This window comes from Acinetobacter sp. Marseille-Q1623, from assembly GCF_902809895.1.
Lineage (GTDB): Bacteria > Pseudomonadota > Gammaproteobacteria > Pseudomonadales > Moraxellaceae > Acinetobacter > Acinetobacter piscicola_A.
In genome coordinates, this window is record NZ_CADDWG010000001.1 from 2,536,137 (window position 1) to 2,593,454 (window position 57,318).

Annotated in this window: 62 protein-coding genes (1 of these 62 cut by a window edge); 30 read left to right on the forward strand and 32 right to left on the reverse strand. The window is 38.6% G+C overall.

The window, feature by feature from the left end; all coding sequences use genetic code 11:
• Window positions 1-74: 74 nt before the first annotated feature.
• Window positions 75-605 (reverse strand): peptide deformylase, encoded by a 531-nt coding sequence (def, locus tag HUV91_RS12055; RefSeq protein WP_130074795.1) that lies wholly within the window; start codon window positions 603-605, stop codon window positions 75-77.
• 122 nt (window positions 606-727) lie between these two features.
• Here def and HUV91_RS12060 point away from each other — a divergent pair, with 122 nt between their 5' ends.
• The 3 genes from HUV91_RS12060 to HUV91_RS12070 are packed head-to-tail and all read left to right on the forward strand — an operon-like array spanning window position 728 to window position 3,681.
• On the forward strand, window positions 728-1,882 hold the full coding sequence (locus HUV91_RS12060) for a LysM peptidoglycan-binding domain-containing protein (RefSeq protein WP_174493507.1): 1,155 nt from the start codon (window positions 728-730) through the stop codon (window positions 1,880-1,882).
• Between the two features lie 52 nt (window positions 1,883-1,934).
• Window positions 1,935-3,068, forward strand: a complete 1,134-nt coding sequence (gene dprA / locus HUV91_RS12065) for a DNA-processing protein DprA (RefSeq protein WP_130074797.1) — start codon at window positions 1,935-1,937, stop codon at window positions 3,066-3,068.
• 43 nt (window positions 3,069-3,111) lie between these two features.
• Window positions 3,112-3,681, forward strand: coding sequence for an L-threonylcarbamoyladenylate synthase (locus tag HUV91_RS12070; RefSeq protein ID WP_130074798.1), 570 nt, complete (start codon window positions 3,112-3,114; stop codon window positions 3,679-3,681).
• A 478-nt stretch (window positions 3,682-4,159) separates the two neighbouring features.
• Here HUV91_RS12070 and HUV91_RS12075 read toward each other — a convergent pair whose 3' ends face one another.
• Together HUV91_RS12075 and HUV91_RS12080 are read right to left on the reverse strand one after the other, a co-directional pair.
• A complete protein-coding gene (locus tag HUV91_RS12075; protein WP_174493646.1) occupies window positions 4,160-5,035 on the reverse strand; it encodes a DMT family transporter in 876 nt (291 codons plus the stop codon).
• A gap of 143 nt (window positions 5,036-5,178) precedes the next feature.
• A complete protein-coding gene (locus HUV91_RS12080) occupies window positions 5,179-5,823 on the reverse strand; it encodes a TetR/AcrR family transcriptional regulator (protein ID WP_130074799.1) in 645 nt (214 codons plus the stop codon).
• A gap of 152 nt (window positions 5,824-5,975) precedes the next feature.
• Between HUV91_RS12080 and HUV91_RS12085 the strand changes: the two genes are divergently transcribed.
• From HUV91_RS12085 to HUV91_RS12105, 5 genes are all read left to right on the forward strand, one after another.
• Complete coding sequence (locus tag HUV91_RS12085; RefSeq protein WP_174493508.1) at window positions 5,976-7,220, forward strand: MFS transporter; 1,245 nt, start codon at window positions 5,976-5,978, stop codon at window positions 7,218-7,220.
• Window positions 7,221-7,231: 11 nt separating this feature from the next.
• Window positions 7,232-7,981: a helix-turn-helix domain-containing protein gene (locus HUV91_RS12090; RefSeq protein ID WP_174493509.1), complete on the forward strand. Its 750-nt coding sequence runs from the start codon at window positions 7,232-7,234 to the stop codon at window positions 7,979-7,981.
• A gap of 86 nt (window positions 7,982-8,067) precedes the next feature.
• Complete coding sequence (locus tag HUV91_RS12095) at window positions 8,068-8,568, forward strand: hypothetical protein (protein ID WP_174493510.1); 501 nt, start codon at window positions 8,068-8,070, stop codon at window positions 8,566-8,568.
• A 148-nt stretch (window positions 8,569-8,716) separates the two neighbouring features.
• Window positions 8,717-9,265, forward strand: coding sequence for a glutathione peroxidase (locus HUV91_RS12100; protein ID WP_130074803.1), 549 nt, complete (start codon window positions 8,717-8,719; stop codon window positions 9,263-9,265).
• Between the two features lie 164 nt (window positions 9,266-9,429).
• Window positions 9,430-10,053, forward strand: a complete 624-nt coding sequence (locus HUV91_RS12105) for a hypothetical protein (RefSeq protein ID WP_174493511.1) — start codon at window positions 9,430-9,432, stop codon at window positions 10,051-10,053.
• A 91-nt stretch (window positions 10,054-10,144) separates the two neighbouring features.
• Here the strand turns inward: HUV91_RS12105 and HUV91_RS12110 are convergent, their stop codons facing one another.
• Complete coding sequence (locus HUV91_RS12110) at window positions 10,145-10,435, reverse strand: hypothetical protein (RefSeq protein WP_323847976.1); 291 nt, start codon at window positions 10,433-10,435, stop codon at window positions 10,145-10,147.
• 159 nt (window positions 10,436-10,594) lie between these two features.
• Here HUV91_RS12110 and HUV91_RS12115 point away from each other — a divergent pair, with 159 nt between their 5' ends.
• Both HUV91_RS12115 and HUV91_RS12120 read left to right on the forward strand, forming a co-directional pair.
• The gene (locus tag HUV91_RS12115; protein WP_174493512.1) at window positions 10,595-11,044 is read left to right on the forward strand and encodes an ATP-binding protein; all 450 of its coding nucleotides are present in this window, start codon (window positions 10,595-10,597) and stop codon (window positions 11,042-11,044) included.
• A gap of 4 nt (window positions 11,045-11,048) precedes the next feature.
• Window positions 11,049-11,804: a tRNA(His) guanylyltransferase Thg1 family protein gene (locus HUV91_RS12120; RefSeq protein WP_130074806.1), complete on the forward strand. Its 756-nt coding sequence runs from the start codon at window positions 11,049-11,051 to the stop codon at window positions 11,802-11,804.
• A 47-nt stretch (window positions 11,805-11,851) separates the two neighbouring features.
• Here HUV91_RS12120 and HUV91_RS12125 read toward each other — a convergent pair whose 3' ends face one another.
• The 10 genes from HUV91_RS12125 to HUV91_RS12170 form a co-directional block, all read right to left on the reverse strand.
• Entirely contained in the window at window positions 11,852-12,271 is a 420-nt protein-coding gene (locus HUV91_RS12125) for a F0F1 ATP synthase subunit epsilon (protein WP_120375742.1), read from the reverse strand.
• Window positions 12,272-12,297: 26 nt separating this feature from the next.
• Window positions 12,298-13,692 carry a F0F1 ATP synthase subunit beta gene (atpD, locus tag HUV91_RS12130; RefSeq protein WP_130074807.1) on the reverse strand — a complete coding sequence of 465 codons (1,395 nt, stop codon included), beginning with the start codon at window positions 13,690-13,692 and terminating at the stop codon, window positions 12,298-12,300.
• A gap of 26 nt (window positions 13,693-13,718) precedes the next feature.
• A complete protein-coding gene (gene atpG, locus HUV91_RS12135) occupies window positions 13,719-14,588 on the reverse strand; it encodes a F0F1 ATP synthase subunit gamma (RefSeq protein ID WP_130074808.1) in 870 nt (289 codons plus the stop codon).
• A gap of 89 nt (window positions 14,589-14,677) precedes the next feature.
• Entirely contained in the window at window positions 14,678-16,222 is a 1,545-nt protein-coding gene (gene atpA / locus HUV91_RS12140) for a F0F1 ATP synthase subunit alpha (protein WP_130074809.1), read from the reverse strand.
• 60 nt (window positions 16,223-16,282) lie between these two features.
• Window positions 16,283-16,819, reverse strand: coding sequence for a F0F1 ATP synthase subunit delta (locus HUV91_RS12145; protein WP_174493513.1), 537 nt, complete (start codon window positions 16,817-16,819; stop codon window positions 16,283-16,285).
• Between the two features lie 11 nt (window positions 16,820-16,830).
• Complete coding sequence (locus HUV91_RS12150) at window positions 16,831-17,301, reverse strand: F0F1 ATP synthase subunit B (protein ID WP_130074811.1); 471 nt, start codon at window positions 17,299-17,301, stop codon at window positions 16,831-16,833.
• A gap of 39 nt (window positions 17,302-17,340) precedes the next feature.
• Window positions 17,341-17,586, reverse strand: a complete 246-nt coding sequence (gene atpE / locus HUV91_RS12155) for a F0F1 ATP synthase subunit C (protein ID WP_000424060.1) — start codon at window positions 17,584-17,586, stop codon at window positions 17,341-17,343.
• 84 nt (window positions 17,587-17,670) lie between these two features.
• Window positions 17,671-18,546, reverse strand: coding sequence for a F0F1 ATP synthase subunit A (gene atpB / locus HUV91_RS12160; protein ID WP_068975643.1), 876 nt, complete (start codon window positions 18,544-18,546; stop codon window positions 17,671-17,673).
• A 110-nt stretch (window positions 18,547-18,656) separates the two neighbouring features.
• Window positions 18,657-19,049, reverse strand: coding sequence for an ATP synthase subunit I (locus HUV91_RS12165; RefSeq protein WP_111861471.1), 393 nt, complete (start codon window positions 19,047-19,049; stop codon window positions 18,657-18,659).
• Between the two features lie 171 nt (window positions 19,050-19,220).
• A complete protein-coding gene (locus HUV91_RS12170) occupies window positions 19,221-20,063 on the reverse strand; it encodes a metal ABC transporter solute-binding protein, Zn/Mn family (protein WP_174493514.1) in 843 nt (280 codons plus the stop codon).
• 139 nt (window positions 20,064-20,202) lie between these two features.
• Between HUV91_RS12170 and HUV91_RS12175 the strand changes: the two genes are divergently transcribed.
• Genes HUV91_RS12175 through znuB form a run of 3 tightly spaced genes read left to right on the forward strand, consistent with a single transcriptional unit; the run spans window position 20,203 to window position 22,274 of the window.
• Complete coding sequence (locus HUV91_RS12175; RefSeq protein ID WP_130074813.1) at window positions 20,203-20,700, forward strand: transcriptional repressor; 498 nt, start codon at window positions 20,203-20,205, stop codon at window positions 20,698-20,700.
• Window positions 20,673-21,470, forward strand: coding sequence for a zinc ABC transporter ATP-binding protein ZnuC (gene znuC / locus HUV91_RS12180; protein WP_174493515.1), 798 nt, complete (start codon window positions 20,673-20,675; stop codon window positions 21,468-21,470). The genes HUV91_RS12175 and znuC overlap by 28 nt, the downstream gene beginning before the upstream one ends.
• A gap of 3 nt (window positions 21,471-21,473) precedes the next feature.
• A complete protein-coding gene (gene znuB, locus HUV91_RS12185) occupies window positions 21,474-22,274 on the forward strand; it encodes a zinc ABC transporter permease subunit ZnuB (protein WP_174493516.1) in 801 nt (266 codons plus the stop codon).
• A gap of 170 nt (window positions 22,275-22,444) precedes the next feature.
• Here znuB and HUV91_RS12190 read toward each other — a convergent pair whose 3' ends face one another.
• Window positions 22,445-23,065 carry a LysE family transporter gene (locus HUV91_RS12190; RefSeq protein WP_174493517.1) on the reverse strand — a complete coding sequence of 207 codons (621 nt, stop codon included), beginning with the start codon at window positions 23,063-23,065 and terminating at the stop codon, window positions 22,445-22,447.
• Window positions 23,066-23,229: 164 nt separating this feature from the next.
• Between HUV91_RS12190 and HUV91_RS12195 the strand changes: the two genes are divergently transcribed.
• Window positions 23,230-24,153: a Dyp-type peroxidase gene (locus HUV91_RS12195; RefSeq protein ID WP_174493518.1), complete on the forward strand. Its 924-nt coding sequence runs from the start codon at window positions 23,230-23,232 to the stop codon at window positions 24,151-24,153.
• A gap of 52 nt (window positions 24,154-24,205) precedes the next feature.
• On the opposite strand, the gene HUV91_RS12200 is transcribed toward HUV91_RS12195, so the two are convergent.
• From HUV91_RS12200 to HUV91_RS12220, 5 genes are all read right to left on the reverse strand, one after another.
• On the reverse strand, window positions 24,206-24,460 hold the full coding sequence (locus HUV91_RS12200; protein WP_130074818.1) for a hypothetical protein: 255 nt from the start codon (window positions 24,458-24,460) through the stop codon (window positions 24,206-24,208).
• Between the two features lie 166 nt (window positions 24,461-24,626).
• The gene (locus HUV91_RS12205; protein ID WP_174493519.1) at window positions 24,627-25,076 is read right to left on the reverse strand and encodes a hypothetical protein; all 450 of its coding nucleotides are present in this window, start codon (window positions 25,074-25,076) and stop codon (window positions 24,627-24,629) included.
• A gap of 24 nt (window positions 25,077-25,100) precedes the next feature.
• Complete coding sequence (locus tag HUV91_RS12210) at window positions 25,101-25,634, reverse strand: hypothetical protein (RefSeq protein ID WP_174493520.1); 534 nt, start codon at window positions 25,632-25,634, stop codon at window positions 25,101-25,103.
• 87 nt (window positions 25,635-25,721) lie between these two features.
• Window positions 25,722-27,422 (reverse strand): NAD-dependent malic enzyme, encoded by a 1,701-nt coding sequence (locus HUV91_RS12215; RefSeq protein WP_130074821.1) that lies wholly within the window; start codon window positions 27,420-27,422, stop codon window positions 25,722-25,724.
• Window positions 27,423-27,596: 174 nt separating this feature from the next.
• Window positions 27,597-27,881 (reverse strand): DUF2798 domain-containing protein, encoded by a 285-nt coding sequence (locus HUV91_RS12220; protein WP_130074822.1) that lies wholly within the window; start codon window positions 27,879-27,881, stop codon window positions 27,597-27,599.
• Window positions 27,882-28,077: 196 nt separating this feature from the next.
• On the opposite strand from HUV91_RS12220, the gene argS reads away from it, so the two are divergent.
• Window positions 28,078-29,868, forward strand: a complete 1,791-nt coding sequence (argS, locus tag HUV91_RS12225) for an arginine--tRNA ligase (protein WP_174493521.1) — start codon at window positions 28,078-28,080, stop codon at window positions 29,866-29,868.
• Between the two features lie 104 nt (window positions 29,869-29,972).
• Window positions 29,973-30,584, forward strand: a complete 612-nt coding sequence (locus tag HUV91_RS12230) for an SPOR domain-containing protein (protein ID WP_130074824.1) — start codon at window positions 29,973-29,975, stop codon at window positions 30,582-30,584.
• Window positions 30,585-30,637: 53 nt separating this feature from the next.
• On the opposite strand, the gene HUV91_RS12235 is transcribed toward HUV91_RS12230, so the two are convergent.
• Window positions 30,638-31,288 carry a response regulator gene (locus tag HUV91_RS12235; RefSeq protein ID WP_130074825.1) on the reverse strand — a complete coding sequence of 217 codons (651 nt, stop codon included), beginning with the start codon at window positions 31,286-31,288 and terminating at the stop codon, window positions 30,638-30,640.
• A 376-nt stretch (window positions 31,289-31,664) separates the two neighbouring features.
• Between HUV91_RS12235 and msuE the strand changes: the two genes are divergently transcribed.
• Window positions 31,665-32,393: an FMN reductase gene (msuE, locus tag HUV91_RS12240; RefSeq protein WP_174493522.1), complete on the forward strand. Its 729-nt coding sequence runs from the start codon at window positions 31,665-31,667 to the stop codon at window positions 32,391-32,393.
• Window positions 32,394-32,412: 19 nt separating this feature from the next.
• Window positions 32,413-33,519 (forward strand): dimethylsulfone monooxygenase SfnG, encoded by a 1,107-nt coding sequence (sfnG, locus tag HUV91_RS12245; RefSeq protein WP_130074827.1) that lies wholly within the window; start codon window positions 32,413-32,415, stop codon window positions 33,517-33,519.
• A gap of 427 nt (window positions 33,520-33,946) precedes the next feature.
• Here the strand turns inward: sfnG and HUV91_RS12250 are convergent, their stop codons facing one another.
• Complete coding sequence (locus tag HUV91_RS12250; RefSeq protein WP_174493523.1) at window positions 33,947-35,125, reverse strand: acyl-CoA dehydrogenase family protein; 1,179 nt, start codon at window positions 35,123-35,125, stop codon at window positions 33,947-33,949.
• A gap of 189 nt (window positions 35,126-35,314) precedes the next feature.
• On the opposite strand from HUV91_RS12250, the gene HUV91_RS12255 reads away from it, so the two are divergent.
• Window positions 35,315-35,890: a hypothetical protein gene (locus HUV91_RS12255; RefSeq protein ID WP_174493524.1), complete on the forward strand. Its 576-nt coding sequence runs from the start codon at window positions 35,315-35,317 to the stop codon at window positions 35,888-35,890.
• Between the two features lie 67 nt (window positions 35,891-35,957).
• Here HUV91_RS12255 and acs read toward each other — a convergent pair whose 3' ends face one another.
• Window positions 35,958-37,907 carry an acetate--CoA ligase gene (gene acs, locus HUV91_RS12260; protein WP_174493525.1) on the reverse strand — a complete coding sequence of 650 codons (1,950 nt, stop codon included), beginning with the start codon at window positions 37,905-37,907 and terminating at the stop codon, window positions 35,958-35,960.
• A 290-nt stretch (window positions 37,908-38,197) separates the two neighbouring features.
• Between acs and HUV91_RS12265 the strand changes: the two genes are divergently transcribed.
• Together HUV91_RS12265 and HUV91_RS12270 are read left to right on the forward strand one after the other, a co-directional pair.
• Entirely contained in the window at window positions 38,198-38,779 is a 582-nt protein-coding gene (locus HUV91_RS12265) for a DUF805 domain-containing protein (RefSeq protein ID WP_130074831.1), read from the forward strand.
• Window positions 38,780-38,880: 101 nt separating this feature from the next.
• Entirely contained in the window at window positions 38,881-39,852 is a 972-nt protein-coding gene (locus HUV91_RS12270; protein ID WP_130074832.1) for a mechanosensitive ion channel family protein, read from the forward strand.
• Here the strand turns inward: HUV91_RS12270 and HUV91_RS12275 are convergent.
• From HUV91_RS12275 to HUV91_RS12295, 5 genes are all read right to left on the reverse strand, one after another.
• Window positions 39,835-40,548 carry a 16S rRNA (uracil(1498)-N(3))-methyltransferase gene (locus tag HUV91_RS12275; RefSeq protein WP_174493526.1) on the reverse strand — a complete coding sequence of 238 codons (714 nt, stop codon included), beginning with the start codon at window positions 40,546-40,548 and terminating at the stop codon, window positions 39,835-39,837. The two genes, HUV91_RS12270 and HUV91_RS12275, sit on opposite strands and share 18 nt — an antisense overlap.
• Entirely contained in the window at window positions 40,545-41,825 is a 1,281-nt protein-coding gene (locus HUV91_RS12280; protein WP_174493527.1) for a 3-deoxy-D-manno-octulosonic acid transferase, read from the reverse strand. Before HUV91_RS12280 ends, HUV91_RS12275 begins: the two co-directional genes overlap by 4 nt.
• 313 nt (window positions 41,826-42,138) lie before the next feature.
• Complete coding sequence (locus tag HUV91_RS12285) at window positions 42,139-42,906, reverse strand: transporter (protein WP_130074835.1); 768 nt, start codon at window positions 42,904-42,906, stop codon at window positions 42,139-42,141.
• Between the two features lie 12 nt (window positions 42,907-42,918).
• Window positions 42,919-43,461, reverse strand: coding sequence for an ankyrin repeat domain-containing protein (locus HUV91_RS12290; protein ID WP_130074836.1), 543 nt, complete (start codon window positions 43,459-43,461; stop codon window positions 42,919-42,921).
• A 173-nt stretch (window positions 43,462-43,634) separates the two neighbouring features.
• Window positions 43,635-44,000: an HPF/RaiA family ribosome-associated protein gene (locus tag HUV91_RS12295; RefSeq protein WP_130074837.1), complete on the reverse strand. Its 366-nt coding sequence runs from the start codon at window positions 43,998-44,000 to the stop codon at window positions 43,635-43,637.
• A 534-nt stretch (window positions 44,001-44,534) separates the two neighbouring features.
• Between HUV91_RS12295 and HUV91_RS12300 the strand changes: the two genes are divergently transcribed.
• The 5 genes from HUV91_RS12300 to HUV91_RS12320 all read left to right on the forward strand — a co-directional run bounded on the left by HUV91_RS12300 (window position 44,535) and on the right by HUV91_RS12320 (window position 48,173).
• Window positions 44,535-45,269, forward strand: a complete 735-nt coding sequence (locus tag HUV91_RS12300; RefSeq protein WP_130074838.1) for an outer membrane protein OmpK — start codon at window positions 44,535-44,537, stop codon at window positions 45,267-45,269.
• Between the two features lie 103 nt (window positions 45,270-45,372).
• Complete coding sequence (locus HUV91_RS12305; protein WP_174493528.1) at window positions 45,373-45,888, forward strand: GNAT family N-acetyltransferase; 516 nt, start codon at window positions 45,373-45,375, stop codon at window positions 45,886-45,888.
• 196 nt (window positions 45,889-46,084) lie between these two features.
• The gene (locus HUV91_RS12310) at window positions 46,085-46,684 is read left to right on the forward strand and encodes an OmpW/AlkL family protein (RefSeq protein ID WP_130074840.1); all 600 of its coding nucleotides are present in this window, start codon (window positions 46,085-46,087) and stop codon (window positions 46,682-46,684) included.
• Window positions 46,685-46,811: 127 nt separating this feature from the next.
• Entirely contained in the window at window positions 46,812-47,552 is a 741-nt protein-coding gene (locus tag HUV91_RS12315) for a hypothetical protein (protein WP_174493529.1), read from the forward strand.
• Window positions 47,553-48,173 carry a hypothetical protein gene (locus tag HUV91_RS12320; protein WP_174493530.1) on the forward strand — a complete coding sequence of 207 codons (621 nt, stop codon included), beginning with the start codon at window positions 47,553-47,555 and terminating at the stop codon, window positions 48,171-48,173. It abuts the gene before it with no gap.
• 24 nt (window positions 48,174-48,197) lie between these two features.
• Here HUV91_RS12320 and parE read toward each other — a convergent pair whose 3' ends face one another.
• Both parE and HUV91_RS12330 read right to left on the reverse strand, forming a co-directional pair.
• Complete coding sequence (gene parE / locus HUV91_RS12325) at window positions 48,198-50,078, reverse strand: DNA topoisomerase IV subunit B (protein ID WP_130074843.1); 1,881 nt, start codon at window positions 50,076-50,078, stop codon at window positions 48,198-48,200.
• A gap of 164 nt (window positions 50,079-50,242) precedes the next feature.
• A complete protein-coding gene (locus HUV91_RS12330) occupies window positions 50,243-50,821 on the reverse strand; it encodes a YqiA/YcfP family alpha/beta fold hydrolase (RefSeq protein ID WP_174493531.1) in 579 nt (192 codons plus the stop codon).
• A gap of 229 nt (window positions 50,822-51,050) precedes the next feature.
• On the opposite strand from HUV91_RS12330, the gene HUV91_RS12335 reads away from it, so the two are divergent.
• Complete coding sequence (locus HUV91_RS12335) at window positions 51,051-52,382, forward strand: hypothetical protein (RefSeq protein ID WP_130074846.1); 1,332 nt, start codon at window positions 51,051-51,053, stop codon at window positions 52,380-52,382.
• A gap of 59 nt (window positions 52,383-52,441) precedes the next feature.
• Here the strand turns inward: HUV91_RS12335 and HUV91_RS12340 are convergent, their stop codons facing one another.
• On the reverse strand, window positions 52,442-52,942 hold the full coding sequence (locus HUV91_RS12340; protein ID WP_130074847.1) for a disulfide bond formation protein B: 501 nt from the start codon (window positions 52,940-52,942) through the stop codon (window positions 52,442-52,444).
• A gap of 32 nt (window positions 52,943-52,974) precedes the next feature.
• The gene (gene gshA / locus HUV91_RS12345) at window positions 52,975-54,552 is read right to left on the reverse strand and encodes a glutamate--cysteine ligase (protein WP_174493532.1); all 1,578 of its coding nucleotides are present in this window, start codon (window positions 54,550-54,552) and stop codon (window positions 52,975-52,977) included.
• Between the two features lie 210 nt (window positions 54,553-54,762).
• Here gshA and HUV91_RS12350 point away from each other — a divergent pair, with 210 nt between their 5' ends.
• From HUV91_RS12350 to HUV91_RS12360, 3 genes are all read left to right on the forward strand, one after another.
• Window positions 54,763-55,302, forward strand: coding sequence for a DUF924 family protein (locus HUV91_RS12350; protein WP_174493533.1), 540 nt, complete (start codon window positions 54,763-54,765; stop codon window positions 55,300-55,302).
• A 281-nt stretch (window positions 55,303-55,583) separates the two neighbouring features.
• Complete coding sequence (locus HUV91_RS12355; RefSeq protein ID WP_130074850.1) at window positions 55,584-56,141, forward strand: CC0125/CC1285 family lipoprotein; 558 nt, start codon at window positions 55,584-55,586, stop codon at window positions 56,139-56,141.
• A 15-nt stretch (window positions 56,142-56,156) separates the two neighbouring features.
• A protein-coding gene (locus HUV91_RS12360; RefSeq protein ID WP_174493534.1) for a DUF445 domain-containing protein crosses the window boundary here: on the forward strand, window positions 56,157-57,318 show its 5' portion. It continues 146 nt past the right edge of the window; only the first 1,162 of its 1,308 coding nucleotides appear in the window; it begins with the start codon at window positions 56,157-56,159; the stop codon falls past the right edge of the window.

Consider the following 57,318-nt stretch of genomic DNA (forward strand, 5'->3'; position numbering starts at 1 on the left):
ACATTTTCATTGTTACAGTATAACAAAGCCCAATCAGAATTGGGCTTTTATTCAACAAAATGTCTGACGATGCATTAACGCTTTGCAGGAACTTTCTGTTTTTCACGCTGACGCACGACTTTTTCAACTTTTTCACGCGCGCGTTGACGCTTTAATGGTGACAAATAATCGACAAATAATTTACCATTTAAATGGTCGATTTCATGTTGAATACACACTGCGAGCAAACCATCTGCTTCAATTTCAAAAGTTTCACCTTCTAAATTGATAGCTTCGATTTTGACACGTGACGGGCGTTCAACTTTATCGTATATTTGAGGCACAGATAAGCAACCTTCTTCATAAGGGAGGGTTTCTTCTGTCAGCGGAATAACTTTGGGGTTAATGAATACCATCGGTTGATCTTGATGTTCAGACAAATCCATCACGATGAGTTGAATATGATGATCAACTTGTGTTGCGGCTAAACCAATGCCTGGCGCTGCATACATGGTTTCAAACATATCCGCTGCAAGCTGACGGATCTGATCCGTCACTTCATTGACTGGTTTTGCAATGGTGCGCAAACGGGGATCAGGAAAACTTAAAATAGGTAATAAGGCCATACTTATCCTCACTTGCTATGCCATTGATCTAAAAAACTAAATGAAGAATATGCTTCATTAAATAAAAGTGTGTAAGATGCAATTATAACGTATTTATACGCATAATTTCAGGAATTATGATAATGATAAAGTTTTTCAATGGCACAAAGATTAATGCCACGGGGTTTAAGAAGCAGGTTTTGGCTATGGCACTCTGCATCAGTGCAGGTGTAGCTGTAGTGGACGTTGCACATGCAGCGCCGAGTCCAAACCAAAATCCACCCTCTCTAAAAGCCAATGCACCGCATGTTTATGTGGTCAAACGTGGCGATACGTTATGGGATATTGCAGGACGATTCCTCAGCAAACCATGGCGTTGGAAAGAGATTTGGGCCAGTAACCGCCATGTCAAAAACCCACATTGGATCTATCCCGGGGATAAATTATTACTCTGTAGCGTAAATGGTCGTCCACTGGTCGGTGTCGATGAGGGTGACGGCTGTGATGGTATTATTCGCCGTCATCAAGGTGGTGCATCTTTACGCCCACAAGTGCGTGTTGAATCTATTGGAAATACTATTCCAATCATTTCAAGTGCAGATATCAAACCATGGTTAGAACATAGTATTATCGTTTCACCTGAATCACTCATTGGCGTGCCTTATATTCTGGGTGCAGCGGATAATCGTGTGATTACAGGTGCAGGTCAAACCGTCTATGCTCGTGGCAATGGTTTAGTTGTTGGACAACGCTATGGTGTGTATCGTCAAGCTGAGCCATATTTCTTTGTCGATGAAAAAGGCAAAAAAATCAATGTAGGTCAAGAGCTTACTGAAGTCGCTTCTGCGGTTGCAGTTGCAGGTGAGAATGATGTTACAACGCTTGAACTGACTGACAGTTATAATGCTGAAGTCCGTAATGGTGATTATGTCTTACCTGCGTATGAATATAATTTACCTTCTATTTTTTATCCTACAGCACAAAATGAAGTACTCACTGGTGGTAAAATCGTTCGCGTACAAGGCTCAATTGGCACAGGTGCAGTCAATGGTGTTGTAACCATTGATCGTGGTAGCGTAGATGGTGCAAAAGCTGGACAAGTATTTAGCATTTACCAACAGGGTGAAGTGGTAAAAGATCCAAAAACCAAAGAACCAATCAAACTACCGAACCAAAATGTCGGCACTTTGATGGTCTTCAAAACGTTTGAGCGTTTTAGCTATGGCTATATTTTAGATAGTGCATTGCCAATTAAAGTGGGTTCTTCAATTCAAACCCCTGCGATTGCAGAAAATTAATCTTTCTAAAACGCTCTAAAATCTAAAAACAACTAAAAAATGTGATATCGGCATGTTGAACTTTATATCTGATGTGCAATTAGACACCATCAAGTTATGGTATTTAGTTCAACATTCCAATCTTGCATTTCGTAGTCTCGAAACTTATTTTGGCTCAGTGGCAAAAGCAATTTCGAGTGAAAATTTGCTGCGTTGGTCTGAGGTGAATATTCATAAAAATCACCTCCAACGTGCCGAAGAGTTTCTCACAGACAAAGGACAAACTTCCTTTTATCTGTGCCTTGAGAAGTTAAAACAACACTGTGATTTTATACTGTTAGACCACGACAGCCATTATCCACAACAACTCCTCCCCTATGCCGATCATCCACCCATTTTATTTGGTCAAGGCGCTTGGCAAAATTTAACACAACCCCAAGTAGCAATTGTAGGTAGCCGAAAGCCAAGCCCCCACGGTAAACAAGTGGCTTATGATTTTGCCTATTATCTCAGTGAAAAAGGCTTTTTTATTACCAGTGGTTTAGCTGAAGGAATTGATGCTGCGGCACACGCAGGCGCATTAAAAAACTTACGCACCATTGCGGTCATTGGAACAGGTTTAGAACAAGTCTACCCTACACAAAATCGACAATTACACGCACAGATTTTAGAACATGCAGGAACGATTATTTCCCTGTATTTACCTAATACACCGCCCTTAAAATCTAACTTTCCACGCCGCAATCGGATTGTGAGTGGTTTAAGTTTAGGGGTTTTGGTGGCTGAAGCTGCTTTAGAAAGTGGCTCCTTGATTACCGCTCAAGCCGCAGCCGAACAAGGCAAAATTATTTTTGCCATTCCTGGGCATATTTACAGTGAATACCATCAAGGTTGTCATCAATTAATCCGTGAGGGTGCTATTTTGGTCGACCATCCTGAGCAAATCATTGAAGATTTAGCATTACCTACACAATGGCATTGTGAAAATACTCAAAAAATCGAAGAAAAAGAAAAATTACCCGTGTTGCCTGAACATTTATTTCAACTTTATCAACAACTCGATTGGGTTGGACAAGAGATTGATATTCTTCATCAAAAGCTCAATTTAGATATTGCTGTTTTAACAGGATATCTCATGGAACTAGAGCTTTTAGGCTTATGTATTCAACAATCTGGCTTGTACTTACGTTGCCGAGCGAGTCATTAAGGTTCACAATAGCCCTTTAAAAACTGATAAGGTGGCAAGATCCATGATGACAACCTCAGTTGCTGAAGCTGCTCAAATTCTGCGTCAAGGCAAAGTGCTTGCTTATCCGACAGAGGCAGTATGGGGCTTAGGTTGCGACCCAATGAATGAACAGGCATTTTTAGAAATTTTACGCTTAAAACAGCGCCCAATTGAAAAAGGTGTCATTTTACTTGCGGGACAACTTACTCAAGTTGAACATTTATTGGAAAACTTAGAACCCAAAATCCGTCAACAAGTCATTGAAACTTGGACACATCGCACACAGACTGAACGTGCAACCACTTGGCTTCTCCCTGCTGATGAAAGCATTCCCCAGTGGATTAAAGGCAATCATCCCAAAGTTGCTGTTCGTGTCACCACACATCCTTTATGTATTGCACTCTGTAATGCGTTTAATGGTTTTATTGTTTCAACTAGTGCCAACCCTGCGGGTTTAGAACCTGCTCGTTCATTACAAGACGCCAACCGCTATTTTGCATCACAACTGAATTATTTAAATGGTGATTTAGGACTCAGCCAACAGCCAAGTCGTATTTTAGACGCTGTCACAGGTGAGATTATTCGAGCTTAAATGAGATAGCATTTTAGAATATTTGAGACTGTAAATTGAGGCTTAGGCAAAATAACGCCAAAGTATTTAAATTTCACCTCAATCATTCCATCACTTTTCTCAAATGATAGACAAAAAAAAGCTCAGCCATATAGGGTCGGCTGAGCATGAAAAAGGATGTGGATCACATCCAGAGGGTATACAAAAATTTGGTTTAAACAACAGATAAATGATCTTTCATACCTTGTTGTCTATGGGTATTATTATGCTATAAAAATACTATTCATACAAATTTTATCTTTATTTTACAAAAATAAAACTATGTTTAAATCAAGCTAACAGATGAGTATATTGATAAAATTAAACCTATCTATTTGCTTTATATTTTTTTTAAAATGAACGTATCAAATTTTAACCAAAATTCAATTAATACATTTTAAGCCTAAATTTATATAAAAAAAGTCTAATAAAAATCAAAAATATTTCTCATCTTTACCGATTAATTCAATACTTTTACTTTTTTCTGCGCAAGTACAATACCCAATAAAATAATCAAACCACCGATGCTATGATAAATCGTCCACGCCTCATTTAACCAAAAAAAGGCGATAATCGCGGTAAAAACGGGCATCAGATTCATAAAAATACTGGTACGATTTGGGCCTAAATATTGAACGGCCATCATCCATACAAATGGTGCAATCAAAGAAGGAAAAATTCCTGCGTACAATACACTACCAACATTATTCATATCGATACTTTGCAGACCAAACCAAGCAATAAACGGTAAGTGATAAAGCAATGCAAAAGCAATTTGAATATATAAGCTAATCAACAAAGGGACTTTGAGCTGCCATTTTTTTAGAAATACACCATAAAATGCATAAAAGAACACTGCAAGCACCATTAACAGGTCACCTGAATGTCCACCCAATTGTGTAAGGCTAGCGACATCTCCTCGACTTATGACATAAAGTAAGCCGAGGAAGGACAAGATACTGCCGATCACCGCAAAACGATTGGGAATTTCACGTAAAATTAGAATAGAAACAAAAATGGTAAAAATAGGAATAAAAGCATTGATAATGCCCATATTGGTCGCGGAAGTATGATGGGCTGCGGAATAGGATAAACCTTGATATAACACCATTCCAAAAGCACTCAAAATAGCAAACTGCCAAAAGTGCTGACGAATCAAATGACGGTTTTGCCACATTTTTTTTGCCATAAATGGCGTCAAAATAATAAATGCAACGAACCAACGGTAAAAGCTGATACTGACTGGTGAGATATAGTCTGAAACATAGCGAGTGACAGCAATATTCATTGACCAGATCAAAACTGCAATGATGGGTAAACACACTGCCCACCACATCGGCTTGGTATTGGTGTACATAATTTTAACGCTTCAGAATGAAAGCTCGATTATTGACTAAGTCGGAAATAATTTAAATATCGTATTTCCGACATCTATAGCGAATTTCAGACAGCCCTTATTCCGCATATTGGATTGATGTTTTAAAATAAATCGTAGGTTTTCAGCGCTAAAAGTACCACTTTCTCAAGTTGTTCTAGTCCAACACCATCACGAGCCTGCATCGTCAATCCTTGAATCACCGTTGTATAATAATCTGTCATCGCTTGAATATTGGTTTCAGCTTTTAAGTCACCATCCAGCACACCCTGTTGTAAACGCTGATAAATTTTTTCTTTGACTTGATTACGTTTCGACAGTAAATCTTGTTGCAACTCAGTATGTTCTTGTGAGCAATTCATGGTTGCCGTGAGTAACATACAACCGGTGGGTTTGTTTTGCTGAACGATTCTTTTTAAATTTTCATATAAATAAAGTTCAAGTGCGATTTTAGCTGTTGTTGATTGTTGGAAAATCGCCTCTAATGCGCATGCTTCATGTTCAATATAATAGTCTAAACAAGCATGAAACAATTGCAACTTATCACCAAAACTACTGTAAATACTCGGCGCAGTCAGATGTAATGCTTTGGTTAAATCACTCATCGATGTCGCTTCATAGCCATATTTCCAAAACAACAACATGGCTTTTTGTAACGCTTCTTGTTCGTTAAAGCATTTTGGGCGACCTCGCCCACGTTTAAGCGATTGTTTACCTTCAATTAAACTTTGCTCTTCAAAATCTGCCATAAACTTCACATATATTTTTATAACGAACATTATTAAATTAATTGACAGCTAAAAATTAATCAAATACTTTATTTTTATAATGATCGTTAATGAATTAAAAACAAGCAAAACTCAGTTTAGCCAACGTGCCCTTCAAAGTAGGAACCCTGCTCATGAATACGATGCAACCTAAAATTTCAGAACATAGCACGACCGATGTTCCCCCCAGTAGCCAAGGTAGTTGGATTGCTTTGCTCACCGTTGCAATCACTGCCTTTGCATTGGTCACCAGTGAATTCCTCCCCATTGGTGTCATCAATAATATTTCTACAGATTTACATGTTTCAGTAGGTAAAGCGGGTTTAGTCATCACCTTACCCGGCATCATGGCCGCGTTTGCAGCGCCATTACTGCCTGTACTGGTGAAGAATCTTGATCGTCGTTACCTACTATTGGGACTGGCTACCACCATGGTGGTCGCGAATGCAATTACGGCAATCGCACCCAATTTTGAGATTTTATTAGTGAGTCGCTTTATCCTCGGTTTCGCCATTGGTGGATTTTGGGCAACAGCAATTGCCCTGAGTGGACGTTTAGCGCCATCACATCTTCCTATAGCCAAAGCCACAGCTACAGTCATGGCAGGTGTAACTTTAGCCACTGTACTTGGAGTACCGATTGGAACGTGGTTAAGTGATACCTATGGTTGGAGGTCATCTTTTGCCATTACCTCTGTGATTGGCTTCTTTGTGGTCGCACTCGGTTTTAAATTTATACCCAGCTTAAAGCCTGAATCTGCAATTCATTTCAAAGACTTACCTGCACTGCTTCGCATTGATAAAGCCAGACAAGGTTTAATTATTATTTTACTTTTGGGTCTTGCACATTTCTCGACCTATAGTTACCTAACGCCTTTCTTTAAACATTCTGCTGGTTTTGACAGTACAACCATCAGTTCACTGTTATTGCTGTTTGGTATTTCAGGGATTTTTGGTAATGCATTTGCAGGTTATAGTGGCAATTTAAATGTGCGTTATACCTTTGCTTTTGTGGCAATCTGTTTCGCCTTGGTATTTTTTGGATTCCCAATTTTTGCAACCCATACCACAGGTGCATTTATTCTCACTGCACTATGGGGATTTGCCTTTGGTGCATTTCCAACAACCGCCAATATTTGGATGTTTTTACATGCCCCACATGCCGTAGAAAAAGGAATGCCCTTGTTTGTTGGCTTTTTCCAAGTCATGATTGCAACAGGCGCGTTAATTGGTGGTTATATTGTTGATCACTTCAATGCCGATACCTTGCTTTATAGTGTTTTGAGTTTCATCATTTTAGCGGTGATTTCCATCTTCACTTTAAGCCGTGGTTTAAATAACCCTAAAACTAAACAACAGCCAATACAATGTGAGAATTAGTTTTATTCACTATGTCATATACCTCACTGATTTCTGTAGAAGAATTCTTTTACCAAAAACATGATATTGTCACACCCCATTCAAATTTATGGGGTGATTTTAATTTGAGTCTAAATGGTACTTTAGAACTCAATATCGCAGATCAAACCTATCTTTCACCACCAAGCTATGGTTTATGGATCCCCCCTCAAATTGAGCATTGTTGTACGGCTGTGGATGATCATTTAACACATTATATTTGTATCCGTATCCATCCAAAGTTATGCCAAAATTTGGCGAAACAAGTACAAACACTCAATGTTCGCCCTTACCTACGCCAAACCATTGAAGAAATTTTAAATCAGCAAAAGTTAGGCATCCCTAGGGTTGAATACTACGAACATTTATTGCAATTGGTACTTGATCAGATTCAGTGTAGTGACTCATACACGCATTATTTACCTCAGACTAACCACCCTATTTTAAAACCGATCCTTGAACGACTTTCAGATCAAGATCTATTTAATAAAAGCTTGCAACATATCTTAAATGACTTCGATATTACAGAACGACACGCACTGCGTCTTAGTCAGGAACAACTTAAGCTTTCACTCTCTGAATGGCGCAATCGTGCCAAAATCATTTATGCAATTTCATGCATACAACGTGGCAACGCTGTGAAAAAAGTCAGTTTAGAATTAGGTTACCAACACAGCTCTAGCTTTATTGAGTTTTTTAAACGCTACACAGGACAAACACCTACACAGTTACTTGGAAAATAAAATTTAATTTTTAAATATAGGCACAGCACAAGCAAAATTAGAAATTGAGATAAAATATGATCCTTTTTAAAATTTGAATAAGTGAAATGAAAAAAATAATCTGTATATGCCTACTCTTTTTTACATATCATTATTGCGCTTTCGCAACAACTTATCCCCAACCGCCACAAAAGGTTCAATCACTTATTCCTCAAATAAACAACACCAGCAAAGATGAACTTGCTGAAATTCAAACACTTTCGATAAATAAGACCAAAGACGCACTGGCATTTCAAGATGCCGTTATACAAACAGTACAAAACCATGATCAAATTGAGTTACAAGCCCTTGTTCACAAAATGAAAAAATTCGTCGAAGATTTTAACCAAGACTTAGATGCACTGACATTAAAAAGCCCAGAAGCAAATAGCATCCGAAGTAAAATAAAACAAATCAATAATTTAGGTATTAAACTTTCTGAAGAAGCTGTGAAAGATTCGCCTGACTTAGATAACATCAAAGCACTTCAAGCAGAAATTAACGAATTACAACAACTGTTATCAACAGAAATTATTCATGTGCAAAATAAAATAGACATCGCAAAATAATGATTCAACGTCTAACAAAAGCAGCGTATTTGATCTGCTTTTTTTGTCTTAAATTGTATGATTCTAACAATTATATCTTGCTGAAAAGCAGAATAATCGCTAAAACATTAAAGCATAATATTTTTGAAAATGACTTTAGGACAATAAGATGAGCGCATCTGTTTACGACATTCCGGTAAAAACTATTCAAGGTGAAGAAGTCACCCTCAATCAGTATCAAGGTAAAGTTTTACTGCTAGTCAATGTTGCATCTAAATGTGGATTAACACCACAATACGAAGGCTTAGAAAAACTGTATCAAGCCCAAAAACAAAAAGGCTTAGAAATTTTAGGTTTTCCAGCCAATAACTTCTTAGCACAAGAACCGGGTTCAAATGAAGAAATTCAACAATTTTGTTCTCTGACCTACGATGTGCATTTTCCACTTTTTGCTAAAATTTCAGTCGCAGGCGATGACAAACATCCACTCTATAACACCCTAATTCATGCAATTCCTGAGCGTATTGGTGAAGGACCATGGTGGAAAGACTTGGTCGATTATGGCTTAACACCAAACCCAAAACCCGAAATACTCTGGAATTTTGAAAAATTTTTAGTGAATAAAAATGGGGAAGTCGTGGCACGTTTTGCGCCAGACATTACCGCAGATGATCCTCGTATTGTACAAGCGATTGAAGCGGAACTTGCCAAAGCATAATCAATGCGTTGTAATCAAGATGACTGAGGTCATCTTTTTTATGCGCTCAAAACACTAAAATATAAATACAGTAATAAACTGTTATTCATTTGCAACAATCCTATCTTTATCCATAGTTCAGTTTTATATTAAAAATCATAAGATTATTTTTGAATTTGAATGTTATGAAAAAGCTAATTCAAGGCGCCCTTCTCCCTTTTATTATTTTTACCTCAGGGGTGCTTTTACTCGGTTGTAACCAAACCACTGAGCCACAGGAACATACTGAACAATTTGAACAAACAGAAACATTAAAAGATGAAACACATGAAAATGCATCATTAGCCGCAGAGGTTGAAACTGAAACAGCACAACTACAAAACAATGAAAATTTAAAAAGCGGCAACATGTTTTATATCGCGCGTGACGTTGCTGATGTTCAACTCAAAACAGGAACTTACATCGAAAAATTACAACAAGCACAAACTGATTTGCAAACAGCAATTGATAGTAAAGACCAGCAACAACTGCAAGAAACAGCAAAAAATTTAAGTCATGAGTTACAAGGTTTTAATACAGCATTGATTTCTTTAGATTTAAAAAGCCAAGAAATTGACAATATACGTCAACACGTTTTATTCGCAAATAAACAAGTGCTTAGTTCGCCACTACTCAATGGTGAAGTTGATTTTACAAAAATTGATTTTGATAAAATTGAAAAACAAATGAGTACAATTCAATCCGAAATGATCAAATTGGCAGGAATGATGATTCCCAAAGGTGGATCTTCAGACAGTCACAACAGCTAATTTAAGTGTCACTTCAAATTCATTTACAGTTAAAATAGGATATTCCATACGGAATATTCTATTTTTTGCTGACATTTGCACATTTAAAAATTTAAGTATGTGCTTTAAATGCATGTTGCATTAATTTTTGAACCTGCTCAGAAACCTCACGTTGTTCTAAAAAAGAAAAATCACCACGATAGGTTTGATGAACGATTTCTTGTGCAAAATCATGCAGGAATGGTCGCCCATTTTGTTGATAAAACACAGCTTCTTCAGCATCTAAATGAATATACCAACATGACACCACCGAACTCATGTCGATGGCAATACTAAAATAATACCGTGTACCATCCTGATATAATTCCCAAAAATGTACTTCTTGCTCAATCATTTTCATCATGATGTATTCTACTTTTACCCTTTTTATAAAATACATAGAAATATTTCAGCATCCAATACCACTTTAGCGCTAGAACATCAACATTTTCAAGCTCAGACTATATTTGCCATTACAAGCATGTTTTAATCTAAAAATAGATAAAAATGACTGAAGTAAACCATGCAACTGATTATTTTTACAGGTGTCCAAGCATCGGGTAAATCGACATTTTATAAAGAATATTTTTATAAAACACACTTACGTCTAAATTTAGACATGCTAAAAACACGCCATCGTGAAAATATTTTATTTGAAGCAGCTTTAGCTTCTAAAACCAAGATGGTGATTGATAATACCAACATGACGAAAGCAGATCGTGCGCGTTATATCCAACGTGCTAAAGATGCTGAATTTGAAGTGATTTCTTATTATTTTGAAGCTGATTTGGACAGCGCATTAGAACGCAACCGACAACGATTCGGTAAAGAACGAATTCCTGATCAAGGTGTACTTGCCACAGCTAAAAAGTTTGAACTACCCTCGCTTCAGGAAGGTTTTGATGAACTTTATAAAGTTAACATTATAGAAAATCAGCAATTTTCCATACAGCTTTTAGCAATTCGAGAATAACCTCATGAGATTTAATGATTTAGATACTCGCTTACGTGTATATGAAACAGCTTATGATTTTTGCGTACCACCTGAACAATATATCGTGGTACGACTTGATGGTAAGGGGTTTACACGATTGACTAAAGAAATTTGGCAATTTGAAGCACCTTTTGACATTCGCTTTAGAGATTTGATGGTCGAAACTACTGCACATTTAATGCAATGTGGTTTCAACATTATTTATGGCTATACACAAAGTGATGAAATTTCACTGCTTTTTCATCTTAAGGATGACAGTTTCAACCGTAAAACACGCAAAATCATTTCGATATTGGCGGCTGAAGCCAGTGCAAAATTCAGTATTTTACATGGGCAAATGGCAACTTTTGATGCTCGAATTTGTATTTTACCCAATGCAAAAATTGTTGAAGACTATTTTCGTTGGCGACATGAAGATGCTCATCGTAATGCTTTAAATGCACATTGTTATTGGATGTTACGTAAAGAAGGTGAGACTATTAAAAAAGCAACCCATCAAGTCAAAGGCTTAAATCGTCAAGAAAAGCATGATCTTCTGTTTAGCCGAGATATTAATTTTAATGAATTGCCATCGTGGCAAAAAAGAGGGACTGGTCTATATTGGCAAGAAGTTGAAAAAGTAGGATTTAATCCAAAAACCAAACAGCCAACAGTATCGACTCGTCGGAAAATTTTTAAAGACTATGAATTGGCTTTAGGGGATGAGTATAGTCAATTTATAAAAAAACAATTTTTATAAATAAAAAACCGCCCTTTCAGGCGGTTCTTTCAATCTCAAACTGCGTCTTATTGAGCGCGGTTTTTGATTTTGCGGATGGTTTCCAACTGAGCAGCAGTTTCTGCAAGCGCAGCCAAAGCAGCAGCAGCGTCCAAATCGCTCTTTTGATTTGCAAGCAATTGTTCAGCATTTTTACGTGCTTCAATAATTGCAGCTTCATCTAAGTTTTCTGCACGGACAGCAGTATCTGCTAGAACCGTAACAACATGCGGTTGAACTTCAAGTACACCACCAGATACATAGATTAACTCTTCTGTACCGTTCTCAAGCAGAACGCGAATCGCGCCCGGCTTAAGTAAAGTAACTAACGGAGCATGACCAGGCATAATACCGAGTTCACCGCCAGCACCTTTCGCGATTAGCATTGTTACAGTGCCTGAGTACAAAGACTCTTTAACACTGACAACATCACATTGCATCGTAGACATGAGAATCTCCTAAATTAGGGAACTAATTAAAGTTTCTCAGCTTTAGCAATCACTTCGTCAATACCACCAACCATATAGAACGCTTGTTCTGGGATGTGATCGTATTCACCAGCTAGAAGACCTTTAAAGCCACGAATTGTTTCTTTAAGCGGTACAAGTTTACCAGGAGCACCAGTAAACACTTCAGCTACGTGGAACGGTTGAGAGAAGAAACGTTGAATTTTACGCGCACGGTAAACAGTCAATTTATCTTCTTCAGCCAATTCGTCCATACCAAGAATTGCGATAATGTCTTTCAATTCTTTATAACGTTGAAGAACGTTTTGAACTGCACGAGCAATTTCGTAATGCTCAGTACCCACTACAAGTGGATCTAACTGACGTGAAGTTGAGTCAAGTGGATCGATCGCTGGATAAATACCAGAAGATGCGATGTCACGGCTCAATACAACAGTTGCGTCCAAGTGAGCGAACGTCGTTGCAGGCGATGGATCTGTTAAGTCATCGGCAGGTACGTATACCGCTTGAATTGACGTAATAGAACCAGACTTAGTCGATGTAATACGTTCTTGTAGAACACCCATCTCTTCTGCAAGAGTTGGCTGGTAACCTACAGCAGACGGCATACGACCTAACAATGCTGATACTTCAGTACCCGCAAGTGTATAACGGTAGATGTTATCTACGAACAATAATACGTCACGGCCTTTACCGTTTTCGTCTTTCTCGTCACGGAAGTACTCAGCCATAGTCAAACCAGTTAACGCTACGCGTAAACGGTTACCTGGTGGCTCATTCATCTGACCGTAGACCATTGCTACTTTGTCAAGAACGTTAGAGTCTTTCATTTCGTGATAGAAGTCATTACCTTCACGAGTACGCTCACCAACACCAGCAAACACAGATAAACCTGAGTGAGCTTTTGCGATGTTGTTGATCAACTCCATCATGTTTACAGTTTTACCAACACCGGCACCACCGAACAGACCAACTTTACCACCTTTCGCGAACGGGCATAGTAAGTCAATGACTTTAATACCAGTTTCTAAAAGGTCAGTAGAAGCAGCTTGTTCAGCATAAGAAGGCGCTTGACGGTGAATCGGTAAACGTTCTTCAGTTGCAACAGGACCAGCTTCGTCGATTGGGCGACCAAGAACGTCCATGATACGACCCAAACATGCAGTACCTACAGGTACAGAGATTGGAGCGCCAGTATTAGTTACGTTCAAACCACGCTTAAGACCTTCAGTAGATCCCATTGCAATAGTACGAACTACGCCATCACCAAGTTGTTGCTGAACTTCTAAAGTAGTTTCAGTACCGTCAACGTGGAGAGCGTCATAGATCTTAGGAACGCTGTTGCGTTCAAACTCGACGTCGATAACCGCGCCGATGATCTGAATGATACGACCGCTACTCATTGCTGTCTCCTCAATTCAAAATAATGTTAAACGGCAGCGGCACCACCAACGATCTCAGAAATTTCCTGAGTAATCGCGGCTTGACGCAGCTTGTTATAAATGAGTTGTAGGCTCTTGATCAATTCACCCGCATTATCTGTTGCAGCTTTCATTGCAACCATACGAGCAGACTGTTCACATGCGATATTTTCAATCACACCTTGATACACCATAGACTCAATGTAACGAACCAATAAACCATTCAAAAGCTCTTCAGCTTCTGGTTCATAGAGGTAGTCCCAACCGTATTGGCGGTTTAGACCTTCATTCTCTTCAGCAGCAGCTAAAGGAACAAGTTGTTCGATTTTTTGGTTTTGAGTCATGGCATTGACAAAGCCGTTTGACACAAGATAAATACGATCTAATTCGCCTTTATCAAATGCGTCCAACATCACTTGTACAGAACCAGTTAACTGTTCAAGACTTGGTGCATCGCCTACATTCGTAGTCGCCCCAAGTACTTTACCGCCGTAGTTTTTAAAAAACGAAACCGCTTTTTGACCAATCAAAGCAAATTGAACTTCAATTGACTGCTCTTGTTGCTGTTGTACGTGTTTAACCACTTTTTTGAACAAGTTAATGTTCAAACCACCAGCAAGACCACGATCTGAAGACACAATGATATAGCCAACGCGTTTGACTGGGCGTTCAACCATATAACGGTGTTTATATTCAGGATTCGCTTGTACCAAATGAGCAATTACACGGTGCATATTTTCGGCATACGGACGGCCCTGAGCCATGCGCTCTTGCGCACGACGCATCTTAGAAGCTGCTACCATTTGCATCGCGCGAGTAATTTTCTGCGTGCTCTTGATACTAGCTACTTTGGCGCGAATTTCTTTTAAATTTGCCATACGCTTAACCTAGTATTCGAAAGCCCTTTCGAGCCTTCGAAGGTTGATTCCGTGAACCAAACCATAACTAGATTCAACATCGTTGAATCTTAGTAAGTTTGAGTCGCTTTAAAGCTTTCAATACCTGCTTTAATTGCAGCTTCGATGTCTTTGTCATAAGCACCAGTTTCATCGATTTTTTGCATTAACGCAGCATGTTCTGAACGGAAGTAAGAAATTAACGCAGCATCAAAGTCTACGATTTTCTTCACTTCAACGTCAGCCATATAACCTTCGTTAGATGCATAAATTGAAACTGCTTGGTCAGCAATTGAATATGGAGCATATTGTTTTTGCTTCATTAATTCAGTTACACGTTGACCATGTTCAAGTTGCTTACGCGTTGCTTCGTCAAGGTCAGAAGCGAACTGAGCAAACGCAGCCAATTCACGGTATTGTGCTAAAGCAGTACGGATACCACCAGACAATTTTTTGATGATCTTCGTTTGTGCAGAACCACCAACACGAGATACAGAGATACCCGCGTTTACAGCAGGACGAATACCTGCGTTGAATAATGATGTTTCTAAGAAGATCTGACCGTCAGTAATCGAAATTACGTTGGTTGGTACGAATGCAGATACGTCACCTGCTTGAGTTTCAATAATCGGTAATGCAGTTAATGAACCAGTTTGGCCTTTAACTTCACCGTTAGTGAATTTCTCAACGTAGTCAGCAGATACACGAGAAGCACGTTCAAGTAGACGTGAATGAAGATAGAACACGTCACCTGGGTAAGCTTCACGACCTGGTGGACGACGAAGAAGCAATGAAATTTGACGATACGCAACTGCTTGTTTAGACAAGTCATCATAAATGATTAACGCGTCTTCACCACGGTCACGGAAGTACTCACCCATTGTACAACCAGCATATGGAGCAAGATACTGCATTGCTGCAGGATCCGCTGCAGCAGCTGCTACAACAGTTGTGTACGCCATAGCGCCAGTTTCTTCAAGCTTACGTACCACGTTTGCAATCGTTGATTGTTTTTGACCAATCGCAACGTATACACATTTAATACCTGATTGTTTTTGAGCAATGATCGCATCAATCGCCATCGCTGTTTTACCAGTTTGACGGTCACCAATGATCAACTCACGCTGACCACGGCCTACAGGAATCATTGTATCAACTGATTTATAACCAGTTTGTACAGGCTCATCTACAGATTGACGCCAAATTACACCAGGTGCTACTTTTTCAACAGCATCTGTAAGTTTTGCATCAATTGGGCCTTTACCATCAATTGGATTACCCAAAGCATCTACGACACGACCAAGAAGTTCAGGACCAACTGGAACTTCTAATACACGGCCTGTGCAACGCGCTTTTTGACCTTCTTGAAGGCTTAAGTAGTTACCTAAAACAACGGCACCCACTGAATCCTGTTCTAGGTTCAGTGCCATACCGTATAAGCCGCCGTCGAATTCGATCATTTCACCGTACATTGCATCAGCAAGGCCGTGAATACGCACAATACCGTCGGAAACCATCACAATGGTTCCTTCGTTCTTAGCGGTCGCGCTGGTGTCCAGATCGCCGATACGCTGTTTAATGAGCGCACTGATCTCGGATGGATTCAGTTGTTGCATTGCGCTATACCTCAATCTTTTATTAGTTCAGTCTTCGTCTTATGTAATTATGATGCACAATTACGCTAAAAGACGAGTACGCATTTTTTCAAGCTTGCTAAGCGCAGAATCATCTATCACTTGGTCGCCTGCACGAATAACAACACCAGCAATCAATGCTGGGTTTACTTCAACTGTAACTTTCACAGCGCTGTTCAAACGTTTTTCCAACGCATGAGCCAACTTCTGTTCTTGTACTGAATCTAGCGGGAAAGCCGATTCAATCACAACGTCTACAGTGTTGTTATTTTGCGATTTGAGTTGTTCAAATTCAGCTTCAATTTCAGGTAACAAGGTCAAACGACCGTTGTCAGCAAGAAGTGTCAAAAAGTTTGACACCGCTTCAGTTTGCTTTTCACCTAAAACTTTCGCGAAAAGTGCAACCTGCTCAGCAGGTGTCAACTCAGGGCGATTTAAATAAGCGGAGAATGCTTCATCTTGCACCGCAGCACTGAGCAGTTGTAATGCATTTGACCAAGCGTCAGTTGCATTTTGCTCAGATGCATAAGCAAATGCTGCTTTAGCGTATGGGCGTGCCAACGTCAAGAGTTCAGCCATATTCGCCTCTCTTAAAGTTTAGCAGCCAGCTGATTCAGCATGGCATTATGAGCTTCTGCGTCAACTTGTTGGTTCAGAATTTTTTCTGCACCAGCAACTGCAAGAGCAGCAACTTGTTGACGTAATTCTTCACGAGCAGAATTGATGTCTTGGTCAACAGCATCTTTCGCTTGTTGACGAATACGCTCACCTTCAGCAGATGCTTGGGTACGCGCTTCTTCGACCAATTGTGCCGCACGACGGTTCGCTTGTTCGATCAATTGAGCCGCTTGTGCTTTTGCTGCATCAATTTCTTGCTTTACTTGTGCTTGCGCATCAGCAAGATCAGCTTTCGCTTTTTCAGCAGCATTTAAGCCATCAGCGATTTTACGCTGACGCTCACTAATCGCATTGATTAGTGGTGGCCATACAAACTTCATGCAGAATGCGACAAAAATCGCAAATGCAATCGCTTGGCCAATCAATGTGAGGTTGATATTCATTGCAAATTCCTCAATGGTTTAATTTAGGAATTAAGCTGATTAACCTACAAATGGATTTGCGAAGATGAAGAACAAACCAATACCAACGCCGATCATAGGCACAGCATCAAGAAGACCCGCAATTAAGAACATACGAGTTTGAAGTTGTGGAGCCAATTCTGGTTGACGAGCAACAGCTTCAAGGAAGCGACCGCCTAAAAGACCAAAACCAATCGCAGTACCTAAAGCACCAAAAGCGATCAAGATAGCAGATGCAATTGCAACTAGACCTAAAGTGAGTTCCATGATAATTCCTCAGAGGTTAGGTTTTATACCAAATTAAGTTAAAAAAACTGTACCTAACCACCGATTGATAGTTAGGTAATACCATTAATGCTTTTCGCTTGCCATGCTTAGATAAACGATGGTGAGCATCATAAAAATAAATGCTTGCAGGGTGATAATCAAAATATGGAAAATCGCCCATGGCACAGACAATGCCCACTGGATCCAGAACGGTAATAATGCGATAAGAATGAAGATTAATTCACCCGCATACATGTTACCGAAAAGTCGGAGAGCCAAAGAGATTGGACGTGCAAGGAAAGTTACCAATTCCAAAAGCAAGTTAAATGGAATTAAAAGCGCTTTAGCGATTGGATTCTTAGGATTGAATGGATTCAGTGCCAATTCACCTACAAAACCACTCACACCTTTTTCACGAATACTGTAGAAAATAATGAGAGCAAATACAGATAAAGACATACCAAGAGTAATGTTAGGATCTGTAGTAGGTACAATTTTGAAATACACACTGTGTGGATCCATACCAAACACGTTGCTACCAATAAGCGTAGCGAGATGCGGAATGAAATCTACTGGTACTAAGTCCATTAAGTTCATGAGGAAAATCCACACAAAAATGGTTAGTGCCAACGGTGCAATCAAACGAGACTTCCCGTGGAAAGTATCACGAACACTTGAATCTACAAACTCAATAATCATTTCAATTGCAGACTGGAACTTGGTAGGAACACCAGAGTTTGCAGCTTTCGCTACGCACCAGAACAACAAACAGAAAATTAAACCAAGTCCGATAGACCAACCCATTGAATCCAAGTGAATAGCAGTGAACCCCATCTGTTGAGCTTCAGCACCACTTTCAGCCAATTTCCATGTACCGTCTGGCATTTTACCATAGGTCATATTGGTCAAGTGATGCTTGATATACTCGGTCGAAGTAAGGGCATGTTCTTCAGCAGCCATAAATCACACCTGGTCAATGTAAAAAAACTAATAGAATAAAACGAATATCGCGTGCTGCTTGATATCTCGCCTATTCCTGAAAAACTTTTCAATTTTTGCTGTGCTTATACTCATTTTTGTAAACGGGTTGCCCAAAAAGGAGCAATCCACGTCATGGCTTGTACAAGTATAAAACCACAAAACAATGCGACCGGGGATAACGGTTTGACATTGCTTAAAATTAAAATGAATCCAACGATCACAATTGCAAATTTGCCCATCATGCCCCGATACATGTTCGAAAGAACTTGTTTCGATGCTCGCGCGCCTGCTGCTCGAAATGACTGCCAAGAAAAATAACAACTAGCAAGCCAACATATTAGTGCACCTAATGCTGCACTCAAAGCCGCAGTCGAGTCTTTCAAGACCCACCCTATCAAGGCTGAAACAGGAATCATACATGCTTGTAAATAGACCAAAGCTTTCGCTAATCGTCGGTCAATCATGCGACTAGTTCGGCTCATTTTTTATCCACTCACAGCATAAATGCTTGACAAGTTTAGCTGATGATCGTTTTTAATCGCAGGCATTATAGAGTTACACCCCTGAACATGCAATCTTTTCCCGACCTTAGTCGTGTTTTTTTCACAGATTAAATTGCTTTTGATCTGTACAATTGTTGCTTAATATTTGCATCATTTTCGTGCATTAACTACGCAAGCTTGTGTTTGTGCAGCTAAAGTTTGCCATGCAACCACAAAATCTTGTTGTTTCGCTAAAGATTCATCAACCGATTGAAATGTAATTGCACCCAATTTTTTATATTGACTTGGGCTCGCACTGGCTTCAGCAAGTAAACAGACTTTTTTGCTTGGTCGATGGTCATTGAGGTATTTAATTTGGGCAATCGTGGGCGCAACATGTGGGTCATCAGTCATCGCACCCGCAAATTTTAAGTTAAGCGAACGTTCTAAATATTGATAAGCATCATGATATGCCCAATATGGTCGTGCTACCCCCTCTCCTGTATATTTTTGTGATGCTAAAAGCATTTCATTGGCAAATTTTTTCGCATTATTCCAATACGCTGTTTTATTTTCAGGATGTTGTTGTGAACGTAAAGCTGCAATAAAGAAACCGATACGTACAGCATTGTTTGGATCAAGCCATACATGGGTATCGACCGTATCTTTTAAGGCAATGCCCCGTGGACTTCTTAAAGGCAAGGCTTGGATAATACCCGAATCTAAAATAGAAATGGCATTGGCATTATCTTGCAACGCTTTTTCGAGCGGTGCTTCATGGGCTTTACCCAACCAAATCACCAAAGATGCCTCTTTAATGGTTTTCCGGTTCAATGGCGTTAGCTGTACATCATGTCCACTTTGATGATCTAAAAGCAGTACAGGTTCTTCAATACCTTGCATGACTTTTTTTGAAATCAAATAAATAGGATGTGTTGACACCACCAAAGGTGCTTGTGCCCACGCCATACCTGCAAATAATGCGCTGACACAGAAAGCAAAGAAGCGTTTCATGTGGAAAAATTTACCAAAATTACTTAAATGTTATAATATAACAAATATGAAAAAAAACCTATGCCATTCGTAACATGATCAGGCTTCATGTTACTATTTGTGATTGTCCTTTTACTAAAAACGTCTTTTGAGGTGTGCAATGAACCTATGTTCACACGAGCATCATGATACTTTACATGGCGTCCATGACCATCAAAATGTCAAAACTCGTCTAATAGAAGCAGAAAATATTTGTGCTGCTGCGGGTGCTCGTCTCACACCTCTACGCAAAGAAGTGCTAGAACTCATCTTAAATTCGACAGGTCCCGTGGGTGCGTATGACTTATTAGCAAAACTAAAAGGCTCATCTGAACGCCCTGCTGCCCCACCAACAGTGTATAGAACATTAGACTTTTTATTAGAAAAGGGTTTTATTCACCGTTTAACCTCTATCAATGCCTATATTCCGTGTTGCCACCCTCGTGAAGGACACCAAGCGGCTTTTTTGATTTGTTCTGAATGCCATACGGTGAAAGAGGCTTCTGCTAAAGGTCTGATTGAGCAACTTGATCAACTCTCAGATTCAGATGGATTTAAAGCACACCACAGTATTATCGAGATTTCAGGACTATGTCAGCAGTGCTCGAACAAGGCTTAAAGCCAGTCACAGCTTCGCTTGTGCAATTACAACAGATCAATGTGCGGATTGATGAGCGTGATATTTTAAAAAATGTTGATTTTTCTTTACATGAAAAAGAAATTGTCACGCTGATTGGTCCCAATGGCGCAGGAAAATCAACCCTGATTAAGGTGCTATTGGGCATAGTAAAGCCCAACTCAGGTAAAATCATTAGCCCTAAAAAACTCAAACTGGCATATGTACCACAAAAATTCAATCCTTCGCATAGTTTACCACTACGTGTGAAAGATTTACTTGATCTCGAAAAATGCGACAAAACCATTAAAACCGAAATCATTCGAGATACAGGCATTACCAAACTAAAAGACTCAAAAGTACAGCAGCTTTCAGGTGGCGAACGTCAACGTGTGCTATTGGCACGGGCGTTATTACGCCAACCGGATGTTTTAGTGCTTGATGAACCTATGCAAGGCTTAGACATTCAGTCTGAAGCTGAACTCTATGATTATGTGCGCAGTTTGCCTGAACGCTATGGTTGTTCGATTTTAATCGTATCGCATGATTTACAATGGGTCATGCAAGGGACACAACGGGTCGTGTGTTTAAACAAACATATTTGCTGTAGTGGTTTACCTGAAAATATTCAACAACATCCTGAGTATCAAGCGATTTTCGGAACAAATCGTGTCCCATATCAACACCATCATGATCATTGTGCACACGGTGACTCTGCAAAAACCTGTGAACATGATGCTCGTCCCCACATTCACCCTGAACCGGAAGCCTAGATCATGATGGAATGGTTACAACTGCTATTACCAGCATGGATTATGGGCACACTTTTGGTTTTTCTAACAGCACCTTTGGGGTGTTTAATGTTGTGGCGCAGGATGTCTTTTTTTGCCGATACCATGGCACACGGCACGCTCTTAGGGGTGGCACTTGCAGCAGTGCTAAGTCTGCCTTTATGGATTGGTGTAACGTTTACCGCTATTTTATTAGTGGCAATTCTTTGGGTATTGCACGATCCTCGTTTACCCAATGATGCTTTGCTTGCGCTGTGCTCCGCAACTTTACTCTGTTCAGGCTTGTTGCTGATTCAGCACTTACCTGCCCTACGACCTGAATTATTGAGTTATCTATTTGGTGACCTACTCACCATTGAATGGTCTGATTTACCTGTATTTATTGGTATTATCATCGCAGCTTTGGCTGTGTTGTTTCACTATTGGCAAGCACAGATTCAAATTGCCATTGATCCTGATATTGCGGTCAGTGAAGGGGTTAATGCAAAATGGCAACGCCTAATTTTCATGTTGCTTTTGGCATTATTTACCGTTTTAGCATTACGTGCTGTGGGTTCTTTACTCATGGGTGCATTGTTGGTTATTCCTGCACTCAGTGCACGTCTCGTGTCACACTCTCCAAAGCAAATGGTCATTGCTGCTTTTATCATTGCTCAAATGGGTGTGACTGTCGGTTTATGGTCAAGTGCGGGTTTAAATATTTCCACAGGTTTAAGCATTGTTTTAACCATGTCGATTGTATTTGCCATGATCTTTATTATTCAAAAAGTTAAAAAAATCTGTTAAAACCTGAGAGTTTCAAATCATTAAACTCACTGCCAAAGTTTAATATAGTCTGTTTAATGATTTGCTTTTTACGGTATATGTCTCAACTCAAACATAAGATCATTATGAATCAACGTTTTTTCGTATAAATATAAGCTCATTCTAAAAAAGAATGCTTAAAATGTATTCCATCACTGATGCACCAAACTCAACAAAGCTGCGGCGCAACTAAATAATATGGCAAAAGTACGATTCATATATTTTTGTTGTTTTGGTGATTTCAATAATCGTAGTACTTTAGCGGCTAAACCTGTATAACCTGCCATCACAATCAAATCAATCGTAATCATGGTGACAGCCATAATCACATATTGAATCCACTGTGGTTTAGACAAATCTAAAAATTGTGGCAAGACTGCGAGTAAAAACACAATGGCTTTAGGATTACTCATATTCACCAAGAAACCATGTAGAATAAGCATAGGAATCGTTTTAGGCTGAGTTTCGGTTTTAATATCGATCGACTGAATGGGAGCATTCCATTGTAAATATGCCAAATATAATAAGTACAACACTCCAAACCATTTCACCAATAAAAATGCCCAAGGTGTCGTCGCAAATAACACCCCCACCCCTGCTGCAACAATGCCAATTTGGACAATTAATGCCAGTTGTAAGCCTAAAGCATTCCAATAGCCACGGCGAAAACCATAGCTTAAACCACTCGACATCGATGCAATTGCGCCCGCACCAGGGGAAATACTGATCACCCAGCACGCCAACATATAAGCAAACCAGACTTGATAAGACATAATAAATATCAGGAGATTTTTTGAAATGTAATTATAACGATTTTAATACCATACTTTTCGATTAATTTAATCGTTAAAAAATATAAAGCTTCGCTTTCTAGTCTGTGTATGATCATGCACAATAGTTAAATTGAATGAATAATAAATGAAGGAGCCATCTCGTAATGACAGCCCAATCTGTAATTTTGCCTTTACCGTCAAATCATGCCCGCTTTATTGTTTTAAATTTAAAAGATCTGTCTATTGATGCTTTAAAAGAACAACTCAATGCGCTGTTTAGCACACGTGATCGTTTAATCACCCAGCATCCTGAAGCTGAAATCAAAACCTCTGTCGCATTTGGTCCCGCACTTTGGACACAGCTTTATTCTCAAACTCCGACAGGTTTTAAACAACTTGAACCGATTCAGGGTTCTTTCAACATGCCTGTAGTGCCTGCGGATGTCCTGATTCATATTGCTTCAGCCCGTGCAGATTTATGTTTTGCAATGAGCCAATCATTTTTTGATGGCATCCAAGACCAAGTTGAAGTTTTAGATGAACGAGTGTGTTTCCGCTATTTAGATGGCCGTGATTTAACAGGTTTCATTGATGGTACTGAAAATCCACAATTCCCTGATGACCGTGACGAAGTCGCATTACTTGGTGAAGAAGCAGGTATTTTTGCTGAAGGCTCTTTTGTCTTTGCACAGCGTTATGTACATAATCTTGAAAGCTGGAAACGCTTAAAAGTGGATGCGCAGGAAAACGTTATTGGACGTACCAAGCTCGAAAGTATTGAACTTGATGATGATGTTAAACCTGACAACGCCCACATTGCCCGTACAGTGGTTGAAGACGATGCTGGTGAAGAACTGGAAATTCTGCGCCATTCTCTACCCTATGGCGATGGTCAGGGTGAACAAGGCTTATTCTTTATTGCCTATACCAAAGACTTAACCCGTATTGATAAAATGCTCGTGCGTATGTTTGGTACAAGTGGCGATGGCATTCATGACCGTTTACTTCACTTTGTGACCCCAGTAGATGGCGCTTATTTCTTTGCCCCGAATGAAGACATACTCGAAGAAATTCTAGATATAGAATAATTTTGCAAGCCAATAATCGACTTGTGCAAGAAGAATATTTTCTGGATCAAGATTAAGGTGCATTGGAATTTCGTACTTCCAATGCATCAATACATTGTTGCTCTGTTGAATATGCAAAAATACGTGAGGAGGCTTTCTCAATATAAATTGCATCATTTTCCAAACCAAACGCCTGCTTAGAAATATCACATTGGTCAGGTTTCAGTTTATAAAATTTCACTGTATGACACATCGGCTCTGGCGAGTTTTCATCAAATCCAAACCATGTTTCCACATTCATCATTTCATAAAATTCTTTTGAATCCATGGGTGTTTCTTGGGATGATGCTTGGGATGAACGGTTAATTTCTTCTACTTTTTCTTCAACGGCAGCTGTAATTTGAGTTTGATCATCTCCTATTTTTGTGATGGGTCATGACATACTGTCAACTCCAGCAACACAAGAATGACAATACTAATTTTATTAAATTTTTTCATTTCCCACTCAATCTTTGTTTTAGACTGTCTGCTTCTTCATATTCAATGTCCTGAATTCGCATACAGTTTTGCTCCATACGCATTTTGAAATCAATGAATTGTTCGCCAACTTTAAGTAGTGCACGATGCTCTGTCGCGTCCAAAACACGAATAGAAATATCATCAGCTACATCCTGTGCATTACTCAAAATGTTAAAATCTAAATGACATTGACCCTGTATTTTTGCCGCACACTTTTGCTCACGCAATAAAAGTTGCACCATATTGGCATCAAAATAATGACGCAAAATCTGTCGAGGCTCGCCTGCAATATCTTTGTCTGAGTGCGGTGGATAATCCCGATACAATTCAGAAATCAAGTCACGACTACTTTGCACACACGAAATATTGTCTGCAAAGACCTGTGCGCTACTTAACAGTAAAACCACAACTAAATATTTTTTCATGTCTTTTTAAATCTGCGTCTATATTTATTTACTGTTATCGTCAAAAGAATAATGTGTTAAATCTATGCCACGTTGAAAAATATTTTGGATCAAAATATGCGGCAATTTTGAATTATTCCCTAACGCTGCACATTTCAAATCAACGCCGTGTCGATTGGCTGTTTGGGTTGGAATAAATTTATCTTCTACAAATGAATATTTGCCTAAATCTCTAAAAAATCCATACAGATTATTGTTTGAATCGCGAAGCACGTACAAATTACTCAAGTCATTTTTATAATAAGCTTGATACAAGGTGTATTTTTGCTGCCCCACTTGGATCACATCACACTCATCGGTTGCCATCCATTGATCATTATTGTGGTTTAGCCCCATCTTTTTTAGTAACGCACTGACTTTGGCATCCTCCCAAATCAAAGCACAATGTTGACGTTTGAGCTTTTTGATTTGAATGGGTTTTTTCTGTTCAGTTTGCCACTGTGTTTCGCATATATTTTCTTGTGCATACACGCTTGAAACTGACAAACATACGGCAAGTGCTAAAACTATTTTTCTCATATATACATCGCTTGCTATACGCATTTTAAATATAAAAAATGGAGTCTATGTAGACTCCATCTTATGTGAATAGACAATAAATTCAACTTAAAATGGTATACGTTTATAACGACGATACTCAGGTTTCCAAAAGTTTGCTTCAATATTTTCTTGTAATTGCTCATCACTAATCGCAGGTGCAACACCATCTTCGATCGCTGCTTTTGCTACTTTAAAAGCAATGATCTTAGAAACTTTTTGTAGCTCGTTCAAATCAGGCAATAAGTCAGCATGAATATCTTGTAATTTTGGTGAACAATCTGCCAAAGCATTACTTGAAGCCATTAACATATTATCTGTGACACGTGTTGCTTGTACTGCAACAACGCCCAGCCCTATACCAGGGAAAATGTATGAGTTATTACATTGTGAAATATTAAAGATTTGACCTTGATAATTCACAGGTGCAAATGGACTACCTGTTGCGATTAAAGCTCGCCCTTCTGTCCATTCGATAATATCAGCAGGCACAGCCTCTACACGAGAGGTCGGGTTTGATAATGGTAAAACAATCGGATGCTCGCAATTGGCAGCTAAAGTTCGGATAATTTCTTCCGTGAATAATCCTGGTTGTCCCGACACCCCAATAAGAACCGTTGGTTTAGCATTTTTAACTACATCAAGTAATGAAATGACTTCTTCTGCGTTGCCCCAATGCGCGACTTCCTCAGGCTTTTGTGCCAATTTACGTTGGAAATCTAACAGATTCGGCTGATTTTCAGTGATTAAACCAAAACGGTCGACCATAAAGACACGTGCACGTGCTTCGGTATCGGTCAGACCTTCTGCCACCATTTGTGCAACAATTTGTTCTGCAATACCACAACCTGCTGAACCTGCACCTAAAAATGCCACTTTTTGGTCTTTCAGTTGTTTGCCTGCCGCACGACTTGCAGCAATGAGACTGCCTACTGACACTGCTGCTGTCCCTTGAATATCATCATTAAAACAGCAAATTTGATTCCGATATTTTTCCAGTAAAGGCATCGCATTTTTTTGTGCAAAGTCTTCAAATTGAATTAATGCTTTTGGCCAACGACGCTTGATCGCCGCAATCACATCATCAACAAAATGATAATATTCTTCGCCGCTGATTCGAGGCTGATTCCAACCGAGATAAATTGGATCATTTAACAATTGTTGATTGTTCGTCCCCACGTCTAAAGTAATCGGTAATGTATATGCAGGACTGATGCCACCACATGCGGTATAGAGCGATAATTTTCCGATTGGAATACCCATGCCACCAATGCCCTGATCGCCTAATCCCAAAATACGTTCACCATCTGTGATGACAATCACTTTCACATTTTTCTTATTCACATTATGCAAAATATCATCGATATGTTCACGGTCTGGATAGGAAATAAATGTCCCACGATGACGGCGATAAATATCCGAGAAACGCTGACATGCTTCACCAACGGTTGGTGTATAGATGATTGGCATCATTTCACTGAGATGATTTTCAATCAGGTGATAAAACAAGGTTTCATTGGTGTCTTGAATATTTCTAAGATAAATATGTTTATTGATAGCGTCATTAAAGTCGCAATATTGTTGATATGAGCGTTGACTTTGTTCTTCGATGGTTTCGATCACATGTGGAATCAAGCCATATAAATTAAATTGGCTACGCTCTTCTTCCGTAAAGGCCGAGCCTTTATTTAAAAGCGGAAGCTCAAGGAGAGTGTTCCCTGCATAAGGGGTATATAACGGTTTCTTTACTTGCAAGTTTTCTGTGGTCATGTCCCATCTCATTATGTTTAGATTTAGATGAAAATCCAGATAACAAACACTCGAGTTTCATCTATCTCGGGCTATAGATTAGTCCTTTTTTTACGATTTAGGGTATTTCTTAAATTGATAGTGATATGAGATAGATTTAGACATGGAATACAGCTTTAAAAACAACAGATCAGCTTATTTATGCGGTTGATTTGGTGACATATCGACAAATAAACTGGTTAGTTTTCTTACAATTGGCAATATGATCAACACGATAGGATAAGCAAACATCCATGACATCATCCAAGCAGAAAAGAAAATAGAGAATAAATTTTCGATCCAGCCCAAGTTCTTGACAGTATTTATAAACGAAATGATACCACTCATCAGTCCTGATAATAATAAAGGTAAAATCCAAGGAGCATATTTGGCAGGTAACTTCGGAATATTACCAATAATCATGGCTTTTTTCTGATTCATACAACGCGCTTTTGACACATATAAACCACATACAATAATTGAAAGTATTAAGATTTTGAATCTTTTTCAGTATTTATCAAAAACTAAACAAACGTATTTGTCTTCTTTTGTACTTTGCATACAAATGGTTTTACCTAAAAGCATGGAAATTTGCTATATTTGCTGTTTTTCTGCAACATTTATTTCTCGATCGATTATGAATACGGCAATACAAGCAGCTCTTGATCATGCAGTGCAATCCCTACAAGCTGAAGGGACCCTTCCATCTGACTGGAACAACACCAGCGTTTTAACGCGAACCAAAGACCGAAGCCATGGGGATTTTGCGTCAAATATTGCCATGATGGGTGCGAAAGTTGCAGGTATGAAGCCTCGTGATCTTGCAGAAAAAATCTTGGCAAATTTGCCAGAAGTTGCAGATATTAGTAAAGCTGAAATTGCAGGTCCTGGTTTTATTAACTTCTTTTTAAATGCAGACCAACGTTTTGCAGTGCTTGATCGTATCGAAGCACAAAAAGATCAGTTTGGTAAAACCCAAGCCAATGCAGCAAAGAAAATCCAAGTTGAATTTGTGTCTGCAAACCCAACCTCAAGCCTTCACGTTGGTCATGGTCGCGGTGCAGCTTATGGGATGACCGTTGCAAACTTACTTGAAGCAACAGGTGCAAAAGTTGACCGTGAATATTATGTCAACGATGCAGGTCGTCAAATGGACATTTTGGCAACCTCAACTTATTTGCGTTATTTAGAGCTAACAGGTCAAACTTTAGTTTTCCCTAAAAATGCCTACCAAGGCGACTATGTAAAAGAAATCGCGCAAAGCATTATCGACAAAGATGGTGAAGCGTACGTTCGCCCTGTCGCTGAGGTATACAAAGATGTCCCTGAAGATGTTCAATATGCAGCAGAACTTGATGCTGATGGCAACAAAGTTGTACTTTCAGGTGATAAAGAAAAACACATTGATGGTTTAATTCATAACTCGCAAAACTTAATTGGCGAAGGCTATCGTGTTTTCCATCAAGCTGCTTTACATGCCATTTTAGATGACATTAAAGATGACCTTGGTGAGTTTGGTGTGACCTTTGACAAATGGTTCAGCGAAGCATCATTGACTGAAAAAATTGATGAAGCATTACAAACTTTAGACCAACGTGGCTTCCTTTACGAAAAAGATGGCAACATTTGGTTTAAATCGACTGAATTTGGTGATGAAAAAGACCGTGTCGTCAAACGCCGCAATGGTCAAACCACATATTTTGCCTCTGACATCGCATATCACTTGAACAAATTACAACGTGGCTATACCGATATTATCGATATTTGGGGTTCAGATCACCACGGGTATATTGCACGTGTCAAAGCGGCAATTGATGCGATGGGCTATGACTCGAAGAAACTTACCGTATTACTTGTTCAATTTGTGAGCTTATGGCGTGGCGGTGAGATGGTACAAATGTCATCTCGTTCAGGTCAGTTCGTGACTTTACGTGACTTACGTAAAGAAGTGGGCAATGATGCTGCACGTTTTTATTATGTGATGCGTAAATCTGAACAACACATTGATTTTGACTTAGATCTTGCTGTTTCACAAAGTAAAGACAATGCCGTGTATTACATCCAATATGCACATGCGCGTATTTGCCGTATGCTTGAAAAAGCGGCTGCAGCGGGTATCAATTTTGATACAGTAAATGCACGCCAATTTGCTGCAAAATTAGACTTAGATGCAGAAACAGAAATTCTTGCAAAACTTGCAGCTTATCCTGAAATTTTGATTCGTGCTGCGAACAATTATGAACCACATCAAGTGGGGAATTATTTAAAAGAATTAGCGTCTTTATTCCATGGTTGGTACAACGAACATAAAGTTTTAGGTGATGATGCCGAGTTAACACAAGCTCGTTTATTATTGTCAAAAAATGTTCAACAAGTCATCTATAATGGACTAGAGTTACTCGGTGTTTCTGCACCAGAGGCAATGTAAGGTATCGCTAAAATACTGTAGAAATCTATTGAGTATCGTCCACCGTGTCGGTACTCAAAGACGTTGTCAAATATAACGTTGTTATTGAGTAAGAGGAATTCCACGTGTTTGGAAAAACGCAACGCGGCGTGTCTGAACGACCTAATAAACCTAAAAAACCATTGATTCCAAAATGGTTAGGGATGCTTGTCGTTATATTAATTATCCTCAGTTTTGGTGTCGCACTGATGCTCTGGAAACCGTGGGCACCTGTAAAAACACGTAGTAATGAAGTGACTTCTGATCATTATCAAGAAGATACCAATAAAGATTACCGTTTTTATGACCTCTTGCCCAACCAACAGGTAACACCAATTCCAGAGCAAGCTGTGCCTGAAACTCAAACAAGTACACAGCCTGTGATCGTGGAAGCACCTGAAACACCAAGCAGTAGTGAGGAAGTGAATGTTGGTTTAGATAGCTCTGAACAAGCACCTGCACCTGTACAACCTGAATATATTTTACAAGTACGTAGTTACCCTGACCCTGACAGTGCCGATGCGCGCCGTGCTGAAATCATTTTAAATGGTCTATCAGCAGATGTCGTTAAAGCAACCGAAGGTGGTCAAACATGGTACCGTGTAATTTCTGGTCCTTATGATTCTCAAAATGCAGCAGTGATTGCACAGCAGACCTTACAACATAGCGGTATTGACTCAATCGTAGTCAAACGCTAATGCTCAATAAAAATGGATGCTAAAAGCATCCATTTTTATAACATCACAATAAATTACACTTTTTTCTCTTCAATATTCAGTGCACTGATCGCCAATACCGCTTGGGTACGATTTTGCACGCCCAATTTACGGAAAATTGCAGTGACATGCGCTTTAATTGTCGCTTCAGACACTTCAAGTTCATAAGCAATTTGTTTATTCAGCAAACCTTCTGCCACCATCATCAACACACGGAATTGTTGCGGCGTCAAAGATTGAATGCGTTCAGCCAAGGCAGCCTCATCTGCTGCACGTGGATCAAAACTCATATTTGCAGGTAAATTTGGAGGTAACCAAATGTCCCCTTCTAACACCTGTCGAATCGCTTCACCAATATGGCTTGGATGCGCTGATTTTGGAATGTAACCCATTGCACCATGTGCAATGGCACGTTGGATAATCGAAGCTTCTTCATGCGCAGAAACGACAATGATGGGCAATGAAGGATATTGTGCACGGACATGCACCAGTGCAGAAAACCCAGATGCACCCGGTAAATTTAAATCTAACAGAACTAAATCAGGTTCAGGACCATTCTCTAAACGCTCATAAAATTCATTCACTGCAGCAGTTTCATGAATTTGAGCTTGGGGTAAACTATAACGCACCGCTTGAATTAAAGCATGGCGAAACAGTGGATGGTCATCAACGATTAAAATATTCATAAGCGAAGTGAGAGCTCTCTAGCACAGTCTTTCATTCTAACTGTACTATTGCTGTTAAAGATAATTAAATATAACGAATTTTTAATAATTTTGTCGCTTTAAATATAAAATCCCTACACATTTTATGTTATTTATCATTTTTTGTATTTCTTTATCGTTTTTAAATATAAATTTAAGCATTTGCAAAGAATTGCTTATATATTTTAAAACTAAATAAATATATCAAGCAGTTAAAGAATAAAAATAAACCTCAAAATAAATTTTTAGCATATATCCAAAAATCTGATAACCAATCTGTTTTTGCTTATTTTACAGAATATATTGAATGTTGATTAATAAATGTCATTCCGATATTAAACGCTTTTAGGTTATTGACATGTCATTTATTCAACAGAAACCCTTAAATATTGTTGCTGTATCAGGTGGCTTAAATCACCCTTCAAAAACCGAAGCTTTAGTCCAAGCCATTTTAGATGAATTAGGTGAAGCAACGCCCATCCATGTACATTTCATTAAATTTAGTGAAATTGGGCAACTCTTAGGTGGTGCAATTTACCGTCACCAACTCCCACAACGTATACAAGAAGATTTAGCAGCCGTAGAAGCAGCCGATGCACTGATTGTTGGAACCCCTGTTTACCGTGCGTCATTCACTGGGTTATTTAAACATTTCTTTGACTTTGTTGAACAAACTGCATTGGTCGATGTACCTGTATTGCTTGCTGCATCGGGTGGTTCAGACCGTCATGCTTTAGTGCTTGAGCATCAACTGCGTCCATTATTCAGCTTCTTCCAAGCACAAACTCTACCGATTGGTGTTTATGCAACAGATCGTGATTTCACACCTGAATACACGATTCACAGCGAATTTTTACGTGATCGCATCACGCTTGCCGTTGCACGTGCATTACCCATTTTAGAGTGGGCACCTGCCAAAGGAAAACGTGCAGATGTGGTGAAAGTAAAATCTCAACAGGCTTCACAAAACTTAGGCATTAACAAACAAATCGAGCAAGAAGAAGTTTTACCCTCCGCTGCTGTACCAAGTTTAGATGCAGCAGAAGCACGGATTCATCATAAAAAGCCAAAAACACACGTGGCTTAATTATTCCAAGGATCAACTAATGTCACAACACGATAAAAATATTAAATTTGCGTATTGGGTACCGAATGTGAGTGGTGGTTTGGTGGTGAGCCAAATCGAACAGCGTACAGATTGGAGCTATGACTATAATGTGCGTCTAGCAAAAGCCGCTGAAAAAAGTGGCTTTGAATATGCACTCACTCAGATTCGCTTTACAGCAGGATATAACGCAGAAAATCAACATGAATCAGTGAGCTTTAGTCATGGTATTTTGGCAAAAACTGACAAATTAAAAGTGATTGCCGCAATTTTACCAGGTCCTTGGAAACCAGCACTGGCAGCCAAGCAATTAGCCACCATTGACCATTTAACCAACGGGCGTATTGCCATCAATGTGGTCAGTGGCTGGTTTAAAGGTGAATTTGATGCTATTGGTGAGCCTTGGCCTGAACATGACGAACGCTATGTTCGTTCAGAAGAGTTTATTCGCACACTAAAAGGGATTTGGACAACAGATCATTATAGTTTTGAGGGTAAATATTATCAGTTCCAAGATTATACCCTCAGCCCAAAACCCATTCAAAAGCCGCATATTGAAATCTTCCAAGGTGGTAGCTCTCGTGCCGCACGCGATATGGCTTCACGTGTATCGGATTGGTACTTTACCAACGGCAATACACCTGCTGAGCTGAAAAAGCAGATTGATGATATTCGTGAAAAAGCAAAGGCAAACAACCATCAGGTTAAAATTGGGGTCAATGCCTTCATTATTGCCCGTGATACCGAAGAAGAAGCTCAAGCCGTGCTACAAGACATCATTGATCAAGCCAATGTTGAAGCAGTCAATGCCTTTGGCGATGCAACTCGTGAAGCAGGTGCAGCTTCTAAAGAAGGTGAAGGTAATTGGGCAAAATCTACTTTTGAAGACTTAGTACAATATAATGATGGCTTTAAAACCAATCTGATTGGCACACCACAACAAATTGCTGAACGTATTGTGGAATTAAAAAGTGTGGGGGTAGATCTTGTGCTTTCAGGTTTCTTACATTTTATTGAAGAAGTGGAATATTTTGGCGAAAAAGTATTGCCTCTCGTTCGTGAATTAGAGGAGGCTCAAAAACATCAAATCACTGCAAAATCAGCTTAAAGTGTGGGTCAATAATCACAATAAATTATTTTAATCGATCATCAGTTTTTATCCCTCAGGACTCGGCTTGAGGGATTTTTTTAATCAAAAAATCCTAAATGATATTTATTTTTATAAAATCATAGTCTTAATAACTTTCATCCTTTAAATCAAATTTATAGCCAAAATGGTTGAGGCAAATTTTTATTCCATTCAAAGAATAGTTATTACACCCTTTATGAATACACTTATTTTCCGAAAAGCCTTCATGAGTCAATACGACTAAAAATACCTGTAAAACCATTTGGGCATACAAAGAAGTTATCAATTTTTTGACACGTTCACATAAATTTGTCTTATCTAATAGCAATTTTATTTAGTGTGTATAAATCTAAAATCTTTCAAAGTAATGTCTAGTTTAAATTCTCTAGGCTTTTTAATTTTATCATTAAGAATAAAAACTTGGCTCAGGTACTTTTCCTGTCAACACCCATTCCCCAACTTCTTGATACTTATAATCAATCGGATCATGTAAAGTTTGTGTGCGTACATTACGCCAAAAACGATCTAAATTGAGTTTTGCTGTGGTTGCCCGAGCACCCATCACTTGGAAAATATTTTGTGTCACAAACAATGAAGTATTGGTCGCTGCAATTTTCGCTGTGGCAATTGCAATCGATACTTCTCCTCGCTGTTCAGCATTCAAACCTTCTCCAATATCCCAAGCAGATTGAAAAGTTTCAACCGCTTTATTGGCAAGTAAACGTACACTTTCAAGTTGTACATAAAACTCTGCAAAATGCTTTTGAGTAAAGGGATCATTCACTGCATTTTCTGCTAAGGATTTTGACCATGCTTTTTGGCTTTGCACCATTTCTTTGGCAATATCAAAAGCCCCTTCCGCTACACCTAAAAATAAATGCACAAAGATCAATTGAGCAATTAAAGGGCGTAAACTTGAGTATGGAGTACTTAATGGTCCAGGATTCAGCAATAACTCATCTTTAGAAATTTTGACTTGCTCGAAGTGACTTGTTCCACTATCCGTTTGGCGTTGTCCCATATTGTTCCAATCACCCAAAAAGCTGATGCCTTCACGTGCCGTTGGAATCACCCCGATCAATAATTTTCCCTCCTCATCAAACCCTGAACAAAGCAAAATATCTGAGTCAATCGAACCTGAACAAAAGCTTTTATCGCCATGAAAAATAAACTCTTGCTCTGAAACTTGAGTTGCTTTGGTACGTCTGTCCAAAGGGTTTAAGGTATTGCCCCAAAACAGGTTATTTTTTGCAGTATCTTCAAACCATTTTGCATATTGCGTAGGTTGTGCAAATAACTGTACCGTTGCAATGAGTAAATGATGGAAAGCATAAATATGCGCTACAGAACTATCCACTTGGGCAATGGTGCGGACAGTTTGGAAAATGGTTGCCCAATCTGCACCTTGCCCACCATATTGTTTAGGAATAGACAAACTCAATAAACCACTTTGACGAATTAAATCCCGTTCCACTTTGGCATTACCACCTGCTTTATCTCGCTCAGCAGCTGTTTTTGCAAACGTGTGAGCAAGTTGCTGCGCGATTTCTAGCACTGTGAAATTCAGAGGATGTAAAGCATTCATGAGATCGTCCTTATTTTTAATATTTTTAGCTTAGCAAAGCTGGTTTTGTTTGGTTATCTGAATAAATGCTGTCCTTATCTTTAAAAATAAATTCAGCTCAAAACGAAAGACTTTTTCATTAAAAAATATCAGTATTCATACGTTTTTATCACTATACTCAGCCCATAAAAACCATTTTGGACAATAATAATGACTTATTCTTATCAATGGTTCAGTGCTCCCAAAGAAATCAGTATCGTATGCCCTGCATGCCAAAAAGAAGCACTATTTCAATTTGCATCTGTCTTTCATGTTGAAAAAAAACAAGACCGAATATTTTTTGAGACTCATCCCGCTTTTGAAACGACTACTGTATATGACTCTTATACCTATACCCATAAATTTTGTGTCATTTTTTATCCTGCCTTAAACTCCAATCCAGAACTTAAAAATTTTTTGGAATGTCATAAAGGTTTGAATAACTCTGTCTCTCATCTGATAAAAGATAAAGGTGTTGTCTTTTGTCCATCATGCCTGATCAAACGTAAACATCAACTAAACTGGCCACAAGAAGCTTATTATTGTATTGATTATAAAGGTCAATTGCTTTGGGCATTTCATCGCCCTGCCTTTGTCTCAATTTATGATTATATTCAGGCTAAAATCCGAGATCGTCATGTTGCAGGACATTTTATCTATTTGTTGCATATTCCCAGTCATTTTTTAACGCAACATGCACGCACCGAAGTGAGTAAAAAAATGCGTGGTTTATTGCTCAGGGTATAAACCACGATCAGACTTCACGATAAAAAAATACCGCCCTCATTGGGCGGCATCATCTTATTTTCAATTGTTATGAAGCATGTTGTGATTTTACTTCTTCAATCAACTGATCCACCACACTTGGGTCAGCCAAAGTCGAAGTATCACCTAAACTATCGAGTTCATTCGCCGCAATTTTACGTAAAATACGACGCATAATTTTCCCTGAACGGGTTTTCGGCAGCGCAGGTGCCCAATAAATCGCATCAGGTGTGGCTACTGGGCCTAAGACTTTACGCACCCAAGCCACTAACGCATTACGTAATTCTTCAGTTTCAGTTGCATCGGCTTGTAACGTCACATAAGCTGCCACCCCTTGCCCTTTAATGTCATGTGGCATCCCCACGACAGCAGCTTCTGCAACCAGCTCATGTGCCACTAATGCACTTTCAATTTCAGCAGTCCCCAAACGGTGCCCTGAAACATTTAATACATCATCGACGCGTCCTGTGATCCAGTAATAACCATCTTTGTCACGGCGTGCACCATCTCCAGTGAAGTAACTGCCCGGATAAGTTGAGAAATATGCCTCAATAAAGCGTTCAGGATCACCCCAAATGGTCCGCATTTGACCCGGCCATGAATCCTTGATAATTAAATTACCTTCTGCCTCGCCCTCAAGTTCATTTCCGTCAGCGTCAACCAAAGCAGGCTGTACACCAAAAAATGGGCGTGTTGCAGAACCTGGCTTCAATGCTGTTGCACCCGGTAAAGGAGAAATCAGAATCCCACCCGTTTCAGTTTGCCACCATGTATCCACAATTGGACAACGACTTTCGCCCACGACGGTATAGTACCAATTCCATGCTTCAGGGTTAATCGGCTCACCGACCGATCCAAGCAAGCGCAAACTGCTACGATCACTTTCACGAATATACGCATCCCCTTCACGCATCATGGCACGAATGGCAGTCGGTGCAGTATATAAAATGGTGACATGGTGTTTATCAACAATATGTCCTGTACGTGCCCATGTTGGGTACTGTGGCACACCTTCTGAGATCAATGTGGTTGTACCATTGGATAAAGGTCCATATAGCACATAAGAATGTCCTGTGATCCAACCAACGTCAGCAGTACACCAAAACACATCATCTTGTTTAATATCAAAAATTTCACGAAAGGTACAATTCACATAGGTTAAATAGCCACCTGTGGTATGTAAAACACCTTTCGGTTTCCCTGTCGAACCTGATGTATATAAGATAAATAATGGATCTTCAGCATTCATGGGTTCAGGTGGACAATCATCCGTGACGGTCATAATTTCCATGTGATACCATAGGTCACGCCCTTCTTTCATTTCAATCGGTTCACCCGTGCGATACACCGTCAACACGGTTTCAACGGATTCTGTCCCTTTGATATTTAAGGCTGCATTGACATTTTCTTTGATTGGAATCGGTTTACCACCGCGTAAACCTGAGTCAGCCGTGATCACCAATTTTGCCTGACTGTCTTCAATGCGACTTGCCAAAGAGTCAGGGGAAAAACCGCCAAATACCACACAATGTACTGCACCTATTCGCGTACATGCCAACATCGCAATGGTGGTTTCAGGCACCATTGGCATATACAGCACAACACGGTCACCTTTTTTTACGCCATGCTTTTTGAGTACATTAGCAAAGCGGCAAACTTCATCATGCAGCTCTACAAATGAAATAATTTTATGTCGCGAAGGATGATCCCCTTCCCAGATAATTGCAGGTTTATGTGGATGGACTTTTAAATGCCGATCTAAACAGTTTTCACTGACATTGAGTTGCCCATCTGCAAACCATTCTATTTTGAAATTATCCTTGTCATAACGGGTATTTTTAACTTGGGTAAAGGGTTTGATCCAATCCAGTTGTTGCGCAGCCTCAGCCCAAAACTGATCAGGATTTTCAACAGACTTTTGATAACGTTGAAAATATTGTTTTTCATTGGTTCTTGCAGTTTTTACAAAATTTTCTGGTACTGGATACACTTCATTCATATTATACGTCCTTATTTTCTAATCATCTCGTCTCGAGATCTATGCCTACGTTCTTGATTTTATTCCTTGCATACATTCAGTATTACGATAGCGCATTTTAGATCACAATAGTGCTTTGGTCGTAGACGAGGCGTTCACTTTAATGATCGTGTTTGTACAAATCATTTGCAAAAACATTCAAAAAAATCAGCTTTTTTGTCGTTTTTTGATCTTATAATTTCACAAATGCTTTAGGCATATTTTTTAAGTCGTTACACTTTCTTACTAGACGTATTCAAAAGTTAATCTCTATGTCATCTCAAGATAGCGCCCCATTTTTTTCTCGGCAAAATACTGTGCCCACAGCCCCACCCTCTACAGCACAAGGGCGTTTTAATCGTCTCAGTTATATTGCTTGGTATGGTTTGCTACATTTTATTTTTTTGGCAGCAGTCATTGCACTCAGTTTAGCACTAGGCATTTTTAACCTAAGTCAGTTGTCATTAAATCAACATGCTTTAAATACTTTTGGCATGATGAGTAGCATAAGTTATGGTCTGCTTGTTGTGTTGTATATTTATTTTAACTTTGTGATCATTATTCGTCGCTTACATGATCGTGATCATTCTGGCTGGTTGTGTTTACTGCTGTTTTTACCTGTGGTGAATTTCTTTTTTACACTGTATTTACTGTTTGCTCAAGGTGATGCGACATATAATCGCTATGGACATCCTCGCCCTGCCACAGTGATTGAAAAAATCATTGCATGGACACTGATCTTATTGACCATATTCAGTTTAATCGCAACTGCCAGTGCCATCTCCTATTTGGTCGGAACAGGTGACCTAGAGAAACCAACTGAAATCATTCAGCACAGTACTGATTATTTCTAACCTGACAACCCAGTGATTTAACTGCTTGTCAAAACTCGCCTTGTGATCATTTATTTTGTCAATGCAAGGCAGAGTCACTCAACTTTTTATTGGACTTTAAAGTGGCTGAAGAAACAACCAAACTTAGTGATGTTGCCCAAGACACCACTCAATTGCTACATACTGCTAGTGAAAAAACAGCAGAAACAGTGATTAAACACACCGCGAAATATAATGATGCCTATACCACCATCGATAAAATTATGGATGGTTTTTGGGAACGTGTGCCTTATTTCTGTATTGCGCTTGTGGTACTGATGATTTTTTGGCTTTTGTCAAAAGTCTTTAAATTTTTCGTACGTAAAACCCTTGAAAATCGCTCATATACCCGCCAAAACTTAGTTTTAGTACTCAACCGTGTTGGTAGTACCTTCATTATTTTCTTTGGTTTCCTCATTGCGATGGTCATCGCTATTCCAGGTTTTACCCCAGGTCAATTAATGAGTGCATTGGGTATTGGTTCTGTTGCCATTGGTTTTGCCTTCAAAGACATTTTCCAAAATATGCTATCAGGGATTTTGATTTTACTCAGTGAACCTTTCAAAATTGGCGATACGATTGTGGTCAATAATATGGAAGGAACGGTTGAAGATATTCAGATACGTGCAACTTTTTTACAATCACCTGATGGTCGCCGTATCGTCATTCCTAATGCAACGGTATATACCAGTGCAGTAACGGTGAACACCGCTTACCCACGCCGCCGTTGTGAGTTTGTGGTGGGGATTGGCTATGAGGACAATGTACAAGAAGCTAAAAGCATTATCATGAAAATTTTGGATCATGATCAAACCATTCTCAGTCAGCCTTTATTTAGTGTGAATGTATCAGCATTAGCAGATTTCTCAGTCAATTTAAAAGTGCAATGGTGGGTAAATACCTCTGAAACTACGACATCTGCATCGATCAGTGAAGTCCAAGAACGTGTCATTCAGGCTTTTGCAGAAAATAGTATTTCGATTCCATATCCTGTACAGGAAGTTAAAGTCTATCGTGGCGAAAACCCAGAAGAAGAATCAGCACGTGCTAAATAAGCGTCCTAAAACATAAGGAATCACAGTTTCAGTACGGATAATACGGTTGCCTAAGCTTACAACTTGGCAGCCGTTTTTGATGAGCAAGTCAATTTCATATGGAATAAACCCACCTTCAGGACCAATCACAATGCTACAGGCATGATCAATCGCAAAAGGCATTTTTTGTTCTACATAAGGATGCGCTACAAAAGCAGGACATTGCTCATGAATAAGCGTCGGCAATACATCTTCTACAAAGGGTTTAAAGCGTTTATACAGCTCAATTTGGGGTGGTTGAGTATCACCTGCTTGTTCTAAACCCAATATAATAAAATGCTCAAGTTGTTGTAAAAAAGGCGTCTGCCAATAACTTTTATCCACCCGATAACTATGTAAAAGAATGATTTTTTCTACACCCAAAGTCACTGCATCCATAATCAAACGGCGCAAAACTTTTGGTCTTGGCATTGCGACAATCAAGGTCACAGGTAATTTAGCAGGAACGCTTTCTTCTCGAATAGCCTGAATTTTAATTGCATTTTCCGCAATACTCACAACCTCTGTAAGATAACGCTTTCCTTGAAGAATACCGACTTTTAAAGTATCTCCAACCTGAACACCCACATGCGTCTTTAAATGTTCTAGTTGTCTTTTGGAGGTGATTGTCCACATTTCCGATTGGGTTTGTCGTGGGTCTAATAACACAATATTCATAAATAGGTATCAATCACTGCAATATGCTTATGCAAAGAACCTTTATTTTGAGTCAACACACGATCTGCATGTTGAGTAAGCTGTTGTTCAAAATGTGTATCATCGATACAACGCAGCAGCAAAGCCACGACATCCTCGACAGATTGACCGACTTTTACGGCATCTGCCTGTAAAAAATCATCGACAATGACTTGGAAATTAAAATAATGAGGACCTATCACAGTTGGCACATGTAATGCCATCGGCTCTAAAATATTGTGTCCACCGCCTGGTTCATTTAAAGACCCCCCCACAAAACAGGCTTGGCTTAACGCATACCATTGCCATAACTCACCCATGCTGTCTGCTAAGTAGACCTGAGTATTGACTTGAATCGTTTCACTTAAACTACGGCGCTGGGTCTCTAAGCCCAAACTTTGCGCAACCTGAAAAACCTCATCAAAACGTTCAGGATGTCGAGGTACAACCACACACAACAATTCAGGTCGTTGTTGCAAGTATGGCTTTAACGCAGTGAGTAATTTTTGTTCTTCAGGAGAATGAGTACTGGCAAGAGTAATGATTTTTCGAGCACGTAAATTCCACTCCTGCTGTAACTGTTGCGCTTTTTCAATAAATATTTGCGGTGCTGAAATATCAAACTTAATGCTGCCCACCACATTCGCGGTATTTTTAGCTAAGCCTAAAGCAATAAAACGTTGTGCTGTGGCTGTATCTTGTGCCAAAACATCATCCAATTTTTGCAACATTGAACGCGTCAAGCTCGGCACTTTGCCATAACCTTTGGCTGATTTCTCCGAAAGTCGAGCATTGACCAACAAGCAAGGCACATTGAATTGCTTCGCTTGATCAATCAAATTTGGCCAAAGTTCTGTTTCAACCAAAATAAGCAGTTTCGGTTGATATTTACGATAAAAATCTGCAACCAAATCTTTCAAATCTGCAGGTAAATATACCGCTTGGAAATGTGACTCAAACGGTGCTTTTAGAAATAATGACTTGGCACGTGCTTGACCTGTCTTAGTGGTATTGGTCACTAAAACTGCATGCCCTTGTTGTAAATAATGTTCAATGAGCGGTTGTGCCGCATTGGTTTCACCCACAGAGACACAATGAAACCAAATGGCCTGCGTATTTTTCACAGCTTGGAAGGGACCAAAACGCTCAAGATATTCCTGTTGGTATTCGGCCAAATCTGTCGCACGTTTTTTGATACGCCATTGATACAAAGGTTTGACGATCGCAAGTGCTGCGTTATACCAAAAAGGAGTAGCCAAGCAAAATTTCTCATATCAAGATCAATGGGCAAATATAACAGAGCGCTATTGAGTTGTTAATCGAATCACCCAAGTTGATACAATATCACTCATTTTCTAGCAAAATTGCTTGGAAATTAAACGCTCATTTTATCTTTAAGTTTTTTAAATCTTTTCTTTTACGGCTGCATTTATCCCCGTTTGTAACAACGTCCATTTAAAATAATGCACATAGCGTATCCAACATTTTTTATGTATTTTATAAATCTTTGTGACCCAATAAAAAAAGAGCAACATATGTTGCTCTTCTTAAATTGATTTTTTAAGACCATCTTTAGAACAGGAATGAAACACCAAATCCTGCATTGTAACTACGATCTTGACCCTCTAAATCAACCCCGATGCTGCCATCAAGTTGAGTACGGTCATTCAACGCATAGATCAGACCTGAAGCCAAGCCATATTGATAATCTTCGCTTTCACCTTTACGGTAAATAAATTCAGAAAAACCTGATAAATTACCTGCAATTTTATAACCTACAGTTGGAATCGCAGTCACTGACCAGTCACCATCTTGCACTGCATAATTCATGGTAATGCCCGTATTCACCAAGTCATTATATTTATAGTCGAGTGAAGTACCTACGCTATAAATATCATCTTCGTTACTAAAGCCTTCATTCCCTGTTGCAATCACAGCTTGTGCTAAAACAGCCATAGACAATTTATCATCGTCTAAATCAATCGCTTTCTTTAAACCGATACTGACATCACCCAAACCATTATCATCAACTTTTTCACCTTTATATTTGGTTTGTGTCCATGCAGGTCCTGCCCAGCCGAGTTGTAATTCTAAGCCTGATGCCAAACCTGTACGCAACAACATATCACCATTTAAGGTCACCGTTTTTGCCTTTGCACCATCGATCGTTGTTTCGCTATAAGTTGCGCTCGGTAAACCTTGCTCCCAAGCCACCTGACCTACAGGTGTAATCCCCGTACTAAATCCTGCACCAGGACGATCAAATGAAAATTCTGCTGCAAAGCTGCTCATACTTGCACTTGCTACAAGCAGAACGATGATTTTGTTAGATATTGTCATACTATTACTCTGTTAAGCTAATTCTTTAGACATTTTGGCGCCGTGGCTACGCAATAACTCTAAAGTTTCTTTCTCTTCAGGTAAAGCCTGTGACCAATCTATTTCGTCAAAATCTTGATCAAAAAATAGATCACAAATTGAAGTAAGAATGGTTTTTCCTTCTTCATCTTTGCTATTTGGGTCAACTTTATGTTCTAACAAGCGTTTGACCGCAGGTACACATGCAGCACTTGCTGCATCCCACAATGGACCATAACACTCTTCTGCATCCCATAAATGGAAGTTTGCATTGGCTTGAATTAACTGTTCTAAAATCTCTAAGTGCACACTGAGCTGTGCTTGCTTTTGTTCAGCACTGAAGGGTTGACCCGCTTCATAAGCTTCACAAACCACTTCCCACCATTGAAATAAACCATCCGACCATACAGATACAGCAGGTCCTTTCTCAGGATCAATAAAATTAGGGTCTAGACCCTCAGCCAATAGACGCTTTACTTGTTCCAAATCTAATGCTTCTATAGCCTGTAAGAAATGTTGTTGTGGCGCAGTCAGCATGTGTTTATCTCATTTTGGAGTTCATATGCAACATATTATGCCGAAAAATAAAAAAGATAGTTCAAGTAATTATTAGCTTACTGATTTTGCAAAATTTTATGTCATTTTTTGTTGTTTTCTGACCAAAACTTTTCAACATGCCATAAAAAAAGCCCCTTTCGGGGCTTTTCTCATTAAGCTTCATCAGCTTCGACATCTGTCTCACTAAATTCTAACTTTCCACCACGTGGATTTTCTTTTTTCTCTAGAACATGTTCAATACTACGTTTAATACGATCAATTGCACCATGCAAAGCGAGATCAATATTTTTCGCCTTATGTGTAACAACCACTGGTTTTAAACCTGCAGCTTTGGCTTCGATCATACAACGAATATCGTCATCGCCGCCTTTATCCCCATTTTCATCACTAATATGAACCGAAAATTGCGTAATACGCTCACTATGACGTTGAAATTCTTGATTTAATTCTTCACGTACATAGGTAATTAAACGATCACTATTTTGAATATTTTTATCTGTACGAATTTCAATGTTCATAAATATTAACCTCTTTTAACCAATTTTATATTTTCAATAAATTTAAAAAAAAAATCATTTATGTGTATGTGCAAAACTTTCTTATGTCGGCACGTTAGATTCTGGCTGATGCTTCAGCACTAAGCACATCTTCATTTAAATTTTGGTCGTAACCTCCATAATGAATGATGAACACTTTAAAGAAGTTTCTGTGTCCTTATATCTTCAATATCGGGCTATATTGAAAAATATGCAAGCGGATTTTGAAAATATTTATGAAAACAATATGAAAAATGACAACTTGTTACTTTATTTTCTAATTTAATGATTTATTTATCTTTTTTTATTTATAATTTCACACTTTTCACACATTTAAAATCGCTTAAAAAGCATACAAGTGTACATGTGAAAAATAGCGGTTACAGAATATTACTATTTTAGATATTTTCCTGCCCTGCTTAAATTACATAATAATTTACATTTTTGACCATTGTGGCTTTATTTTTGCTTAAGAATCTGTATCCTTGTTACGCTTTCTTGGGGGAAGAGATTTTCATGAAACTCACACACTTTGCAACTCTATGTACACTGGCTTCAACTGCAACTTTCGCACAAGCGAATCCTGTAGTTTGGCAAGATTTCAGCTTAACGGGACTTTATGGTGAAAACTATGAAGTGGGTACTGAAGACCGTACAACAGTTACTGCTGAATACGCAGCAAAATTGAAATACGCTGATGTATTTTTCTTTGTAGACCACCAACTTGATGGCAATGACGAACAAAATACCTATTTTGAGTTATCTCCACGTTTAAGCTTGGGTGAAGTTTCTGGTGAAAAACTTGCTTTTGGTCCAATCAAAGATGTACTCATTGCAACCACGTGGGAACATAACGCAGGTTACGATCTTAACCAAGAATTCAACAACTTTTTGTATGGTGTAGGTTTTGACCTTGCTATTCCTTATACACAGTTTGCTAGCATCAACTTCTATAAAGCAGACAATGACAAACAAGATGATGATTATCAAATGACCATCACTTATGGTGTGCCATTTAAACTCGGTTCAGAAGACTTTTTAGTTGATGGTTTCCTTGATTGGTCTACAGCAGAAGATGACCATGCAAGCGAACTGAACTGGACAACTCAGTGGAAATGGAATGCAGGTAAACACATTTCACCGAAAACTAAGCTTTATGTCGGTGTTGAACACTCTGTTTGGAATAACAAATACGGCATTAAAGGCGTTGACCAAAATGACGTGAGTGCCTTAGTAAAATATCATTTCTAAAACTATAAAGATTTGATTTTTAAAGCAAGATTTCGATCTTGCTTTTTTATTTTTTAAAGCGTAAAAATTGTTTAATTCTTTCTTTTTATTCATCTAATTGTCTATGCATTTTCATATCCGCCCTGCACAAGCACAGGATTTAATTCATATTATGAATATTTATAATCAGGAGATTGCAACAGGTTTATCCACATGGAATAGCGAAATAAAAAGTTTAGACGCATACCAAAATTGGTTTGAAACCTTACACAGCCAAAATTTCCCGATTTTTGTTGCAGAAGAAACTGAAACTAAGCACATTGCAGGTTATGCCGATTATTCAAGTTTTCGGGCGATCCATGGTTATAAACATACTGTTGAACATTCAATTTATATTGACCCACGCTTTGCAAGACAAGGTCTAGGTAAAGCTTTATTGCTCAGCTTAATTCAACATGCCAAGCAACAACAAATCCATGTCATGGTCGCTGCAATTGATCATGAAAATACCGCCTCGATTCAACTGCATCAAAACTTAGGCTTTCAACAAACAGGATATATGCCGCAAGTGGGACAAAAATTTGGACAATGGCGTGATTTAGTTTTGATGCAACTCGTTATAGATACTGAAATATTTTGATTTTTTAAATTCAGCAAAGCATGAAAATAATAATTTTAGTTTCAGCAATTGCTGAATTATTTTCTAGCATATCAATCTTTCAAAAAACATAATTCATTGAATTTTATAAAATAATATTTATGGCATGTTTCTTGATTATCTAAAAGTACAACGACAAGGAATCCATCGTTGTTTTTTGATATTCATGGAGATGACAATGAAAAAATGTATTTTACTCTGTCTAGGATTATGCTCATTTTCAAACAGTTATGCTGAAATAGACCTAAGTAAATTTAAATCACGTCTAGGAGTGACGCTGATTGAGCCGAAAGACCACCCAGGCAATTTATACGATGGTACAGTAACCAGTATTTCGCGTAGTTATGCATTAACTGCATCCAATTTGTACTTTGTCACTCCCAATGTCGCTGTTGATCTGTTGGTTGGAACTGCGCCAAAGCATCGTATCTATGGCAATGGTGAAAAAATTGGTTATACCCGTTATTTACCACCAACCTTGAGCGTACAATATAACTTCAATCCAGATGGCAAATTCAATCCTTATGTCGGTGCTGGGGTCAATTATACTTACTACTTCAATGAAAAATTGATCAGCAATGATAAGCTTAATATTAGCAATTCTTTTGGCTATGCTGCAACGCTTGGTGTGGATTATAATATCAATAAAAATATAAGCTTAGGTACAGAACTTCGCTATATTGATGTCAACTCTGATATTGAAATTAATGGCACTAAAGTCGGTAGTGGTGATGTCAACCCAATGCTTTATACACTGACACTCGGTTATAAATTTTAAAGTTTTTAGGCTGTAACTTTCCCAACAATGAAGTCTAAAGGCTTCATTGTCTTTTCAAATTTTGACAATATAATCCCAAATATTTTGCTATAAAGATTCCATTTAAAATTTTTAATGTTAAATAACAATGCAAAAAATCCTTATTTTTTCGAGTGCTATATTCGCTTTTTCCGTCCTTCAAAATGTACATGCTGAACCGTCCTCTTTTCAACAAGAATTACAGCAAGGATGCCTAGCAATAAAGACTGAAGCAACATTAGGCAAAAAATTATATGACCAAAAAAATTATAAAAAAGCATTAGAACATTTTCAAACCCAAGCCGCATGGACATCTTTTTGTCTGAGTAATGCAGATGAAACCACTGTTAAATTTTCTGAAAATAATGTGATTACGGCACAAAATAATGTGGCACTGACGTATGCCAAATTGGGAAAACCGATGTGGGCAAGAGCATGGTTAATGATTAACAAAAATGAAAAGTCCAATCAATTTAATTTAAAAAATCTTGTAAAGCCTAAAATTTCACATGATTTATCAGGTGAATATGTCAGTTATGCAGGTTTTGGCGAATGGGATCATATTTCAGTTAAACGTACCAAAAATGCTTATGAGATGAGCTATGCAGGTCTATATATGGGTTTAAGAAGTCTTATTTATGGACCTAATATGGGCGAGTTTGATACGACTTTTGCTTTAAATCAAAAACGTGCAATGTATAAATATGAAGACTGTACCATTCAGCTTGATTTTAAAGCAGATCAAAATTTAGGAAATTATATTGAAGTTAAACAAGATGATGGAGACTCAGGTTGTGGCTTTGGGCATAATGTTTATGCAGGTGGTACTTTCTATAAGGTTGAGACTTAGATGAAGTTAAAACTTATTCCAGTCTTTGAATTAGAATATTCACATCCTGATGTTAAATCCCCACCATATCCATTTTCAGATGAAGAATATACAAATTACCTTGATCAAGTATATAAATTAAATGGCTTTATGGACCCATTTGAACCTATTGCAGAAGGTTATAATTTATATGCTATTCAACAAACCAGTGAAAATAATCTTGTTAAAATTATAAAAGATGCTATTTACAAAGATCAAAATAGTCTTGAAGGTGGATTTGTTTTATGTGAAATAGCTGAAACATTAAATCCCATTCTCACACATAGATGTTGTTCCGATCTCAATGATGTGGAGAGCTGGATTAACTTAGCTAAAAAAAATTTAACTGGGTTTTGGATTGGTCATCCTATGTTGAGTTGTAAAATAGAAAATGATCAAATTCGATTTATTGAAGAAGAGGAAGAAGAGCTTGAAGATATTGTTATTCCATTTTCTGATTATCAAATTGCTATTCAGGAATTAAAACAAGAGCTTATTGAAATTCGTAAAAGAATTTTAGAAATATCAGCAAGACATCAACTCAACAATAAATCAGTCTCTCAACTTCTAAACTTTACCTTAATTGATCAAAGTAATGCTTAACATTACTTTGATCATTATATTTTATCAAACACCTAAATCCGCTAAATTACCTTTCTGTTCTAACCAATGTTTACGGTCAGCAGAACGTTTTTTCGCAAGTAATTTATCCAACAAGCCCGCAGTAAACTGACTATCATCCAAATCTAACTGCACCAAACGACGAGTATTTGGATCCATCGTGGTTTCACGAAGTTGACTTGCATTCATCTCCCCCAAACCTTTAAAGCGAGTGATTTGTGGATTTTTAGATTTTACTTTCTTTAAGATGGTTTCTAACTCATCTTCATCAAGTGCATAATGCACATCTTTAGCATCATCAATACGGAACAATGGCGGCATTGCCACAAACAAATGCCCTTCTTCGACTAGATTCGGGAAATGTTTCACAAACAATGCACAAAGCAAAGTCGCGATGTGCAAACCATCCGAGTCAGCATCGGCAAGAATACAGATTTTACCATAACGTAGTTCTGACAAATCATCACTGCCGGGGTCTACGCCAATCGCAATCGCAATATCATGCACTTCCTGAGAAGCCAAAACCTCATCCGAAGACACTTCCCATGTATTTAAAATCTTACCGCGAATCGGCATGATCGCTTGGAAGTTTTTATCACGAGCTTGTTTGGCAGAACCACCCGCAGAGTCACCTTCCACAATAAACAATTCAGATTCTTCAAGGGTATGCCCAACACAATCCGCCAATTTCCCTGGTAAAGCAGGCCCTGAAACAATTTTTTTACGTTCCACTTTTTTCGCCGCTTTTAAACGGCGACCTGCTTTAGCAATTGCCATTTCAGCAAGTTGCATGGCTGTTTCTGAGTTTTGATTGAGCCACAAAGTAAACGCATCTTTGGCAATATTTAATACAATATTTGATGCTTCACGGCTCGACAGACGTTCTTTGGTTTGCCCTGAAAATTGTGGTTCTTGTAATTTCAAAGACAGAATATAATTCACACCATCCCATACATCTTCAGCAGACAGCTTCATATTGCGTGGTAATAAATTACGTAACTCACAAAACTCACGTAAAGCCTCAGTGATACCTGAACGCAAACCATTCACATGCGTACCACCTTGCGCTGTTGGAATCAAATTCACATAACTTTCTTGAATCTGTTCGCCACCATCAATATTCCAACAAATCGCAAATTCAGCACTGGCACGTTCTGCCTCACCATTGGCGACAAAAGCAGGATTTGGCAAAATCTCACGGTCTTGCACTTCATCCATCAAATAATCGACTAAACCATTTTCAAATTGCCACTGAATTTTTTCATCATTGATCTGGTCTATATAATTGATTTCTAAACCTGCGGCTAATACGGCTTTGGCTTTTAAATTATGCTTTAAGGCTTTGAGTGCAAATTTTGGTGAATCAAAATATTTTGCTTCAGGCCAAAAACGAACCGTTGTTCCTGAAGCACGCTTCGGTGCTTTGCCTTCTAGAACGTCTAAAGGCGCAACAGGCTCACCATGTTCAAATGCCATTTTGTAGAGATTACCCTGACGCTGAACTTCAACTTCAACGCGGTCCGACAAGGCATTAACTACTGAAATCCCGACACCATGTAAACCACCTGAAAATTGGTAGTTATCTGTACTGAACTTACCACCTGCATGGAGTTTAGTAAGGATGATTTCGATCCCGCTTTGCCCATATTCAGGGTGAATATCGACTGGCATACCACGCCCATTGTCTTCAACCGACAATGAACCGTCTTTATATACCGTAACGGTTATTTTATTGGCATGCCCTGCAAGTGCCTCATCGACAGCATTATCAATAACTTCTTGTGCCAAATGGTTTGGACGTGTGGTATCGGTGTACATACCCGGACGGCGGCGTACAGGATCTAAACCCGATAAAACCTCAAGAGATTGGGCTGTATATTGCGTCACGTTGCAAGTTTCCCTTTTTAAAATTTAACTAAAATTCAAGATATGTATTATAAGGCGTACAGTATCTCATTTTTAGTAAAAAAACAGCCTAGATCTTGATGTTAGTCTGTTAATGCGACAGTTAGTGACGTTATAGTGATTTCATTCAGGATTATTCTAAGCAACTATTTGTGATAAAACGCTGCTAAAAACTCAATTAACATCGGAATTTTTTCTGCAAAGTTTTCCATCGCATGATTCCCCTGCATTTCTGTAATCACAAAAGAATTTGGTCTATAAAATGCTTGTGCTTCACGATAATCTAAAACTTCATCACCTTGTTGTAATAACACTAAAAAATTTTCAGAATGTTGTAATTTTTTTATCGCCGTCTGCTCTAAGAAATTAAGCTGTGTATTATCTAAAGTCCATTTTTCATTGACTTGATAAGGTAACTGCTCTATTCCAAATAATGTTCTAAATAATACCCACGGTTGTACAGCAGGATTAATTAAAACTGCTGGAATATTAAACTTTTCTGCTAATTGTGTTGCGTAAAAACCACCAAGACTACTTCCCACCAAAGCCACTTGATCGAGTGAATTGAGCATTGTTGAAACTTTCTGTATCACTTCGTCAGGTCGACAATTTAAATCTAGCAAATGTACCTGACATTCGCTAATGTATTGACAGTGTTGATACAGCTGTTGCCCTTTTATAGAAAAGGGGCTGCTTTTAAACCCATGTAAATAAATAATATTCATCTAAAACCATTTGCAAATTTAACAAAGCTCATATAATTTTTAGTGTGATATACATCACAGAATGTTTCAATTTGTACAACACAGTTTATTGTCCGACAAAAAAACAATATGCTGAAACTTGAAACAGTATGCTAATCAAGTTTCAAGATGATGAATAGAATGATATAGGGATATAAGTCTAGATCTAACTCATTTTAATGGGTTTAGATCGTATGGAGGATAAGAAAATATGGCAAGTTTAACACCACTACACGAGACTTATTGTAAATGGGATCGCTCTCCACCCAGTCAGGCTGATGTATTAGAAGGCTTAGCACAACTGGTCAGCACACCACTTAATAGTGTCGTGCAAGATCTGATTCAATCTTTACAACGTGAAGTTTTACTCAGTGTTTTTGGTTTAAGTAAACAAAAAGCCAAACGTTTCCAAGCACGTCCTTATGTCGAAAAAATCTATCAGTTTGGTTTTAACTCACTGCAAAACTATGGGCATTACTTTTTGGCACCTAGTTTACGTAAAGTGATTGAGCATTTTCCTAAATTACATGACAAACCATTAACCCCCACACTGACGTTCTTGATCAGTGCGCTCAATGGTGTACTTGGCGACTACTTACTCGCAACACATAATCCTTTAGCATTATCCACTGTATTGTATGACCATTATGGTGAAATTCAGCAAGGCGATTTGGCTGGACGCATGGTGATTTTTTCACATGGTTTATGTATGAATCATTTGGATTGGAGCAACCGTGGCAATGGCGGAATTGGTGAAAAATTACTTGCCCAACGTGACAATAACACCATGTTATATGTACATTACAATACAGGTCGTCGTATTTCAGCTAATGGGCGTTCTTTAGCTAATATGTTAGAAGATTTAGTCAAACGTAATCCGCGTATTACCAGTATTGACCTGATTGGACATAGTATGGGTGGATTGGTTTCACGTAGCGCCTTGTTTTATGGTAAGCAAAATATGCATCAATGGATTCATATGGTTGAAAACCTTGTCTGCTTAGGTTCGCCTCATCATGGTGCTGTGTTAGAACGATTTGGTTTTGCACTACAAGATAAAATCGGACATTTTCCTTTGGTCAAATTAGTCAGTCATGTCGTTAATATTCGTAGTAATGGCATTTTGGACTTACGTTTTGGCAGTGTGCGTGATGATGATTGGGAACATAACCATGCACGAATTGGTTTAATGGATGACAACCGTAAACCTGCTCCTTTACCTTCTTATATCAATACCTATCTCATCGCAGGAACTCTTGAGTTTGAAAATCGCAAGAATCGTACTTTAAAAGTCATCGGCGATTATTTAGTTAGTGTAAAAAGCGCACTAGGCGAACATCCTAATCCAAGATTTCAATTAAAATTGCCTGAATCACATAAAGCTGTTTTTTATGGGTTAAATCATTTTGAATTGCAATATCATCCTCATGTTGCTGAACAAATCGCGAAATGGTTTTATCCACACCATGATGAAATCGCAGAAGAACAGATTCGTAAATATTTAATTAAATTAGAAAGTTTAGAAGGAATTGTTGAAACTTGACCCAAAGTTATCACGATGGAATATAAAAAATGCCAACATTTACGTTGGCATTTTTACATTTATGTAGGATATTTTCTAAATAACTGCCATAAACTAATTAACGCAAGCACACTAAAGAAAGTCAGCGACCATACAGGTAAAGATTGTCCTAAGAAAGTCCAATCAATCATGGCACATTCACCTGAACCTTTAAGGACATTTGCAAATACTTCTTTTAACGGCAAAGTATCCACCCAATAATTTAGCCCTGGACCACAACTAGGTACCTGATCAGGGGGTAAATTTTGCAACCAGACATGACGCCCCGCGATCGCAACTGACCATCCAATTGATAGCAACCCCAAAAATGCATAAAAACGCCTAAAGACATTGGTTCTTGGATGATGTAATAGCGCAATTAGGGAAATTAAACCTAACCCGATCAAGCCTATTCGTTGGAATATACACAAAGGACAAGGGTCTAAACCTTGCACATGTTCTAAATACAACGCAAATGCCATTCCAATCACACTTGCTAAAAATAAAAGACCACTAACGAAGCGATAACTCTGCCATTGCATGGCTTTTCCTCTCATTTTTTGATGTGGTTATATCATCTAAATTTGGCAAGATAATCTTCAAAATTCAAATCTGTTTCTTGCTCAAGTTGCTGTTGTTGTTGCAATGATGAGGTTGCAAGTTGTTCAAAATACGCTAAAGTTTCTGCACTTAATACATGTTGTTCGTAACTTTTCACATGCTGATGTGCCATCGCACTACCGAAGCTCCATGTACCACCATGGTGTAAAGTATCTTCAATGACTTGTGCCGATAGTGTCTCATCTACATTACGAATGCGTTGCTGCATTACAGTCAAAGCATCCGTATATAAACTGGTGTCATAGCTTTCATTCAATAATGCAGCCAATGGCAACATTGCAGATAAATGCTGAGATGCCCATTGCTCAAGCGGATAAGATTGTCCTGCTTCTTGGATCGCTGCATTCGGCGCACGTCCACGGTTAACCACTTCATTTTGATTTTTTTCAATCAAATCTTGCTCTTCTTCCCAAAGCTCAGGACTGTCTTTAAGTAAGCAATACAAAGCTAAAACTTCCAAGAAACCTGCAGTCGTTTCATTGATCCCAATCGCCACATATGGATTAACATCTACCGCCCGTAATTCAACATAACCAATACCACGTTTTGCTAATGCTTCCGATGGTGTTTCACCTGCTTGTGGTACTTGTTTAGGACGTACTAAACTGTAGTATTCATTTTCAATTTGTAGCACATGATCATTGATCTGAATGGGGTCACCATTACTATTATTTAAGCCCAAATGGCTAAATTGTGCATAGGGTGTATTGACGGCTTTCTGTAGTTCTGCAACATAGCATTCAAGGTTGTTATAATGAATACCCAATTGTTTTTGTGCAGAATTTTGATAACCAAAACGTCCCATACGCAAAGCCGTTGCATAAGGGGTAAATAATGTCCCTTTGACCAATGGCAATAAATGATGCTCACGCCCTGTCATAAAACATTTACATACCGATGGACTCGCACCAACCAAATACATCACTAATGGTGTTAAGCGAATAAAATTACGTACTAAACCCAAATAACGATGGCTACGATAATCTTGTAAACTCAGGTTTTTTAATGCTTCATCTGTTTCATGTTGTTGTAATTGTTCAAATAAAGTATCGGGAAATGACACATTATAATGCACGCCTGAAATGGTCTGCATACGGCGACCATAACGAATGCCTAAACCATGACGATACAAGGTTTTAAATTTACCAATATTCGATGAACCATATTGTGCCAAACGAATACTCTCTTCTTGGTCATCCAACATACAAGGCATCGACAAAGGCCACAGTTTTTCGCCATTTTCTAAATGACGATGCACCACGGCATGAATATCTGCCAAATAATTCAATGCTTCAGGAATACTTGCTTTCGGTGGCGTGATGAACTCCATCAACGCTTCAGAATAGTCTGTTGTAATATGCGGATGGGTCAGCGCAGAACCCAAACTTTGCGGATGATCTGCTTGAGATAAGAAGCCATTACTTTGCATACGCAAACTTTCACGCTCAATGCCACGTAACATGCCTTGTAATAATTCAGCACTTGCCCAAGTTGGCAAAATGGCTTGAGAATTGGCTTCAGTTTGACTCATTATTTACTCACTTATCTTAAAAAAGTTTTTAAAATAAAATATTTTTGATGCTCACAAGTATAACGTGAATTATCGATATACATGTATATTCAAAGTACTTTTAAACAGAATATTCATTTTTTCGGCAATTTTTTATCACAATTAAACGCTTTTAGACACTTCAGAATTGTGATTTTATGCAAGAATACTTTCAAAAGAATTTAAATAGATATGAAGTCTCAAGACATTCTCGATTTTTGGTTTGCTCCAAATACTCAACCTTTTTGGTTTGCAAAAAGTGATGACTTTGACCAACAACTTCATCAACGCTTTAATCAAGTTTTAGTACAAGCCAAACAGGCTGAATTGTATACATGGCGTGATAGTGCTGAAGGTCGTTTGGCTGAAATCATTGTGCTTGACCAATTTTCACGAAATATTTATCGAGATCAAGCTGCCGCTTTCTCACAAGATGCACAAGCCTTAACCCTAGCGCAAGAAGCTGTTCATTTAGGTTTAGACAAAAATCTGCGTCCTGAACAGCGTTCATTTTTATATATGCCGTATATGCACAGCGAATCTAAACTGATCCATGTAGAAGCATTAAAGTTATTTGCAGCTTTGGGGAATCCTATCAATTTGGATTTTGAGAAAAAACATAAAGTCATCATCGATCGTTTTGGGCGTTATCCACATCGAAATGCAATATTAGGACGTGAATCTACTGCAGAAGAAATTGAATTTTTAAAACAACCCAATAGTGGTTTTTAAGCAGATGTTATAACTTAATCCAACACGGCAAGGTGGAGGAGTGCACTTTCATTTTGCCCTTAAAAAAATAAAATTATCCTAATAATTTTTTATAAAACCCCTAACAAACATCCCAATTAAAATTGAATATTTTTCATTTTATAATGTTGTATTGCAGTAATCATTGAAATCATGCTTCTCAAAATATATTTAACAAATTTCTGCTTAAAATACATCATTTATCCCACTATTTCAGGCAATATAAATACTCTTAATCACTGACCCATCCCAAGGAGCACGGTATGAAAAAAATACTCATCGGTCTAACTGCGGTGGCAGTATTCACCATGACGGGATGTGCTTCTACACCTTCGAAACCCCGTACCTTTGACCAACTGGGACAGTTTTCAACGTTAGCGCTAAACACACATACATTTCGCATCAGCTTTGAAACGCGTAACATGAGTTATGGTACAGCTGAAGAAATTACCTTACTCAAAGCTGCACAAACCACAGTACAAAATGGTTTTCAATTTTTTAAAGTGCTTGATGACCCAAGCAATCGTACACAACAACCGCCTCGTAGAGCGGTGGTTTACCCAACACCAAACTATTATCCATATGGTTATCGACGTCATGGGGCTTTCTTCGACCCATTTTATGACATGCCACAAGTGGTCACACTTGACCCAACTCAAGTGTCTTATACTATTGAATGTTATAAAGATAAAAAATCAGCACCGAATGATGCTTTTGATGCAGGCTTGATTTTACAGTCTTTAGGACAAAAATATGGCCTTAGTCCGACAGGACAAGTATTACAACCACAAGCGACTGATGTATCATCAAACAAACCATAATTTTCAGGATGTTGCATGAACCAAGCCCAAGACGTGAATGTACCGAGTCTGAATCGCAGTAAACGCTTTGCCACCATCGCTTTAGTTGTGGCAGTGGTGATTTGGATTGCACTGATTATTGCAGCCAAGCTTTTACCTGAATACGTTTGGTTTATTCACATCTTAATGCTCGGTGCAGAAGCAGGCGTGGTCGGTGGTCTGGCAGACTGGTATGCCATTACCGTACTGTTTCGCAACCCTTTCGGCAAAATTCCTATTCCAAAATTTTTACGTGATCACACGGAAATTATTCCGCGCAATAAAGCCCGCATTGCTGAGTCAATGGGAAAATTTGTACAAGAAAACTTCCTTTCACCGCAAATTGTGGAAAAAAGTCTACAAAAAACTGACTTGAGTTTGGCTGTTGGACAATGGCTTGCCAATCCAAAAAATAACAGCCAAGTGACGGATGTCATCCAACAGACTGTTCCCAAGATTTTTGATTTTGTCGGTCAGCAACAAATTGGAAAATTCATCCAAAATAACAGTGTGCAATGGGTCAAAAATACACACATTAATCACCTTGCCAGTGAAATGCTGCGTGCAGTTTTAGACAATGATTTTCATCAAGACGTACTACAACGTGGCTTGGACATAGCACATGAATGGATGGTCAGTCATCCTGAACAAACCCAAGATTTGACTCGCCGTTTATTTAAAGAATTAGGTGTATGGAAACTTGCCAAAGGTGCAAGTTGGATTGGTATTGATGTTCAACAACGTACGATTGATTCTTTATTGGAAAAAGTTGAAGCGATTTTGGCTGATCCTGAGCATCCATTTCGCAAAAAAATTGAAGATGTTGCCAACAACCTGATGCTACAACTTGCGGACAATGATAGTGCTGTCAGTATTCGTTTGAATGAAACCAAAAATGCATTATTGGACAGTGAATCCGTGCTCAATTTCATCACAGGTGCTGTGGTGATTTTATGTGATGCAATCAAAGCCGATTTATTAAAAGATGACTCTGGCATTGCTCTGAATTTGCGTGTTGCCATTCAACAAGTCGGTGAAAACTTAATTGAAAATCAATCTGTACGTCAGTTATTAAATGAGCGTATGAGTGAAATGGCAATTCTCTTAAGTGATCAATACAGTGAAAAAGTGATTAAATTTATCAGTCAACGCATCCATG

Bases quoted from the DNA above. Each gene is read 5' to 3' on its own strand.
- HUV91_RS12170 (WP_174493514.1), bottom strand. From the start codon at position 20,063: ATGAAACGCTTCTTTGCTTTCTGTGTCAGCGCATTATTTGCAGGTATG.
- HUV91_RS12210 (WP_174493520.1), bottom strand. From the start codon at position 25,634: ATGAGAAAAATAGTTTTAGCACTTGCCGTATGTTTGTCAGTTTCAAGC.
- HUV91_RS12320 (WP_174493530.1), top strand. From the start codon at position 47,553: ATGAAGTTAAAACTTATTCCAGTCTTTGAATTAGAATATTCACATCCT.
- znuB (WP_174493516.1), top strand. From the start codon at position 21,474: ATGATGGAATGGTTACAACTGCTATTACCAGCATGGATTATGGGCACA.
- HUV91_RS12250 (WP_174493523.1), bottom strand. From the start codon at position 35,125: ATGAATGCTTTACATCCTCTGAATTTCACAGTGCTAGAAATCGCGCAG.
- HUV91_RS12340 (WP_130074847.1), bottom strand. From the start codon at position 52,942: ATGCAATGGCAGAGTTATCGCTTCGTTAGTGGTCTTTTATTTTTAGCA.
- HUV91_RS12255 (WP_174493524.1), top strand. From the start codon at position 35,315: ATGACTTATTCTTATCAATGGTTCAGTGCTCCCAAAGAAATCAGTATC.
- HUV91_RS12265 (WP_130074831.1), top strand. From the start codon at position 38,198: ATGTCATCTCAAGATAGCGCCCCATTTTTTTCTCGGCAAAATACTGTG.
- sfnG (WP_130074827.1), top strand. From the start codon at position 32,413: ATGTCACAACACGATAAAAATATTAAATTTGCGTATTGGGTACCGAAT.
- argS (WP_174493521.1), top strand. From the start codon at position 28,078: ATGAATACGGCAATACAAGCAGCTCTTGATCATGCAGTGCAATCCCTA.
- znuC (WP_174493515.1), top strand. From the start codon at position 20,673: ATGTCAGCAGTGCTCGAACAAGGCTTAAAGCCAGTCACAGCTTCGCTT.
- HUV91_RS12145 (WP_174493513.1), bottom strand. From the start codon at position 16,819: ATGGCTGAACTCTTGACGTTGGCACGCCCATACGCTAAAGCAGCATTT.
- HUV91_RS12060 (WP_174493507.1), top strand. From the start codon at position 728: ATGATAAAGTTTTTCAATGGCACAAAGATTAATGCCACGGGGTTTAAG.
- HUV91_RS12190 (WP_174493517.1), bottom strand. From the start codon at position 23,065: ATGTCTTATCAAGTCTGGTTTGCTTATATGTTGGCGTGCTGGGTGATC.
- HUV91_RS12295 (WP_130074837.1), bottom strand. From the start codon at position 44,000: ATGAACATTGAAATTCGTACAGATAAAAATATTCAAAATAGTGATCGT.
- HUV91_RS12075 (WP_174493646.1), bottom strand. From the start codon at position 5,035: ATGTGGTGGGCAGTGTGTTTACCCATCATTGCAGTTTTGATCTGGTCA.
- atpG (WP_130074808.1), bottom strand. From the start codon at position 14,588: ATGGCAAATTTAAAAGAAATTCGCGCCAAAGTAGCTAGTATCAAGAGC.
- acs (WP_174493525.1), bottom strand. From the start codon at position 37,907: ATGAATGAAGTGTATCCAGTACCAGAAAATTTTGTAAAAACTGCAAGA.
- atpE (WP_000424060.1), bottom strand. From the start codon at position 17,586: ATGGAACTCACTTTAGGTCTAGTTGCAATTGCATCTGCTATCTTGATC.
- HUV91_RS12095 (WP_174493510.1), top strand. From the start codon at position 8,068: ATGAAAAAAATAATCTGTATATGCCTACTCTTTTTTACATATCATTAT.
- msuE (WP_174493522.1), top strand. From the start codon at position 31,665: ATGTCATTTATTCAACAGAAACCCTTAAATATTGTTGCTGTATCAGGT.
- HUV91_RS12120 (WP_130074806.1), top strand. From the start codon at position 11,049: ATGAGATTTAATGATTTAGATACTCGCTTACGTGTATATGAAACAGCT.
- def (WP_130074795.1), bottom strand. From the start codon at position 605: ATGGCCTTATTACCTATTTTAAGTTTTCCTGATCCCCGTTTGCGCACC.
- HUV91_RS12205 (WP_174493519.1), bottom strand. From the start codon at position 25,076: ATGAAAAAATATTTAGTTGTGGTTTTACTGTTAAGTAGCGCACAGGTC.
- HUV91_RS12165 (WP_111861471.1), bottom strand. From the start codon at position 19,049: ATGAGCCGAACTAGTCGCATGATTGACCGACGATTAGCGAAAGCTTTG.
- HUV91_RS12125 (WP_120375742.1), bottom strand. From the start codon at position 12,271: ATGTCTACGATGCAATGTGATGTTGTCAGTGTTAAAGAGTCTTTGTAC.
- HUV91_RS12355 (WP_130074850.1), top strand. From the start codon at position 55,584: ATGAAAAAAATACTCATCGGTCTAACTGCGGTGGCAGTATTCACCATG.
- HUV91_RS12175 (WP_130074813.1), top strand. From the start codon at position 20,203: ATGAACCTATGTTCACACGAGCATCATGATACTTTACATGGCGTCCAT.
- gshA (WP_174493532.1), bottom strand. From the start codon at position 54,552: ATGAGTCAAACTGAAGCCAATTCTCAAGCCATTTTGCCAACTTGGGCA.
- atpA (WP_130074809.1), bottom strand. From the start codon at position 16,222: ATGCAACAACTGAATCCATCCGAGATCAGTGCGCTCATTAAACAGCGT.
- atpD (WP_130074807.1), bottom strand. From the start codon at position 13,692: ATGAGTAGCGGTCGTATCATTCAGATCATCGGCGCGGTTATCGACGTC.
- HUV91_RS12110 (WP_323847976.1), bottom strand. From the start codon at position 10,435: ATGATGAAAATGATTGAGCAAGAAGTACATTTTTGGGAATTATATCAG.
- HUV91_RS12215 (WP_130074821.1), bottom strand. From the start codon at position 27,422: ATGACCACAGAAAACTTGCAAGTAAAGAAACCGTTATATACCCCTTAT.
- HUV91_RS12330 (WP_174493531.1), bottom strand. From the start codon at position 50,821: ATGAATATTATTTATTTACATGGGTTTAAAAGCAGCCCCTTTTCTATA.
- HUV91_RS12350 (WP_174493533.1), top strand. From the start codon at position 54,763: ATGAAGTCTCAAGACATTCTCGATTTTTGGTTTGCTCCAAATACTCAA.
- HUV91_RS12090 (WP_174493509.1), top strand. From the start codon at position 7,232: ATGTCATATACCTCACTGATTTCTGTAGAAGAATTCTTTTACCAAAAA.
- HUV91_RS12200 (WP_130074818.1), bottom strand. From the start codon at position 24,460: ATGGATTCAAAAGAATTTTATGAAATGATGAATGTGGAAACATGGTTT.
- HUV91_RS12310 (WP_130074840.1), top strand. From the start codon at position 46,085: ATGAAAAAATGTATTTTACTCTGTCTAGGATTATGCTCATTTTCAAAC.
- HUV91_RS12305 (WP_174493528.1), top strand. From the start codon at position 45,373: ATGCATTTTCATATCCGCCCTGCACAAGCACAGGATTTAATTCATATT.
- HUV91_RS12335 (WP_130074846.1), top strand. From the start codon at position 51,051: ATGGCAAGTTTAACACCACTACACGAGACTTATTGTAAATGGGATCGC.
- HUV91_RS12080 (WP_130074799.1), bottom strand. From the start codon at position 5,823: ATGGCAGATTTTGAAGAGCAAAGTTTAATTGAAGGTAAACAATCGCTT.
- dprA (WP_130074797.1), top strand. From the start codon at position 1,935: ATGTTGAACTTTATATCTGATGTGCAATTAGACACCATCAAGTTATGG.
- atpB (WP_068975643.1), bottom strand. From the start codon at position 18,546: ATGGCTGCTGAAGAACATGCCCTTACTTCGACCGAGTATATCAAGCAT.
- HUV91_RS12285 (WP_130074835.1), bottom strand. From the start codon at position 42,906: ATGACAATATCTAACAAAATCATCGTTCTGCTTGTAGCAAGTGCAAGT.
- HUV91_RS12235 (WP_130074825.1), bottom strand. From the start codon at position 31,288: ATGAATATTTTAATCGTTGATGACCATCCACTGTTTCGCCATGCTTTA.
- HUV91_RS12070 (WP_130074798.1), top strand. From the start codon at position 3,112: ATGATGACAACCTCAGTTGCTGAAGCTGCTCAAATTCTGCGTCAAGGC.
- HUV91_RS12150 (WP_130074811.1), bottom strand. From the start codon at position 17,301: ATGAATATCAACCTCACATTGATTGGCCAAGCGATTGCATTTGCGATT.
- HUV91_RS12115 (WP_174493512.1), top strand. From the start codon at position 10,595: ATGCAACTGATTATTTTTACAGGTGTCCAAGCATCGGGTAAATCGACA.
- HUV91_RS12085 (WP_174493508.1), top strand. From the start codon at position 5,976: ATGAATACGATGCAACCTAAAATTTCAGAACATAGCACGACCGATGTT.
- HUV91_RS12300 (WP_130074838.1), top strand. From the start codon at position 44,535: ATGAAACTCACACACTTTGCAACTCTATGTACACTGGCTTCAACTGCA.
- HUV91_RS12275 (WP_174493526.1), bottom strand. From the start codon at position 40,548: ATGAATATTGTGTTATTAGACCCACGACAAACCCAATCGGAAATGTGG.
- HUV91_RS12290 (WP_130074836.1), bottom strand. From the start codon at position 43,461: ATGCTGACTGCGCCACAACAACATTTCTTACAGGCTATAGAAGCATTA.
- HUV91_RS12100 (WP_130074803.1), top strand. From the start codon at position 8,717: ATGAGCGCATCTGTTTACGACATTCCGGTAAAAACTATTCAAGGTGAA.
- HUV91_RS12220 (WP_130074822.1), bottom strand. From the start codon at position 27,881: ATGAATCAGAAAAAAGCCATGATTATTGGTAATATTCCGAAGTTACCT.
- HUV91_RS12105 (WP_174493511.1), top strand. From the start codon at position 9,430: ATGAAAAAGCTAATTCAAGGCGCCCTTCTCCCTTTTATTATTTTTACC.
- HUV91_RS12195 (WP_174493518.1), top strand. From the start codon at position 23,230: ATGACAGCCCAATCTGTAATTTTGCCTTTACCGTCAAATCATGCCCGC.
- HUV91_RS12315 (WP_174493529.1), top strand. From the start codon at position 46,812: ATGCAAAAAATCCTTATTTTTTCGAGTGCTATATTCGCTTTTTCCGTC.